Source organism: Solitalea lacus (genome assembly GCF_022014595.1).
Taxonomy (GTDB): Bacteria; Bacteroidota; Bacteroidia; order Sphingobacteriales; family Sphingobacteriaceae; genus Solitalea; species Solitalea lacus.
Genome location: NZ_CP091740.1, coordinates 692,058 through 749,728, shown reverse-complemented (window position 1 = coordinate 749,728; position 57,671 = coordinate 692,058). Strand labels below are relative to the sequence as shown.

At 38.1% G+C, this 57,671-nt stretch carries 49 protein-coding genes (2 of these 49 cut by a window edge); 23 read left to right on the top strand and 26 right to left on the bottom strand.

What is annotated here, in order from left to right; translation table 11 throughout:
- A protein-coding gene (locus L2B55_RS03180) for a helix-turn-helix domain-containing protein (protein WP_237848846.1) crosses the window boundary here: on the top strand, positions 1–346 show its 3' portion. It extends 230 nt beyond the left edge of the window; 346 of the gene's 576 nt are visible here — the last part of the coding sequence; its start codon lies beyond the left edge, outside the window; its stop codon occupies positions 344–346.
- 103 nt (positions 347–449) lie between these two features.
- Here L2B55_RS03180 and polA read toward each other — a convergent pair whose 3' ends face one another.
- Positions 450–3,245 (bottom strand): DNA polymerase I, encoded by a 2,796-nt coding sequence (gene polA, locus L2B55_RS03175; RefSeq protein ID WP_237850320.1) that lies wholly within the window; start codon positions 3,243–3,245, stop codon positions 450–452.
- Between the two features lie 243 nt (positions 3,246–3,488).
- Between polA and L2B55_RS03170 the strand changes: the two genes are divergently transcribed.
- Complete coding sequence (locus L2B55_RS03170) at positions 3,489–6,698, top strand: SusC/RagA family TonB-linked outer membrane protein (RefSeq protein WP_237848845.1); 3,210 nt, start codon at positions 3,489–3,491, stop codon at positions 6,696–6,698.
- A gap of 7 nt (positions 6,699–6,705) precedes the next feature.
- Positions 6,706–8,220, top strand: coding sequence for a SusD/RagB family nutrient-binding outer membrane lipoprotein (locus tag L2B55_RS03165; protein ID WP_237848844.1), 1,515 nt, complete (start codon positions 6,706–6,708; stop codon positions 8,218–8,220).
- Positions 8,221–8,266: 46 nt separating this feature from the next.
- On the opposite strand, the gene L2B55_RS03160 is transcribed toward L2B55_RS03165, so the two are convergent.
- The 3 genes from L2B55_RS03160 to L2B55_RS03150 all read right to left on the bottom strand — a co-directional run bounded on the left by L2B55_RS03160 (position 8,267) and on the right by L2B55_RS03150 (position 11,198).
- Positions 8,267–8,869 carry a DNA-3-methyladenine glycosylase I gene (locus L2B55_RS03160; protein WP_237848843.1) on the bottom strand — a complete coding sequence of 201 codons (603 nt, stop codon included), beginning with the start codon at positions 8,867–8,869 and terminating at the stop codon, positions 8,267–8,269.
- Between the two features lie 106 nt (positions 8,870–8,975).
- Positions 8,976–10,322 carry an IS1380 family transposase gene (locus L2B55_RS03155; protein ID WP_237848842.1) on the bottom strand — a complete coding sequence of 449 codons (1,347 nt, stop codon included), beginning with the start codon at positions 10,320–10,322 and terminating at the stop codon, positions 8,976–8,978.
- Positions 10,323–10,484: 162 nt separating this feature from the next.
- Positions 10,485–11,198 carry an RDD family protein gene (locus tag L2B55_RS03150; protein WP_237848841.1) on the bottom strand — a complete coding sequence of 238 codons (714 nt, stop codon included), beginning with the start codon at positions 11,196–11,198 and terminating at the stop codon, positions 10,485–10,487.
- A gap of 109 nt (positions 11,199–11,307) precedes the next feature.
- On the opposite strand from L2B55_RS03150, the gene L2B55_RS03145 reads away from it, so the two are divergent.
- From L2B55_RS03145 to L2B55_RS03110, 8 genes are all read left to right on the top strand, one after another.
- Positions 11,308–12,273, top strand: a complete 966-nt coding sequence (locus tag L2B55_RS03145; RefSeq protein WP_237848840.1) for a stage II sporulation protein M — start codon at positions 11,308–11,310, stop codon at positions 12,271–12,273.
- Entirely contained in the window at positions 12,257–13,141 is an 885-nt protein-coding gene (locus L2B55_RS03140; protein WP_237848839.1) for a DUF7847 domain-containing protein, read from the top strand. The genes L2B55_RS03145 and L2B55_RS03140 overlap by 17 nt, the downstream gene beginning before the upstream one ends.
- Positions 13,142–13,190: 49 nt before the next feature.
- Complete coding sequence (locus tag L2B55_RS03135; RefSeq protein ID WP_237848838.1) at positions 13,191–13,847, top strand: DUF4129 domain-containing protein; 657 nt, start codon at positions 13,191–13,193, stop codon at positions 13,845–13,847.
- A complete protein-coding gene (locus tag L2B55_RS03130; RefSeq protein ID WP_237848837.1) occupies positions 13,844–15,019 on the top strand; it encodes a DUF4350 domain-containing protein in 1,176 nt (391 codons plus the stop codon). The genes L2B55_RS03135 and L2B55_RS03130 overlap by 4 nt, the downstream gene beginning before the upstream one ends.
- An 18-nt stretch (positions 15,020–15,037) precedes the next feature.
- Positions 15,038–16,012, top strand: a complete 975-nt coding sequence (locus L2B55_RS03125; protein WP_237848836.1) for an AAA family ATPase — start codon at positions 15,038–15,040, stop codon at positions 16,010–16,012.
- Positions 16,012–17,343: a DUF58 domain-containing protein gene (locus L2B55_RS03120; protein WP_237848835.1), complete on the top strand. Its 1,332-nt coding sequence runs from the start codon at positions 16,012–16,014 to the stop codon at positions 17,341–17,343. The genes L2B55_RS03125 and L2B55_RS03120 overlap by 1 nt, the downstream gene beginning before the upstream one ends.
- 275 nt (positions 17,344–17,618) lie before the next feature.
- Positions 17,619–18,773, top strand: coding sequence for a TIGR03364 family FAD-dependent oxidoreductase (locus L2B55_RS03115; protein ID WP_237848834.1), 1,155 nt, complete (start codon positions 17,619–17,621; stop codon positions 18,771–18,773).
- A gap of 2 nt (positions 18,774–18,775) precedes the next feature.
- Positions 18,776–20,083, top strand: coding sequence for an MFS transporter (locus L2B55_RS03110; protein ID WP_237848833.1), 1,308 nt, complete (start codon positions 18,776–18,778; stop codon positions 20,081–20,083).
- Between the two features lie 122 nt (positions 20,084–20,205).
- On the opposite strand, the gene L2B55_RS03105 is transcribed toward L2B55_RS03110, so the two are convergent.
- Positions 20,206–20,892, bottom strand: a complete 687-nt coding sequence (locus tag L2B55_RS03105) for an HAD family hydrolase (protein ID WP_237848832.1) — start codon at positions 20,890–20,892, stop codon at positions 20,206–20,208.
- Positions 20,893–21,016: 124 nt separating this feature from the next.
- Here L2B55_RS03105 and L2B55_RS03100 point away from each other — a divergent pair, with 124 nt between their 5' ends.
- The 3 genes from L2B55_RS03100 (at position 21,017) to L2B55_RS03090 (ending at position 22,530) form a co-directional block, all read left to right on the top strand.
- Entirely contained in the window at positions 21,017–21,349 is a 333-nt protein-coding gene (locus L2B55_RS03100) for an MGMT family protein (RefSeq protein ID WP_237848831.1), read from the top strand.
- Positions 21,350–21,388: 39 nt separating this feature from the next.
- Positions 21,389–21,733 (top strand): carboxymuconolactone decarboxylase family protein, encoded by a 345-nt coding sequence (locus L2B55_RS03095; protein ID WP_237848830.1) that lies wholly within the window; start codon positions 21,389–21,391, stop codon positions 21,731–21,733.
- A gap of 65 nt (positions 21,734–21,798) precedes the next feature.
- Positions 21,799–22,530, top strand: coding sequence for a metal-dependent hydrolase (locus tag L2B55_RS03090; protein ID WP_237848829.1), 732 nt, complete (start codon positions 21,799–21,801; stop codon positions 22,528–22,530).
- A gap of 42 nt (positions 22,531–22,572) precedes the next feature.
- Here the strand turns inward: L2B55_RS03090 and L2B55_RS03085 are convergent, their stop codons facing one another.
- Both L2B55_RS03085 and L2B55_RS03080 read right to left on the bottom strand, forming a co-directional pair.
- Positions 22,573–23,088, bottom strand: a complete 516-nt coding sequence (locus L2B55_RS03085) for a GNAT family N-acetyltransferase (RefSeq protein WP_237848828.1) — start codon at positions 23,086–23,088, stop codon at positions 22,573–22,575.
- Positions 23,078–24,127 carry an aldose epimerase family protein gene (locus L2B55_RS03080; RefSeq protein WP_237848827.1) on the bottom strand — a complete coding sequence of 350 codons (1,050 nt, stop codon included), beginning with the start codon at positions 24,125–24,127 and terminating at the stop codon, positions 23,078–23,080. Before L2B55_RS03080 ends, L2B55_RS03085 begins: the two co-directional genes overlap by 11 nt.
- Before the next feature lie 63 nt (positions 24,128–24,190).
- Here L2B55_RS03080 and L2B55_RS03075 point away from each other — a divergent pair, with 63 nt between their 5' ends.
- On the top strand, positions 24,191–25,339 hold the full coding sequence (locus tag L2B55_RS03075) for a galactokinase (RefSeq protein ID WP_237848826.1): 1,149 nt from the start codon (positions 24,191–24,193) through the stop codon (positions 25,337–25,339).
- Between the two features lie 41 nt (positions 25,340–25,380).
- On the opposite strand, the gene L2B55_RS03070 is transcribed toward L2B55_RS03075, so the two are convergent.
- The 3 genes from L2B55_RS03070 to rsfS form a co-directional block, all read right to left on the bottom strand.
- Positions 25,381–26,655: a nicotinamide mononucleotide adenylyltransferase gene (locus tag L2B55_RS03070; RefSeq protein WP_237848825.1), complete on the bottom strand. Its 1,275-nt coding sequence runs from the start codon at positions 26,653–26,655 to the stop codon at positions 25,381–25,383.
- Between the two features lie 122 nt (positions 26,656–26,777).
- The gene (ftsH, locus tag L2B55_RS03065; RefSeq protein ID WP_237848824.1) at positions 26,778–28,856 is read right to left on the bottom strand and encodes an ATP-dependent zinc metalloprotease FtsH; all 2,079 of its coding nucleotides are present in this window, start codon (positions 28,854–28,856) and stop codon (positions 26,778–26,780) included.
- 51 nt (positions 28,857–28,907) lie between these two features.
- A complete protein-coding gene (rsfS, locus tag L2B55_RS03060; protein ID WP_237848823.1) occupies positions 28,908–29,282 on the bottom strand; it encodes a ribosome silencing factor in 375 nt (124 codons plus the stop codon).
- Between the two features lie 49 nt (positions 29,283–29,331).
- On the opposite strand from rsfS, the gene L2B55_RS03055 reads away from it, so the two are divergent.
- The 5 genes from L2B55_RS03055 (at position 29,332) to lpcA (ending at position 35,407) form a co-directional block, all read left to right on the top strand.
- Positions 29,332–30,093 carry a biotin--[acetyl-CoA-carboxylase] ligase gene (locus L2B55_RS03055; protein WP_237848822.1) on the top strand — a complete coding sequence of 254 codons (762 nt, stop codon included), beginning with the start codon at positions 29,332–29,334 and terminating at the stop codon, positions 30,091–30,093.
- An 89-nt stretch (positions 30,094–30,182) separates the two neighbouring features.
- Positions 30,183–32,297 (top strand): protein-disulfide reductase DsbD family protein, encoded by a 2,115-nt coding sequence (locus L2B55_RS03050; RefSeq protein ID WP_237848821.1) that lies wholly within the window; start codon positions 30,183–30,185, stop codon positions 32,295–32,297.
- Between the two features lie 191 nt (positions 32,298–32,488).
- Entirely contained in the window at positions 32,489–33,457 is a 969-nt protein-coding gene (gene pfkA, locus L2B55_RS03045; RefSeq protein ID WP_237848820.1) for a 6-phosphofructokinase, read from the top strand.
- A gap of 54 nt (positions 33,458–33,511) precedes the next feature.
- Entirely contained in the window at positions 33,512–34,726 is a 1,215-nt protein-coding gene (locus L2B55_RS03040; RefSeq protein WP_237848819.1) for a PQQ-dependent sugar dehydrogenase, read from the top strand.
- Between the two features lie 102 nt (positions 34,727–34,828).
- Positions 34,829–35,407, top strand: coding sequence for a D-sedoheptulose 7-phosphate isomerase (gene lpcA / locus L2B55_RS03035; RefSeq protein WP_237848818.1), 579 nt, complete (start codon positions 34,829–34,831; stop codon positions 35,405–35,407).
- 41 nt (positions 35,408–35,448) lie between these two features.
- On the opposite strand, the gene hutH is transcribed toward lpcA, so the two are convergent.
- From hutH to L2B55_RS02960, 15 genes are all read right to left on the bottom strand, one after another.
- Complete coding sequence (hutH, locus tag L2B55_RS03030; protein ID WP_237848817.1) at positions 35,449–36,939, bottom strand: histidine ammonia-lyase; 1,491 nt, start codon at positions 36,937–36,939, stop codon at positions 35,449–35,451.
- 53 nt (positions 36,940–36,992) lie between these two features.
- Positions 36,993–38,231: an FtsX-like permease family protein gene (locus L2B55_RS03025; protein ID WP_237848816.1), complete on the bottom strand. Its 1,239-nt coding sequence runs from the start codon at positions 38,229–38,231 to the stop codon at positions 36,993–36,995.
- A gap of 16 nt (positions 38,232–38,247) precedes the next feature.
- Positions 38,248–38,883 (bottom strand): MBL fold metallo-hydrolase, encoded by a 636-nt coding sequence (locus tag L2B55_RS03020; protein ID WP_237848815.1) that lies wholly within the window; start codon positions 38,881–38,883, stop codon positions 38,248–38,250.
- A gap of 66 nt (positions 38,884–38,949) precedes the next feature.
- The gene (gldD, locus tag L2B55_RS03015; RefSeq protein ID WP_237848814.1) at positions 38,950–39,573 is read right to left on the bottom strand and encodes a gliding motility lipoprotein GldD; all 624 of its coding nucleotides are present in this window, start codon (positions 39,571–39,573) and stop codon (positions 38,950–38,952) included.
- Between the two features lie 51 nt (positions 39,574–39,624).
- Complete coding sequence (locus L2B55_RS03010; protein ID WP_237848813.1) at positions 39,625–40,371, bottom strand: shikimate dehydrogenase family protein; 747 nt, start codon at positions 40,369–40,371, stop codon at positions 39,625–39,627.
- A gap of 72 nt (positions 40,372–40,443) precedes the next feature.
- Positions 40,444–41,223, bottom strand: a complete 780-nt coding sequence (locus L2B55_RS03005) for a phosphosulfolactate synthase (protein WP_237848812.1) — start codon at positions 41,221–41,223, stop codon at positions 40,444–40,446.
- Between the two features lie 278 nt (positions 41,224–41,501).
- Positions 41,502–42,908, bottom strand: a complete 1,407-nt coding sequence (locus tag L2B55_RS03000) for a tetratricopeptide repeat protein (RefSeq protein WP_237848811.1) — start codon at positions 42,906–42,908, stop codon at positions 41,502–41,504.
- 334 nt (positions 42,909–43,242) lie between these two features.
- Positions 43,243–44,043 carry a S1/P1 nuclease gene (locus tag L2B55_RS02995; RefSeq protein ID WP_237848810.1) on the bottom strand — a complete coding sequence of 267 codons (801 nt, stop codon included), beginning with the start codon at positions 44,041–44,043 and terminating at the stop codon, positions 43,243–43,245.
- A gap of 108 nt (positions 44,044–44,151) precedes the next feature.
- Positions 44,152–45,552 carry a class II fumarate hydratase gene (fumC, locus tag L2B55_RS02990; RefSeq protein ID WP_237848809.1) on the bottom strand — a complete coding sequence of 467 codons (1,401 nt, stop codon included), beginning with the start codon at positions 45,550–45,552 and terminating at the stop codon, positions 44,152–44,154.
- A gap of 163 nt (positions 45,553–45,715) precedes the next feature.
- Positions 45,716–47,110, bottom strand: a complete 1,395-nt coding sequence (locus L2B55_RS02985) for a S41 family peptidase (protein WP_237848808.1) — start codon at positions 47,108–47,110, stop codon at positions 45,716–45,718.
- Between the two features lie 137 nt (positions 47,111–47,247).
- Positions 47,248–48,549, bottom strand: coding sequence for a threonine synthase (thrC, locus tag L2B55_RS02980; protein ID WP_237848807.1), 1,302 nt, complete (start codon positions 48,547–48,549; stop codon positions 47,248–47,250).
- Between the two features lie 80 nt (positions 48,550–48,629).
- Positions 48,630–49,553 (bottom strand): homoserine kinase, encoded by a 924-nt coding sequence (locus tag L2B55_RS02975; RefSeq protein WP_237848806.1) that lies wholly within the window; start codon positions 49,551–49,553, stop codon positions 48,630–48,632.
- A 67-nt stretch (positions 49,554–49,620) separates the two neighbouring features.
- Positions 49,621–52,065 (bottom strand): bifunctional aspartate kinase/homoserine dehydrogenase I, encoded by a 2,445-nt coding sequence (gene thrA / locus L2B55_RS02970; RefSeq protein ID WP_237848805.1) that lies wholly within the window; start codon positions 52,063–52,065, stop codon positions 49,621–49,623.
- 284 nt (positions 52,066–52,349) lie between these two features.
- The gene (locus L2B55_RS02965; protein ID WP_237848804.1) at positions 52,350–53,009 is read right to left on the bottom strand and encodes a VOC family protein; all 660 of its coding nucleotides are present in this window, start codon (positions 53,007–53,009) and stop codon (positions 52,350–52,352) included.
- Complete coding sequence (locus tag L2B55_RS02960; protein WP_237848803.1) at positions 53,006–53,794, bottom strand: PhzF family phenazine biosynthesis protein; 789 nt, start codon at positions 53,792–53,794, stop codon at positions 53,006–53,008. The genes L2B55_RS02965 and L2B55_RS02960 overlap by 4 nt, the downstream gene beginning before the upstream one ends.
- A gap of 132 nt (positions 53,795–53,926) precedes the next feature.
- Between L2B55_RS02960 and L2B55_RS02955 the strand changes: the two genes are divergently transcribed.
- Complete coding sequence (locus L2B55_RS02955) at positions 53,927–54,643, top strand: hypothetical protein (RefSeq protein ID WP_237848802.1); 717 nt, start codon at positions 53,927–53,929, stop codon at positions 54,641–54,643.
- 62 nt (positions 54,644–54,705) lie between these two features.
- Here the strand turns inward: L2B55_RS02955 and L2B55_RS02950 are convergent, their stop codons facing one another.
- Positions 54,706–55,257 (bottom strand): C40 family peptidase, encoded by a 552-nt coding sequence (locus L2B55_RS02950; RefSeq protein WP_237848801.1) that lies wholly within the window; start codon positions 55,255–55,257, stop codon positions 54,706–54,708.
- Between the two features lie 298 nt (positions 55,258–55,555).
- Here L2B55_RS02950 and pdhA point away from each other — a divergent pair, with 298 nt between their 5' ends.
- Together pdhA and L2B55_RS02940 are read left to right on the top strand one after the other, a co-directional pair.
- On the top strand, positions 55,556–56,551 hold the full coding sequence (gene pdhA / locus L2B55_RS02945) for a pyruvate dehydrogenase (acetyl-transferring) E1 component subunit alpha (RefSeq protein ID WP_237848800.1): 996 nt from the start codon (positions 55,556–55,558) through the stop codon (positions 56,549–56,551).
- A gap of 155 nt (positions 56,552–56,706) precedes the next feature.
- Positions 56,707–57,671 carry the 5' portion of a pyruvate dehydrogenase complex dihydrolipoamide acetyltransferase gene (locus L2B55_RS02940; protein WP_237848799.1) on the top strand. It continues 664 nt past the right edge of the window, so 965 of the gene's 1,629 nt are visible here — the first part of the coding sequence; its start codon is at positions 56,707–56,709; its stop codon lies off the right edge, out of view.

Below are 57,671 nucleotides of genomic sequence, written 5' to 3'. Positions count from 1 at the left end.
TTCATTAATTTTAGTTAAACGCAAAAACGAATATGAAGCATTTGAAAAGGAGTTAGCTAAAGGCTTTTTCTATAAACGCATTTTCACCAAGTCTTTAAAGAACACCACTGTTGACATCGTTTTATTAGAATTAAGCAAAGATGCTCAGCGTCAGATGGTTGAAACAGAAGCGTTTGAGTACAAATATATTTTAAAGGGGAAAGTTGAATATGTTTTCCCGGACCAGGTGATTGAACTGAACGAAGGAGATTCAATGCTCTTTAATGGCCGGATCAGCCATAACCCGCGTACTATAAGTGATGAAAGTGCCTTAATGCTAATTGTTTATTTTTTCGAAAACAATTAAAGCATATCAACAAGAATATAAAAATGAGGCTGTCTCCTACATTTGACAAAGCAAACATAGGAGACAGCCTTTTATTACGTATCCAAACTCTGCAACAAATACCTTAGTGTGCTTCAAGCCAGTTTTGACCTATTCCACTTTCAACTAAAATAGGCACCTGCATTTTAATTGCTGATTTCATTAAATCTTCAATTACCGGACGTACTTTTTCAATCTCTGTTTTAGGAACATCAAACACCAACTCGTCATGCACCTGCAGAATCATTCGGGTATCCACTTTCATTGATTTTAGTTCCTTATGAATATTGATCATGGCAACTTTAATCATATCAGCAGCCGAACCTTGAATTGGAGCATTAATAGCATTTCGTTCAGCAAAACCACGGACCATGGCGTTAGCAGAGTTTATATCCCGCAGGTATCGACGTCTTCCTAGAATAGTTTCTACATAGCCGTTTTCACGTGCAAATTGCCCCATATCGCTCATGTACTTTTTAATACCAGGGTATTGATTGAAGTATTGTTCAATGATTTCAGAAGCCTCCTTGCGCGGAATGCCCAAACTTTGTGACAAACCAAAAGCCGATTGTCCGTAGATAATACCAAAGTTAACAGCCTTAGCATTACGACGTTGATCTGAATTAACTTCATCCAGTGTCACGCCATAAACTTTCGCAGCCGTTGCCCGGTGAATATCATAACCTTGAATGAAAGCATCCATCATTCCTTCATCCTTACTGATCTCAGCAATAATACGAAGCTCTATTTGAGAATAATCGGCAGAAAGAAGCACATAATCATCATTTTTGGCAATAAACGCCCTACGAACTTCACGCCCTTTTTCTGTACGAATAGGGATATTCTGCAAATTAGGATTATTGGAACTCAACCTACCTGTGGCAGCAACAGCCTGATTAAATGAAGTATGAACGCGCCCGGTTTTAGGGTTGATCATCAACGGCAATGCATCAACATAGGTTGATTTCAGTTTTTGTAGTTGACGAAAATCCAGGACATCCTGCACCATTTCATGTTTTGAGGCAAGTGCAGTTAACACATCTTCTCCGGTTTGATACTGTCCTGTTTTGGTTTTTTTTGCTTTCGGATCAAGTTGAAGCTTTTCAAACAATACTTCTCCCAACTGTTTAGGCGAAGCAATATTAAATCGCAACCCAGCCTTTTCATAGATTTGTTTTTCGAGGCGAGAGATATCGCTTTCTAATTCTTTGGAGTAGTCTGCCAAGCCTTGCTTATCAAGCCTGATTCCCTCTTTCTCCATATCAGCCAAAACATAGACCAAAGGATTTTCCACCTCAAGTGCCAATTTACCGGCATTAAGCGAAGGCAGTAAAGGCTCAAAAACTTCTTTTAATTGAAAAGTAATATCGGCATCTTCAGCAGCATACTCTCCGGCCTTTTCCACCGAAACATTTCGCATATTATCCTGACCCTTTCCTTTTTTCCCTATCAATTCAGTAATAGAAATAGGAGAATAATTAAGGTATGATTCGGACAGAAAATCCATGTTATGTCTGGTATCGGCATCAATTAGATAATGAGCCAGCATGGTATCAAACAAAGGCCCCTGCACTTCAACACCATACCATTTCATAATGAGGATATCGTATTTAATATTCTGACCAATCTTTTCAATTTCAGGATTTTCCAATACCGGCTTGAATTCATTTACAATAACCTGAGCCTCCTGTTGATTTTCAGGAATAGGGACATAGAATCCTTCTCCTTGTTTCCAGGAAAACGAAAGGCCTACTAATTCAGAGTTATTAGCATCTGTTCCTGTTGTTTCAGTATCAAAAGCAAACGTTTTTTGAACTGAAAGACTAGCTAGAAGAACTCGTCTTTTCTCAGGAGTATCTGCAATTTCATATTTATGAGGAGTATTGGCAATAGTTTTGAAACCTGATAAGGCAGATTCCTTTTGCTCAACTTCAACTTCTTGACGCTGAATAGTTACAGGAGCTGCTCCGACAGGATTTCCAAATAAGTCTGTTTGCAAATTTGGATTTTGAAGCGCCTGGCCACCAGCAACAACAAACTGCTCTCCAAATACTCGACGACCTATTGTGCGGAATTCAAGCTCGGCAAACAATGGCTCAAGCAGTTCTTTGCTCGGCTGTTCCACTCTAAGGACTTCCTCATTAAAGTCAATAGGAACATCCAATAAAATAGTTGCCAATTTCTTCGATAATAAACCTTGTTCTTTAAAGTTTTCGACATTTTCTTTCTGCTTGCCTTTCAGCTCATGTGAATTGGCAAAAATATTTTCCATTGATCCATATTTTTGGATCAATTGCTTAGCTGTTTTTTCACCAATACCAGGAATTCCCGGAATATTGTCAACAGCATCACCCCATAACCCTAAAATATCTATTACCTGATCAACACGCTCTACTTCCCATTTAGCTAAAACCTCTTTTACACCCATCACCTCCATATCATTACCCATACGGGCAGGCTTATAAATGAAGATTTTATCAGAGACCAATTGAGCAAAGTCTTTATCAGGAGTCATCATATAGGTAACGAAACCTTCTTTTTCAGCTTTTTTGGCAAGCGTACCAATGATATCATCAGCCTCATAACCATCAAGCGTTAAAACCGGAATATGAAACCCCTCTATTATTCGCTTTACATAAGGCAGGGCTGCCGACAAATCCTCAGGCATTGCCTCTCGGTGTGCTTTATAATGTTCAAAATCAGTATGACGATCGGTAGGAGCCTCGGTATCGAACACCACCGCAATATGTGTGGGTTGTTCCTTCCGAAGTACTTCTAACAATGTATTAGTGAACCCCATCATTGCTGAAGTATTAAGCCCTGAAGAAGTAAAACGCGGATTTTTACTCAAAGCAAAATGGGCGCGATAAATCAACGCCATACCGTCCAGTAGAAATAATTTTTTTGTCAAAATGATATAAGGTTATGAAGAACAAATGTAAAAGATAAAAAGAATTGTCGAGTGCTTTCCTTTGGTCAATTTAAACGTTAAAACATCAATTTACGTTAGCTTAATCTTTGTATACAACAATTCACTAACGTTTAACATTGCCTTGGTTTAGTATTAATAAACATAATTTACAATTGCATCGCTTAAAAATATTACCTAAAAATCATTAACGCAATGCAAAAACTCTACAAAAGCATGGTCAGTATGTCAATAATAACACTATTGACATTATTGATAAACGTTGCGGCATTTGCCCAACAAAAGGTTACCGGAGTGGTAACAGACAAAAAAGATCAACAACCCTTACCGGGTGTAACAGTTACCGTCTTAGGTACTCCCAGTGGTATCAATACCGATATAGATGGAAAATACTCTTTAACTGTTAAGGAAGGTCAAACGTTGCAGTTCAACTTCGTTGGTTATATGAGTAAAACAATAAAAGTTGGCTTAAATACTGTTATTAATGTGCAGTTAGAAGCTGACTCTAAAATACTGGGCGAAGTAGTTGTAACAGCACTTGGCATTAAGAAAGATAAAGCTAAGCTTGGCTATGCGGTACAAGAGGTAAAAGGGGATGAATTGATTAAAGCTCGCGAACCAAACCCTGTAAATGCTCTAGTGGGGAAAGTTTCAGGATTAACAGTTGGAGCTTCTGCCGAGTTATTGGGATCTCCCAGTATCTTATTACGTGGCAAGCAACCTTTATTTGTGGTTGACGGTGTCCCTATCAGCTCTGATACCTGGAACATCAGTTCTGATGACATAGAAACCTACACGGTATTAAAAGGCCCTGCCGCATCTGCTTTATATGGTTCAAACGGACAATTTGGTGCTGTTCAAATCACTACCAAACGCGGCTCAAAAGATACCCGTGGCTTTTCAATAGATTTTAACTCAAGCACCATGGCTCAAAGTGGCTTCAACGCTATTCCTAAAATACAGGATATGTATGGCCCGGGTGACCATGGAAAATACGAGTTTGTTGATGGAAAAGGCGGAGGTAAAAATGACGCAGACTATGATATTTGGGGACCTGCATTAAACGGACAGTTAATTGCGCAATACGATAGTCCTATTAATCCATCAACAGGAAAGCGCACTCCAACTCCATTTATAGCTCGCGGAAAAGATAACCTTACTCGTTTCTTACAAACAGGACTTATTAACAGCAATAACATTGCTGTTGCCACAAGTGGAGAAAAATATGATTTACGTTTCTCATCAACCTATAGCTACCAACGCGGACTTGTGCCTAATACCCAACTAAACGGACTAAACTTTAACGTTTCTGCAGGTTACAATTTTTCACCAAAGTTGCGTTTTGAATCTGCTGTAAACTATAACCGTCAGTTTACACCTAATTATCCTGATGTAAACTACGGGCCAAACAGCTTAATTTACAATATGGTGTTATGGGGTGGTGCCGACTGGAGCGTAGATGACATGAAAAACTACTGGCAAGAAGGCAAAGAAGGCACTCAACAAATATATGCTGAGTACCAACGCTATAACAACCCTTGGTTTGTAGCTAAAGAATGGTTACGCAGCCACCACAAAACCGATATGTATGGTCACATGAGCTTAAATTACAAATTCACAAATTATTTGAACTTAAGTGCCCGTACTCAAATTACTACTTACGACTTACTTCGTACTGAAAAGCTACCTTACTCTGCAACCACTTACGGCCGCGAGCAAGCCAAAGGAGACTACCGCGAAGATATGCGCAACATGTTCGAAAACAATACTGATGTATTGCTAAACTTTGACAAAGAAGTAGTCCCTTCACTGGATGTCAAAGCTTCATTGGGAGCCAACTTACGTACATTTAATTACCATTCAACTTATTCAACTACTGACTATTTGAATATACCGGGATGGTACAATCTTAACAACTCTTTAAACCCTCGTCAAACATTCAACTACGAGGCTCCAATGCAAGTTTTCAGCTCATATGCTTACTTGGATTTGATGTATAAAAACTTCCTGAGCTTATCGCTTACCGGACGTGTTGATAAGTCATCAACCATGCCTACGCAAAACAACACCTTCTTTTATCCTTCTATAGGAACAGGTGTAGTTTTATCGGAACTAATAAAAATGCCAACTGCAATTTCTTATTTAAAACTGAGAGGCTCTTATGCCAAGGTAGGAAACACTGCTGTTGACCAATACATCAGTTCAGCAGCTGTATTATCAGGTTATAATCTAGCATATGGCATGGACTATACCACACCATACAACGGTCCTTCATACAAAAATAATCCGTCGTATTCTGTAAGCCCTATTTACAACAATCAGCCGGGGTCAAGCTATACCAACATTTTAACCAATCCGGACTTACAGCCAGGCTACAGTTCTGCTTATGAAACCGGAGCCGAAATGAAATTCCTTGGTAATCGTTTAGGAGTAGATGCCTCTTATTTCAGCAGCTTGGATGGGCCTAGAATTTTCGAACTCCCATTATCACAGGCTACAGGCTATTCCAGCTTTTTAACCAATGGCATCAAATCTCGCCGTAGTGGCTGGGAGCTAACTTTAACAGGCTCTCCATTCAGAAAAATCAATGGTTTTAAATGGGATGTGATGGTTAACTGGTCAACGTATAAAGAAGTATTGACCGAAATATATCCGGGTATTGAGAATTTACAACAATTCTTAAAAGTTGGTGACCGTCTAGACAAGCTTTACACATCTGCTTTTGCGCGTACGCAAAACGGACAGATTATAAACGATGACAGTGGTCGCCCTATTCAAAATCCGGTTTCTCGCTTTTTAGGTAATATGAACCCAGATTGGACCTGGAGCTTCAACAACAAATTCAGTTACAAACAATTCACTTTCGGATTTCAATTTGATGGCCGTGTAGGAGGTAAAATGGTGGATTATGTTTTACGTCAAACGATGCGCGGTGGACGTCACATTAAAACCGTTCAAGGTGCCTGGGGTGAAGCCAGAGCCAATGACGTTAAAGGCATTAAATCATTTATTGGTGAAGGCGTTGTGGTTTCAAATGGAGCGAAAATCAACTATGATGTTGATGGTAACATTACCAACTACGATCAGTTAACTTTTGCGACAAACACTACCCCAACTTACCTACAGGATTACATTAGCCGTCATTATAGCATTTCAGAAGGAAACCTGATCGACAAGACCTATGCAAAACTTCGCGAAGTAACTATTGGTTTTAATCTTCCAAAAAGCATCTTAAACCGTATGTCAGTTCAGCGAGCCTCTATCTCATTGGTGGGCCGTAACCTGTTGTATTTTGCCAAGGTAAAGGATGTTGACCTTGATCAGTTCCCTGGTATGACTTCACAATCGAGCTTACAAACGCCAACCAGCAAAAGCTACGGCATCAATTTGAACATTACATTCTAACCATTTAATGCAAAGAAGAATTAAAATGAAACTGAATAAAAAACTAATCATACTCCTTGCCGCAGCAGGATTTAGTGTATCTGCTTGCCAGAATTTCGAGGAGCTGGAGAAAAACCCAAATAAAACTACTAAATCTTCCCCGGCCTTGCTTTTAACAAGCATCGAAAATGATTTCTACAAAGGACCATGGAGCGATGTTCAGCGTTGGAACCAATATTGGTGCAGCAATTATAACTACTATGCCAATCAAGAATATAGCTGGACAGGCGGTTCTACCAATTACCTTACTTTAAATGACATTAAGCAGATGGAATTGGAAGCAGCCAGCAGTGGCAGCGGTCTTCCTACCAAAAATGCATACTCTGCCTTAGCAAAATTCTTTAAAGCGTTTTTCTATATAGATATGACTATGCGTCTTGGAGATATTCCAATGGATGAAGCGTTAAGAACTTCAGAAGGCATCTTCAAACCTAAATACAATACACAAAAAGAAGTGTTTTTACAGTCTCTTACCTGGTTAGAAGAAGCTAATGCTGACTTGGCCGCATTAATTATTGCAAATGATAAAAATCTTGCTGGAGACTTTTTATTAGGAGGAAAGCTTACAGGTTGGCAAAAAGCTGTCAATGCCTTTAAATTGCGATTATTGATTCATTTAAGTAAAAAAGAAGCCGACATCGATTTAAAGGTTAAGCAACGTTTTGCAGAAACTATAGCCAACCCTGCTAAATATCCTTTACCTAACAGTTCAGAGGATAACCTTCAATATGTTTATAACACTACAACGAATAAATATCCTTTAAACCCTGACAATTTTGGCAACACGGCTACACGCAATAACATGTCAGCTACATATTTAAATAAACTTGTTAGTTTAAAGGATCCACGCACATTTATTGTAGCAGAGCCAGCTCCAGCAAAAATTGCAGCAGGTTTAACTCCTGCCGATTTTGCTGCATATGTAGGCGCCAGCTCAGGTGAAAGCTTGGACGATATGTCGTCAAAAGCCAATAAAGGCGAGTATTCATTCATTCGCAAAGACCGTTACTATCAATACCTGGGAGAGCCATGTATTCAAATAGGTTATATTGAATTATGCTTTAACATAGCAGAGGCAATTAACCGTGGTTGGGTAAATGGCAATGCTGCTGATTCTTACAACAAAGGAATCAGAGCATCGATGCAGCTTTATGGAATTTCAACTGATGCTATTAATGCTTACCTGGCACAACCAGAGGTTGCTTATTCATCAGTTGCAGACGTAGCTTTGAATCAAATTCTGATGCAAAAGTATCTTGGATTTTTCCAAAACTCAGGGTGGGAAGCATATTACAATCAACGCAGAACCGGAGTTCCTACTTTCCTGGTAGGACCTGGTACTGCAAACAGCCAGCGTATTCCTAAACGTTTCCTGTATCCTTCAAGTGAACACACTAATAATACAGAAAACCTAACCAAAGCATTGCAAAGTCAGTTTGGTGGCAAAGATGATATCAACGAATTGATGTGGATTTTGAAATAGACAAACCAATAATAAAAAGCGTTCAACCCAAAAGTTGAACGCTTTTTTATTGTCCATTGTGTATCACATGGCAGTCTACCAAATGATCATTTACCATTCCGGTTGCTTGCATGTGGGCATAGCATATAGTGGTGCCAAAAAACTTAAAACCCCGTTTTTTCATATCCTTGCTAATTGCATCGGATATTTCTGTCCTGGGAGGAACTTCACTTAAACTTTTAGGCTGATTAATTATTGGCTTCCCATCTGGTAAAAAACCCCAAATGTAATTATTAAAGCTTCCGAACTCTTTTTGAAGCTCGATAAACAATTTTGCATTTGTTATGGCAGCGGTAATCTTTAACCGGTTACGGATAATCCCTTCGTCTTTCAACAAACGCTCAATGTCCTCCTCAGTAAAAGCAGCTACCTTTTCAACATCAAAATCAGCAAATGCCTTTCGGTAATTCTCTCTCTTACGTAAAATAGTGATCCAACTTAAACCCGCCTGAGCACTCTCTAAGAGTAAAAACTCAAACATGGTTTTATCATCCCGAACTTCCCGACCCCATTCCTCATCATGATACTTTTGATATAATGGATCATTACCACACCACCCACATCTTATAAGTTCTGAGTCAGGAGTTTTGAGCGTTGTCTTATTGGGCATATTTAACTTAATTAATATCAATTTTAAAAAAAGAACAGAATCTACGGCATCTCTTCCTCCATGCCAATTCACTGCCTCCAATAACCCCAAAAAAGTCATTAGGGATTTAAGTTTTTGTCAAGTCAAATGTTTTATTACAATTCCATAGGCCGGTAAACCATTCTCTTCGTTTCATGGCCAGCGACAGTTTTAGGATTTTCTGGCTGCCGTTTTTTACCATATACCCGCCAATGGCAAACACCTTGTAGCGTAATGTTTTCAGGCGTTGTTCTACTTGGGTATTAAGCACGACCTGCCTGAAAAGGCTGATGAAGTTATAGGCCATCATCACCCAGTTCAGGGCCGCTTCGGTGGCATCAAAGTTTTTAAGATTGAAGCTGTCTGCCCCAAAATCGTATTTCAGTTCTTTGATCTGGTTTTCGCAATTGGCCCTTTGCCGGTACAGATTCCACACCTGAAGTGCCGGCAGGGTTAAATCGGTGACAAAACAACTGTAGCGGTAATTTTTATAAATGCCCTCGTCTTCAAATAGTTTCAGCGTTTTGCCCGTTGCACAGGGGCGTTCACTGACTTGCTGGCGGACCATGACCAGCCTTCTGGGTTGATCCCACAGGGGACTTTGATAAGTGCTTTCGGCCACTTCGATACCAGCAGTAACTTTTACCCACAGGTGTTGTGCGGCGAGTTTTTGTTGGATCGGTTTGTACTGCCGGGCGGCAATGATGTAGTTGCCCACTTGTGGACTTTGCTCCAGATACTCAAATACTTCTTTACCGTAAAATCCACTGTCGGCCCTGAATAAGCCTATTTTTTTACCGTTTAGTTTTTCGATCGTATCGGCTAAAAAGCCCTGAAAATTATTGCTCGTATAGCTGTCGCCGCTTCGCAGCCAAAAGTTGGCGACCATTTTTGTTTCCTCTATAAAGGCGATTAAAGGATGATGACTGTTGCGGCCTGGCTTAAGGGGGTTGTATCCTTTTTTACTACCCTGTTGCCCGCCGTATCGGGTAAGGATGGTGGAGTCGACATCCAGCGTGTAATTATCATACTGCAGATTGCCAAAAAACCATTGGTATAAAGGGGTGAAGATCTGCTGGTTGGTGGCCAGGGTATGTTTGTTGAAAAAGCGCTGGATGGCTTTACTGCCTGCCATTTGTTTGAAACCCCAGCATTGTTTCATGACCGCATCATGGCGTGTTACCTCGCAATGTTCAAACTTGTTGGCCCCACACCATATGCTGGTCATAAACTGTTGGATGAGTTGATGCGGGGAATAGCCCCGGTTTGACCCTTGGGCTGGCAATGGCAACCGATCCAAGGCTGCTTCAAACTCCATCCTGTCCAGCATTTTTTTCAGTAAAACAATGCCCGACCAGGGCGTTATTTCTTTGTCTGTAAAGTCAATTTTCAGGTCCAAGTTCAAATAAGGTTTACTTACTGCAATTTCCTCCAATTTACATTGGTATAAAACCAATAGTTATCAACAAGTTAACACTCTTAATTTCTAATGGCGGTCATTAGAAATTGAGGCTAATGACTTTTTTGGGATAACATAATCTGGCATAATTGAAACCGCTTCATTTTGCATTATTGGTAGGGAGTTTAGTTTGATATTTTACATCAAATTAACCAAATGGTTGTAGTCACTGATTACTATTTGCAAGAAAACATAATCAGACAAAGGCGATTGAATACCCGTAATTTCCTTAACCTTTTCTGCTACTGGGGCTAGCATCGCCTCATTGTTAGCCTTTAAACTACGGTTAATAATTTTTTGAATAAGGGCGATATCATGATCACTAAGCAAGGTTACCTCTGGAAAATTAACTTTGTAATTGGCATTAACTGCCGTTAGTGGGATATCTTCAAACTCATCTTTCTCATTTAGTTTAACCACGGTGGTTCCTGCAGCAATATCACCTAAACGTTGTCCTTTACCATTCGCTATTACCGTAATTAAGGCAATTGCCCCCCCCATAAAGTTCAAATCAACCAGTCTGAATAGCCATCGCAGTAAATAATCACTAATTGAAGGAATAGAACCATCTAGTTTAACCACTTGAATACCCATGGAACGTTTCCCAATGGATTGACCATTATAAAAGATCTCCATCAATAAATGATACAACATCAATGGCAGTGCAAGAAGCAGTACGGTTGCTTGACTGGGCTCGGTATTTATTCCAGCAAAAACCACAACCCATAACAATACATAGGCAATCATTACCACCCAATCAATAAGGGTTGCTAAAATTCGGTCCCCAACACTGGCTAATTCGTAGTTTAAATGAACGTTTTGGGCGGTTTGAATGGTGATGTTACTATTCATAAAGATTTTACTTTGTATTCACTTCGATATGAAACGAAATTAAATATATTTGGCTGATACTATAAAAAATATTAGCATTTACTGGTTAAAGCACAATTACTGAGAAAGCATGCGCGAGGTTGTATTTGTTCAAAAGAATGAAGAAAAGTGGAAACGCTTTGAAAGCAGCAAAGAAGGCAGTCCTGATGAAATTGCTGAACACTTTATTGAACTTACTGATGATCTTTCTTATGCCCGTACGTTTTATCCAAACTCTGCAACAACCCGTTATTTAAATTCGCTTACATCTAAGTTTTACTTAAATCTTTATAAAAACAAGAAGGAGAAAAAAAATCGTTTTTTATCTTTTTGGAGATACGAATTGCCCTTAACCATGGCTAATCATCGTAAGCAGTTATTTTATTCATTCCTTGTTTTTATGGTGGGTATAACTATTGGCATTCTCTCAGCAGCTAAAGATGAAACCTTTGTGCGTCTGATTTTGGGAGACAGCTATGTAAACCAAACGATACAAAACATTGAAAAAGGAGATCCGATGGCCATTTATAAGAGCCATGGACAAGCAGACATGTTTTTAATGATTACCATTAATAACATACGGGTTTCTTTCCTGGCTTTTGTTGCCGGAGTGATTTTTTCAGTAGGGACCGCTTGGCTGTTATTTACAAACGGAGTTATGCTAGGAGCGTTTCAGTATTTTTTCTTTGTTAAAGGAGTCTTTATTGAGTCAGTTTTAAGCATCTGGATACACGGCACACTTGAAATATCAGCGATTGTAATTGCAGGATGCGCTGGATTAGTGATGGGCAACAGCATTTTATTTCCACAAACATACTCTCGCCTTGAGTCATTCAAAATAGGATCACGTACCGGATTGAAAATCACTATGGGGCTAGTACCTGTTTTTATAACAGCCGGGTTTTTAGAGAGTTTTGTTACCCGTCATACACAAATGCCGTTAGCTTTAAGTTTATTTATTATACTTGGCTCACTAAGTTTCGTTATCTATTATTTTATCATATACCCTTATCGTTTAACCAAGCAGCAAAACCAATTAAATGCAGCACAAAATTAATTTACGGGAAGAAAGAGATTTCGGGCAGAAGATTAATGCCGTTTTTACCTTTTTGCAACAGAACTTTAAACCTTTGTTTAAAAGCCTCTTGTTTATAGCAGGGCCTGTAGCGTTGTTGGCAGGAATATGCATGGGTATCTATCAGTCAAGAATAATGAATATTGCATCTGATAGTTCTCTAATATCACCAACGTCTCCATTGAGGGAGATATTTTCCCCTGCTTACATTTCGGGCTTAGTTTTAATTCTGCTCTCCTTTGTATTGGTTTATTTGGTAGTGTTCAGTTACCTTAAAGAATATTTAATAGATAAGAATCAAGAAATAACAACTGATTTAATCTGGAAGAATGTAAAAGAAAAGCTTTTTACATCCATCATAACCATGATTGTGGTAGGCATAATCATCGTTATTGGCTGTATAGTCTTGGTGATTCCGGGTATTTATCTTTCTGTTCCACTCCAGCTTGCATTGATAATTATCATGATTGAGAATGCAGGGATAAGTAATTCCATTAATCGTTGTTTTTATTTGACATCAGGTAAGTGGTGGTCAACTTTCGGACTAATTTTTATTATGCTAATCATTCAGTCTGTACTAAGCCTGGTTTTCCAAATCCCAAGCTATGTTGTTATGCTGTCCAAATTGTTTCATTTAGGCGCGTCCAGCACCGATAGCGTTGACATCTTTATGATTTTGGGCACAATTTTCTCTTCAGTAGGTTCTGTATTACTTTATTCATTATCTGCTCTTGCCATTGCTTTTCAATACTTCAATCTGGTAGAGCGTAAGGATGGAGTAGGATTACTGGAAGAAGTTGAGCAGATCGGCAAACCTCATTCAGTTTCAGACAATGAAGGCGACTTTTAAGCTTCTTAGCCTAGTTACTTCATTCACATTGTTTATTACAAGCAATGTTATGGCTTTATCTACCAATTGCATAAATGACTCAACCAAACTTAGGGTTCGTCTGCCATTAAAAGCCGGCATAGAAAAGTTTGTCAATGATCCTGATTTTCAATACACACGAGATATAACACCCCCGACAAATTGGTGGGGCAAGTTTTTGCAATGGCTAAGTAAATGGTTGAGCAAATTGTTCGGAGGCTTAGGCTATGATAATTTCTGGCAATATGTATTCATTGCCATTATAGTGATTGTGGTAGTTTGGGTAATATTGAAGTTGATGGGAGTAAGTATGAACGATTTGTTTTATCGCAAAAATGCAGCAACAGAAGTGCCTTACGAAACAGTAAATGAAGATGTTCGCTTAGTAGACTTTGATCCCTTGATTAACCAGGCACTCGACAACAGAAATTATCGTCTTGCAGTTCGTTTATTCTACCTGAAAACTTTAAAAGAGTTAAATAAGCAAAGACTCATAAACTGGAAACCGGAAAAAACAAACAGCAATTACTTAAATGAACTTTCTGCAATACATTTAAAAGACGACTTTAGACAAATGACCCTCCAATTTGAATATGTGTGGTACGGCGAATTTGAATTAGATGAACAAGCGTTTCTTAAAATCAGACAATCGTTCTTGGCCTTTAACAAACAAGTAAACGGCAAATGAAGGGGAACAGAAAATACATCGCCATTTTAACCATAATATTTCTGGGATTTGGTTTATTCGAATACTATCGACCTAAACCTATCAATTGGTCTATAACCCTTTCTAATAAAGATAAAATTCCGTTTGGCACTTACGCAACTTTCGAGTTGATGAAGGATATTTTCCCTGGCAAGAAAATAATTTCATCAAGATTACCTATCTACAACCAGTTGACGGAAACCAATGATACTTCTGGCAATTATATTCTCATCACTCCCCAATTTAACGTTGACACAAATGATGTGCATCAATTGCTCCGCTTTGCCAACCTTGGGAATAATGTTTTTATAGGTTCTTCAGCTTTTCATGGCTATTTGGCTGACACCTTAAAATTTAACATTGTAAACCCAGTTGAAGAAAAACAGTACAAGACTCGCTTATTATGGAACAAGCGAGAGCCGGTGTATACTTTTATAGCACCTCGAGAAAACGCCTATTTCGATTCAATAAACTGCGCGACTACTGTTGTTTTAGGAAAAAAAGAAAACCAAAAACCCGATTTTATTAAAATCAAACAAGGCAAGGGTGCTATTTATATCAACCTAAATTCAACCGCTTTTTCAAATTATTTTGTCTTGGACAAAGAAACCGGAGAATATGCCTTTAAATGCCTTTCATATTTGCCTAACCAAACAACAATTTGGGATGAATATTTAAAACAAGGCCGTGTTGGAGAGGATGATATTTTTAGAGTAATAATGGAACATGCCTCATTAAAATGGGCATATTATCTATTAATTTTCGGCATGGCTGTGTTCATTATTTTTGAAGGAAAGCGCCGCCAGCGCATCATTCCAGTCATTAAACCCTTAGAGAACAATACCCTCGAATTTACCAAAGTTGTTGGGGCATTGTATTTTAACAATGGCAACCATACCGATGTTGCACAAAAGAAGGTAAATTATTTCCTTGAGTACTTACGATCACATTTTTTTGAACGAACCAACGAGCTTAATGATGAATTCATTCATCATTTTACAATAAAAACAGGTTATGATGCTGAAAAAATGCAGAAGCTTATAGAAGCTGTTAGGTGGATAAAAGTTTTACCCGCTAATTACGAACTGAGTGAAGGCGATCTTATCAGCCTGAATAATCAAATAGAAGAATTTTACCAATTTGTAAAGAAATAACTGAAGCAATATTTAACTATGGAAGAGACCGTATTCCAAACCCGAATTGATTTTGAACAGCTCAACCAAAGCGTTTCACAGATAAAAGACGAACTTGCCAAAGTAATTGTTGGCCAACATGCATTTATTGAACTATTGATTACCGCCATATTCGCCGATGGTCATGTTTTAATTGAAGGTGTGCCTGGTGTGGCAAAAACGTTAACGGCTAAGTTGATAGCCAAAACCATTCAATCAAACTTCAGTCGTATTCAGTTTACCCCTGATTTAATGCCATCGGATGTTTTAGGCACTTCGGTTTTTATACCATCAACTGCCAATTTCGAATTTAAACAAGGACCAATTTTTTCTAACATTATCCTAATTGATGAGATTAACCGATCTCCGGCAAAAACACAAGCGGCATTGTTTGAGGTGATGGAAGAGCGACAGGTGACCAATGATGGCATCACTTACCCAATGGCTTTCCCATTTTTGGTAATGGCAACACAGAACCCAATTGATCAGGAAGGCACCTACCGTTTACCTGAAGCTCAGCTTGATCGTTTTTTATTTAAAATAGACGTTAAATACCCATCCTTAGCCGATGAAATACAAATCCTGAACGGGCACCATATCGGCTTTGCCCATAAGATGAGCCAGATTTCATCTGTCCTAAACGCTTCAACTATTTTAGCTGTACGCGAAAATATACGACGCGTACATGTTGAGCCTAAATTGATTGAATATATTGCTCAAATTGTAAATAATACCCGCGATAATAAATTCCTATACCTTGGTGCATCTCCTCGGGCGTCGGTAGCCTTATTAAATGCTTCAAAAGCACTTGCAGCAATCCGTGGACGCGATTTTGTAACTCCTGAGGATATTCAGGAACTCAGCTATCCGGTATTGCGCCACCGAATTATTTTAACACCAGAGAAAGAAATGGAGGGCGCATCGGCTGATGACATTATCAAATCAATTATTCAAAAATTAGAAGTTCCACGGTAGTGCGTATAATCAGGGATTTATATCTGAGCAATAGCTTCTTTTCTGCATTAGTTATTTGCGGATTACTGTTTGTAATTTCATTTTTTTTGCCTGGAATTTATGGACCAGCCAAGTTGCTATTTCTGACTTTTGCGCTGCTAAGCCTGATTGACTTTCTCTTTCTTTTCAGGCAGCAAACCGGCTTTTTTGCCCGCAGGGAAATGGCCGACAAGCTTTCTAATGGAAGTGATAATGATATTTTTCTTTACTTGGAAAACCATTATCCATTTAGAGTTAGAGTTCGGATAATTGATGAAATACCAAATCAGTTTCAGAAAAGAGACTTACTTTTTAAAGAATCGTTCAAAAGTGGCTCAGCTAAAACCATTCGCTATCAACTTCGGCCTGTTAAACGAGGCGAGTATGAATTCGGGGCTTTAAACGTATTTGTAACAGGCCAATTGGGCCTAATACGCCGACGCTACCGATTTGAACAAGGAAAGATTGTCCCGGTTTATCCTTCGTTTATTCAAATGCGCAAATACGAGTTAATAGCCATATCAAATCGTTTGCCTGAGTTAGGCATTAAGCGTATCCGCCGGATCGGACACAGCTCTGAGTTTGAGCAAATAAAGGCCTATGTTGCGGGCGATGATACTCGTACAATTAACTGGAAAGCCACAGCACGCCGTTCTTCTTTAATGGTTAACAATTATCAGGATGAAAAGTCCCAACAAGTGTATTGCATTATTGACAAAGGCCGTGTGATGCAAATGCCATTTGAGGGGTTAAGCTTGCTTGATCATGCCATTAATGCATCGCTTGTTTTGGCCAATTCAGCAATGATTAAAGGAGACAAGGCCGGCGTCATCACTTTCTCACATAAAATCAGTAATATACTTAAAGCTGATAACAAGCCTGTCCATTTACAACATCTATTAGAATTGTTGTACAATCAACGTACACAGTTTAAAGAATCGGATTACGAAAAGCTGTTTACAACCATACGACTAAATATTTCTCAACGAAGTTTACTGGTGTTGTTTACCAATTTTGAAAGCCTTGCCGCCATGCGCCGTCAATTGCCATATCTGCAGCAATTGTCGAAAAACCATCTGGTACTAACTGTTTTCTTTGAAAACACCGAAATGGATGAACTGCTGAAAAGCACTCCACAAATCACTGAAGATATTTACCTAAAAACTATTGCCGAAAAATTCACTTACGACAAAAAACTGATTGTAAAAGAACTTAATCAACACGGTATTCAAACATTATTAACCCCTCCTTCAAAACTTACTGTAAACACATTAAATCGTTACCTGGAATTTAAAGCGAGGGGAATGATATAAAGTTTATTCCTCTAAAGAATTTACGCTTTCACTTCTTTTCATCCCCTTTAGCTTAAGTTTTCCTCACAAAATATTAACAAAAATTTAACCATTGTTTACAAATACTAAACCTATTTCTTTCCTACTTTTGTTATAACTAAAACCAGGAATAGCTTATTACTTCATTAAAAGCCAATTAGCATCCATTTAGTAGTTTTGAAATTGTTTAGTTTTTCATAAAAGGAGAAGGAATCTTCTAGATTTACTAAACCTAAAGAACCCTTCATTTTACAAACATGAAAAAAGTACAGGATGCAGAAATTGCAGTAATTGGTGCCGGAATTGTTGGTTTAGCAACAGCCTACCACTTAGCAAAAAAAGGGAAGCGGGTAGTTTTATTTGAACGCAATGAAATGGCTGTAAGTGCCAGTTGCCGTAATTTTGGTTTAGTTTGGCCTATAGGACAAAAAGCAGGAATTAATTATGAACGTGCGATGCGCAGCCGGAGTATTTGGCTAGAACTTGCTAAAAAGGCAGATCTACAGGCGCAACCGGTTGGTTCACTCCAATTGGTACATCATGCCGATGAGCTCGCAGTAATTGAGGAGTTTGCTTCAACTGCACAGCAAAACGGATACGATTGCACCTTATTTACCCCCAGTGAAGTGTTGCAAAAAAGTCCTGCAGTTAAGGCCGAAGGTTTAAAAGGTGCACTGTTTAGTCCGGTCGAGGTAATGGTGAATCCACGCCAGGCAATTTGGGAGTTACCAAAGTACTTAGAGCAATTGGGTGTAATCCTGCGTTTTGGTCAGGCGGTAAATCAGATCAACATGCCACAAATTGAAACTAGAGATGAAGTTTGGAATATTGAAAAGGTATTTGTTTGTAGTGGCGCTGACTTTGAAACACTTTACCCGGAGGTCTTTGCAGATAGCAACATCACCAAATGCAAACTTCAGATGCTTAGAACTGTAGGGCAACCTGATAATTGGAAACTTGGCCCTGCTCTTTGTGCAGGATTAACATTGGCTCATTACGCCTCGTTCAGTCATTGTAAAACCCTTGAAGTCCTAAAAAAACGTTTTGAATCTGAAATGGCTGAATACGTTAAATGGGGCATTCATGTTTTGGTTTCCCAGAACGGCGAAGGCGAACTAACCCTCGGCGATTCACATGAGTACGGCCTTTCGTTTGATCCGTTTGACAAAACGTTCATCAATCAGCTAATTCTCGAGTACCTCAATTCGTTTGCACATTTTCCTAAGCTTCAAATTGCTCAATCATGGCATGGTATATATCCAAAGCTAAAAAATGGCAACACCGAACTGATAGTTGAGCCAGAAAAGGATGTTATGATTATTAATGGCATGGGTGGAGCCGGAATGACTCTTTCCTTTGGAATGACGCATGATATCATTGAAAAATTTTACGGTTCTGTCGCGATAGCATAATCATGACTGATCAATCATCAAAGTTTTGGAGCAGAACAACCCTGCTTAGCCTTTTCATTGGGTATTGTGGCTACTACCTATGCCGTTCGAATTTATCAATTGCCGCTCCATTAATAATTCGTGAATACAGTGATGAAGGAATCACTAAAGAGGTAATCGGTCAAATTTCTTCTGTTGGGTTGATTTTTTATGTTATAGGCAAAGTGATCAATGGTTTATTAGGAGATTATCTGGGTGGAAGAAAGATCTTTATATGGGGCATGTTGGGAGCAGTACTTGCAACAGCCTTCTTTAGTTTGGGTAGTGGTATAGCTGTTTTTATTACAGCTTGGTCTTTTAACCGCTTTATCCAGTCGATGGGCTGGGGAGGATTGGTAAAAACCACTTCTAACTGGATTTCCTATAAGTCATATGGCAAGGCGATGGCCTTTTTGAGCTTGAGTTATTTAGTTGGTGATATTGCAGCCAAACTCATTTTGGGAGAATTGGTAAACTATAATCTTTCATGGCAACAACTGTTTTATGTATCGGGAGCAATGTTATTGATTATCGCGATTATCATCAGCCTTACTTTAAAAGACAAACCCGAAGAAATTGGCTTAACTGCTCCCGAGTCAAATCCAGCCAGTTTATTTGCCGAAGCAGATAATTCCGATGAACAACTGACATTCAACCAATTAATACGTTGTTACTTTAAAAGTAAGTCCTTTTGGTTGGTATTAACTATTTCATTCGGACTAACGGGCATACGGGAAGCATTTAATTTTTGGCTGCCAACCTATTTGTTTGAATCTGCAGCTTTGTCTGAAGGACAAGCTTCAAAACTCAGCTCTTTGTATCCTTTGTGTGGAGTTGGGTCAATTCTACTGGCTGGATACTTATCAGACACCGTTTTTAAAGGAAAACGTGGATTAATGATCGTAATTGCTACAGTATCTGTTTCTTTTTTATTGCCTTTGATGGCTCATAAGTTTGAAACAGCCACCTTACCTCTTGTATTAATTTCTGCAATTGGCTTATTGCTACTTGGCCCATATTCACTTTTAGCAGGTGCCATTTCATTGGATTTAGGTGGAAAAAAGGGTGCATCCACTGCTTCAGGAATTATTGATGCCGTGGGATATACCGGTGGAACACTTACTGTTTGGCTAACAGGCGTAACTGCCGAACACCAAGGTTGGTCAGATGCATTTAAGCTATTAGCTGTTTTAGCAATAATCAGTGCGTTGGCAGCTTTAGTATTCTACTGGAGAAAAGAACGCATTCCAAACTCTTTAGTTGATGATATAGCTCCTCCCATATCGGCATAATTTTTTGGACATACCATTTTAAAATCAAAGCCCGACAACATTATTCACTGTCGGGCTTATTTATTAAAACATAACAAGTTAAAGAGATCGAATTTATGTAGGAATTATACTTTTTGAGTAGCTCATTTTAAACTGAAAATGGTTTCTAACTCCTTCAATGACTCTACTAAATGGGTATAAGGCCCTTCCTTTAGTTCATCTGCAGAATAAGCTCCGCTTGTAACTCCAATTACATAACGACAGGCTGCATTAGCACCTTCCTCTAAATCTGAAAGTGTATCTCCAACCTTTGCAACCTCTTGCGTACTTGCAATGCCGGTGGCTTCCATCGCTTTAAAAATCATGTATGGATAAGGCCTTCCATAACGCACTTCATCACTGCACAGGGTAACATCAATTAATGTAGAGCTTTTCCAATTCATTCGTTCCAAAATCACGTCAGTTATCTGTCTGTCAAACCCTGTGTCAAGTGCTACTTTTATTCCATTTTGCCGTAGTAAAGAAAAAATTTCCGTAGCATATGGTTTCTCCTTTATTGCATCATTATACTTATAATGATTTATCATTCGGCTTACAAAATCGGCATGCACTTCATCAATAAAAGTTACGTTAATACAACGTGAATCATTTTTTAGCTTTAATAATTCTGTAATGGCGAATGGCTTGGCATAACCCATAACCACATTTACCTCCTCAATTGATACATTAACCTCGTGAGCAGCCAATGCCTCTTGCAAACAAATGGCTACATTTGATTCATCGTGCAGTGTAGTGCCAGCAATATCAAAAACTACTAATTTTATACCCATTATAATTTGAGCTACTAAATAAAGTTTACTATTTATAAACACCAAAATTAAAAGTTCAATTTATTTGTTCACATAAACAGAGATTAAGTTTATGTGAAATTTACAAATACTAAACAGCAAACTAATGAAAGACCCTAATTTTTTTGAGAAAGTATTTGATGTTGTTCGGCTAATACCTCCCGGAAAAGTTACCTCTTATGGAGCAATAGCAAAATTTTTAGGCATGGCAAATTCATCGAGAATGGTAGGCTGGGCAATGCATGCCGCCTCAAATGCAATCCCCCCGATTCCAGCTCACCGGGTAGTAAATAGTTCCGGTCTTTTAACCGGCAAAATACATTTTGGTACCCCAACATTAATGGAAGAACTCCTAAGTAGTGAAGGAATCATAGTAGTGAATGACAAAATCCAACAGTTTAAAAAACATTTTTGGGACCCTACCATAGAGTTATTGTAAAACAAAAATAAGTTAAGGAGTAAATAGAAAGATTGATACATGGGAAAATTAATTGAAGAATTTAACGACTACCGCACGCGAATGAACGAGCGGGTTATGGAAACCGCAAACACCAATATTAAGCGTTTTTATGCCCTTGATACTTCTTCTTATGCCGAAGGAGCTTTAAATGTTAAAACTAAGGAGTTGCTGGGATTAGTGGCCTCAATGGTATTACGTTGCGACGATTGCATAAAATACCATCTTGGCAAATGTAAAGAAGCAGGTGTTAATCATGAGGAGATGAACGAAACCTTTATGATTGCAATGCTGGTTGGAGGCTCTATAGTTATCCCTCACTACCGTAGAGCTATAGAGTTTTGGGATGAATTGAATGAGCAATAATTATTGAATTATTATCTCTTTTGAATTCAAGTATTTGTAAATTAAACCAATAAACAACACAAACTATGAAGTTCACTTATTTTGGCCATTCTTGCTTTTTAATTGAAACTGAAGGAAAATCACTTTTGTTCGACCCTTTTATAACCGGCAACGAACTTGCAAAAAATATTGATATAAACAGTATAAAGGCAGACTATATCCTTATTTCTCATGCCCATAGTGACCATACAGCTGATGTTGAGTTTATTGCCAGAAACACCGGGGCCAAAATCATCTCTTCGTTTGAAATAGTTAGTCATTACCAAAAACTTGGCTTTGAAGGCCATCCTATGAATTTCGGGGGAAAATGGAATTTTGACTTTGGACAGGTAAAAATGGTTCAAGCAATGCATAGCAGCAGCTTTGCTGATGGTAGTTATGGCGGTGCCGCAGGAGGTTTTATAATAACAATTGAAGGAAAATCAATTTATTATTCGGGTGATACAGCTCTATTCTCTGACATGGAACTTTTTGGCAAAATGCATAATATAAGCTGGGCCATTTTACCTATTGGGGATAATTTCACCATGGACACAGAGCAAGCCCTAATGGCTGCTAACATGCTTAGCTGCGACCAAATAATTGGAGTTCACTATGATACTTTCGGTTATATTGTAATTGACCATGATAAGGCCAAAGAGCTTTTTACTTCTAATGGTAAGGAACTCCATTTATTAAATGTTGGTCAGTGGATAAACCTTAGCACTAACGGAAGTGCTGTCTCAGAGCTCAGCAAAGAAAACTATATGGAACAATAATTAAAAAGGAGGTTTAACACAACCTCCTTTTTTGTTTCATGCCTAATCTTTTAATATGGAGAGCACGTAAGCATCCATAATTTCATCATTTTTGATTATGCTAAACCTTAAAATAGCTTCTTCAATAAATCCCGCCTTTTTTAGCACACTAATTGAAGCTTGGTTGTATTCAAATACTTCCGCATATATTCTCACAATATCGAAATTGTCAAAAACATAATCAATGAATGCCGTAACAGCATCCGTCATAATACTTCTATTCCAATACTTTTCACCAAGCCAGAAACCAATTTCAGCATTTATTCGGGCAACATCTTCTTTTAAACACACCCCAATACTCCCAACAGCTGCACCATTAATAACAATAGCCATATTGGTAGCCGGATTTATTAATTCATTCTTAGCAATCCACTCTTCTGCATCCTTAATAGTATAAGGATAAGGAAAAGAGTCCCGCAAGTTATCCCAAATCGCTTTATTATTGGCATTCTCAGCCAGCGAAACGGCATCGTCTTTTTGCCATGGTCTTAACTCAAATTGCCTAAGCTTAATTAACATGACTTAATTTATACACTGTTTTACTGTATGCCTTTTCCCCCGGTTTTAAAATTGTATTTGGGAACGACGGTACATTGATCGCATTAGGATGCACTTGCGTTTCTAAGCAAAAGGCTGAAAACGGTCCATATTGCACATTATTCTTCCCTTTTAATGGAGCAATATACTTTCCGCAATATAAATGTACCACAGGATCAGTCGTATGGACTTCAAATACAATACCTGTTTTTTCAGACCGAGCCTTTGCAGCTAACTCCAACCCGGCTGTTTCTTTATCAATCACAAATGTTTGATCATAACCCTCGCTTGGATCCCAATCACGATCAATCGTACGTTCCTTTGTAAAATCATGCGTTGTACCCATTACATTAATCAAATTACCTGTAGTCACAAAATTATCATCTTGCTCAAGGTAATTAGATGAATTTAACTTAAGCAAATGCCCGCCAATAGCGCCTTCTCCTCCGTTCAAATTGAAATATCCATGATGGGTAAGGTTTACAGCAGTAGGTTTATCTGTCGTCGATTCAAATTCAATTCCAATCTCATCATCCTCTGTTAAAGTTATGGTAAGATAAACGGTAAGTTCTCCTGGAAAACTTTCCTCTCCATCAGGGCTAATATATTTCATTTTAACCCGCCCAACAGGCACTTCAGCAACCTCAACAATTTCCCATACCTTCTTATCAAATCCCTCAACTCCTCCATGCAAACAATCGCTACCATTGGTTTGTGCTGCCTGATACGTTACCCCATCAATTTGAAAACGTCCATTTTTTATACGATTAGCGTACCGTCCAATAACTGCTCCAAAATATGGGTAATTGCTATGGTACTCTTCCGAGCAATAATCGTTTATATTATCAAAACCTAGTACAATATCAACAGGTTGACCGTTCTTATCGTTAAATAAAATTGAAGTAATAATTCCACCAAGGTTAGTTATTTTAACCGTTGTTTGTTTTTTATTAATTAAACTAAGTAATTCTAAATTATTCTGATCGCTGGTGCTGTTAATTATCTCTCTAATTATTTTCATTTAACAAATTTTTAAAAAATGTCATACTTTAGTTGGGCAAACTAAACTAGTAATAATTATTAAATGGAGAATAAGTTGAACATTGAATTTGAGAAAGTATTTGAAAAAGAAGTTGAACATCATTTTTTCTGCCCAGGAAGGGTAAATTTAATTGGAGAGCATATTGATTACAATGGTGGGAAAGTGCTTCCATGTGCAATTTCCTTGGGATCACATTTGCTTGTAGCACGTAACAACACAGGAACTCTCCGTTTTAGAAGTCTCAATTTTGAAGAAAAAGCTGATATTATTTTAGCAGATTCATACACTAAATCAGGAAAAGACTGGTATAATTATCCACTAGGTGTTATTCACCTGTTAAGCAAAAACCATAAGTTTGAAGGTCTTGATTTATTGTTTTACGGTAACTTACCGACCGGAGCAGGCTTGTCGTCTTCAGCCTCCATTGAAGTACTTACAGCTTATGCTTTCGACCGGATCTTTAAGTTAGGAATTAACAAACTTGACCTAGTTAAAATTGCAAAGCAGGCCGAAAATGAGTTTATAGGTGTAAACTGCGGCATTATGGACCAGTTTGCGGTTGCGTTCGGCGAGAAAGACAAGGCTTTAGAACTTAACTGTGACACAATTGAATATAATGCAGTTCCTTTTAATTTGGGAGAGTATTCTTTAGCCATTATCAACACAAACAAGCCAAGAAAACTTGCAGAATCAAAATATAACGAGCGTTTTACCGAATGCCGTACCGCATTAGCCGACTTGCAAAAACAGCTTGAAATTCAGCATTTATGTGATTTAAATTCTCTTCAACTTGATGCTCATTTAGATTTAATTAAAAGCTTCACTATCGCAAAACGTGCTCAGCACGTTGTAGCCGAAAATGAGCGTGTATATAAATCAATTGAGGCCATGTCAAAAAGCGATTTAGAATCATTCGGAAAGTTGATGTATGCTTCACATGATTCACTCCGTAATTTATATGAAGTAACAGGTCAAGAGTTGGATACTGTTGTTGAATATTGCAAGAAAAACACTGATGTGTTAGGTGCTCGTATGACAGGAGCCGGTTTTGGCGGTTGTGCTATTGCTCTGGTAAAAAGCAATAAGTTCGATAAGTTTACTTCTGAATTAGAAGCGTATTACAATGATAAGATTGGTTATAAACCATCAGTATTTAAAAGCGCAATTGGCGAAGGCGTTAGAGCTTTATAAAACCAAAAGGCCCCTATTTAACCAAATAGGGGCCTTTTAGTTTATACTTTTACATCTACAATATATCGGTTCAATAATAAAAATTCGAACAAGGGCTTAGCCTCTGGTGATGTTGGCATATTCACAGTAGTAAGAAGAGCCTTTTCTTTTTCAGAGTAATGCGGAAATGCATAAACCTGAATATTTTTCCTGAACAGGTTACCAATATAGTTTAGCAGTTTTCCACTATATCCCTCATCATAATTTTCAGAATTAAAAACATTAACCAGATTGGCAATGTTTAGCAAGATGGTAACCTTACGCGCTTTACAACGGGCAATATATTGGGCCAACAAATTATGCCTGCTAAAGTTTGATACTATAACCGTGCGTTTACGGGCCAGAAGTTCTTCAGTCCTTTTTACAAATTCATCCAAAGCGAGCTCACCATCAACATCATGAATAGTATCGTTCAAAGTAATTTCTGTAAGCACAATTAGATCTTCATCAACAATATTTTCATTCTTTTTAATGTATTCAATTGCTTTGCCCAGCTTTTCCTTATCTATAGGAGCCTTTTGCCCATAACGTCTTCTGTAAATTATCACGTCTTTTTTGTACAACAGGTTTTTCGCCTGGTACACCTGACCTTCAGGACCAAAAATTGCGGCAGCAGAGAAACCTTTAACAATTAAATACATATTGAGCAACAGGTTATTAACCTGCTCAAAATCTGGTCCTTTCACACTGATCATATCTATTTCAACTGAATCAGCGAATAGGTTATCTGCCAATGATTCAATCATCAGCTTTGGATCATCATGATGATAAAAAGCCGCATAAACTAGGTTTACTCCTAAAATCCCCAATACATTCTGTTGCAACATCGCTTCATTATCGAGTAAACGCACGTGAAAAAGAATTTCGTTGGGTTCCGATTTAGGCCTTAGCTGAAATCGTAATCCAATCCAACCATGTGCTTCATTAGTTTTTGCGTAGTTAATTGTAGTCACTGTATTAGCAAAAGCAAAGAACGTACGATTCTTATATTTATCAGTTGTTAAACGCTCAGGCAACAGTACGTATTCATGGTCCAGCATTTTCTCCAACCTTGATTGCGAAACATAACGACCGCACTCCTCCACTCCATAAATCGCGTCACTAAAAGCCATGTCATAGGCCGACATACTTTTAGCAACAGTTCCAGAGGCTGCTCCGGCCAAGAAAAAGTTACGGGCTACTTCTTGTCCTGCGCCAATCTCTGCAAAAGTTCCATAAATCTGCTCGTTAAGATTAATTTTCAGTGCTTTACGCTTGGTATCTAAGATTTCTCTCATGGTGATGCAAATTTAAGTATAAGCGACTAATTTTAGCTATGTTGACCAAGGCTATTCCTATAGATTTATTACGAAAAAAGGCTGTCAACATTTGACAGCCTTTTCTATTTACTTAGATCATATTAATTACTAGCCGAATCTTCTGCATTAGCAACTTCAATAGGAAGATTCTGATTTCCTTCTGCTAAAGGATGCTCTGCTCCATTATTTCCGCTGTTTACAAATTCATCGTAAGTGGTGCGTGTATCAAATGGGCGTTTACCCAAGATCTCTTCTAAATCGGATTGAAATAGAATTTCTTTTTCAAGTAATTTTTGAGCCAACGCCTCTAATCCTTTACGCTTTTCTAATAATAAATCCTTCGTACGTGTATAAATGTCATTAATCAATGTTCGTACTTCGTGGTCAATCAACTCCGAAGTTTTTTCTGAATACGGTTTAGTGAACGCACCATATTCACCTTGCTGATCATTGAAGGAAACATTGCCAACTTTATCATTCATGCCATAAATAGTAACCATGGCATAAGAAAGCTTGGTAATACGCTCTAGATCGTTTTGTGCACCTGTTGAAATTTTACCAAAAATAATATCTTCAGCTACTCGTCCGCCCATAGTCATACACATACCGTCAACAAGTTGCTCGGTTGTGTATAAATACTGCTCTTTTGGCAGATATTGAGCATAGCCCAAGGCTGCAACACCACGCGGAACGATAGAAACTTTCACCAATGGGTCGGCATGTTCAAGAAACCAACCAGCGATAGCATGTCCTGCTTCATGGTAAGCAACAATTCTCTTCTCTTCCGGTGAGATGATTTTATTCTTTTTCTCCAAACCACCAATTACACGATCAATTGCATCTTGGAAATCTTTCATATCGATTTCCTTTTTATTCCGACGAGCGGCAATTAAGGCCGCTTCGTTACAAACATTCATAATTTCAGCACCCGCAAAACCTGGAGTTTGAGCCGACAATTTTTTAGGATCAACATCAGGAGCAAGTTTCAATGGTTTAAGGTGTACTTTGAAAATCTCCTCACGACCATTTAGATCAGGTTTGTCAATTGAAATTTGACGATCAAAACGTCCCGGACGTAACAAAGCTGAATCTAATACATCCGGACGGTTAGTTGCCGCCATAATGATAACTCCAGAATCAGTTGCAAAACCATCCATCTCAACCAGTAAGGCATTCAGAGTATTTTCGCGCTCGTCATTCCCGCCCATAATTTGATTTTTTCCACGAGCACGACCGATCGCATCAATCTCATCAATAAAGATAATACAAGGAGCCTTGTCGCGAGCTTGACGGAATAAGTCGCGAACACGCGAAGCACCCACTCCAACAAACATTTCCACGAAATCAGAACCAGAAAGGGAGAAGAACGGAACTTGGGCTTCACCGGCAACTGCTTTGGCTAACAATGTCTTACCTGTTCCAGGAGGACCAACCAATAGCACGCCCTTAGGAATTTTACCACCCAGGCTTGTATATTTTTTAGGATATTTCAGGAAGTCAACAACTTCCATTACTTCTAATTTGGCTTCTTCTAACCCGGCAACATCGTTAAAGGTGATATTAACCTGTGATTCTTTATCAAATAATGTAGCCTTAGATTTACCAATATTAAAGATCTGTCCACCTGGACCACCTCCACCTCCAGTCATACGACGCATAATGAAAATCCAGAAGATTGCTACTAAAGCAATTGGTAAAATCCATTGTACAAGAAAAGTAAGAAAATAGTTCTCCTGCTTTTGCTTATCTTCAATTTTTACTTGATCGCTGGCTGGCCACCCTTTCTCAACCAAGGTAATCTTATCTCTGATTGCTTTATAATCAAAGCTGGTGAACACATAATGAGGCCCAGTATTTGAACCGAATGTACCTTTACCACTAACTTCTTTATATTTCTCAGATTTTAAACGATCTTCTTTGATATAAACATAAAAATCATAAGCCTCTCCGTTTTTGTAAACGGCGACATTTTGAACATCATGAGCTTTAAGCATTTTGGTTTCAAAATCCTCATAGGTAATTTTTACAGGCGATGAACCTGAATAAAATAAATTAAACCCTATGATTAAAGCCAATATAGTTCCGTAAATCCAAAGTCCGCTAAATTTAGGAGGCTTTGGAAGTATCTTCTTAGGCATTTTATCCCTTGAGTTTTTAGGTTCGGAATTGTTATCTCTCATTAAAAAGTAATTATTAGAATTTATAACCCTGAGGTTGATATTTTGTTTTAACTAAGCGCTTTGATAATTTTTAATTTCAGCGTCCCCCCATAATTCTTCAACACCATAAAATAAACGCTTATCTTTCTTAAAAATGTGTACTACTACATTAACATAATCTAATAATACCCATTCACAATGATCTAAGCCTTCTTTTCTCCAGGGTTCTTCTTTAAGGGCCTTATACACCTCATCTTCCACAGAGTTAGCGATTGCACGTACCTGAGTGGTAGATTCTGCATCGCAAATGATGAAATAATCGGTAACTGAGCTGTATATATTACGAAGGTCTAGCCTCACAATCTCGTTTCCTTTTTTTTCTTGAATACCATGAATGATAATATCTGAAATCAATTGGGATTCGTCAGTTCTTCTGTTTTTTACCATTCAAAAACCTAACTTTGAAAATTTACAAACTTCGTTTAACACTCAATCAATGCAATTTACTACTAATTCTGCATTATTTATAGGTCAAAATCTTGTTTCACTAAGTGAAATAGACTCGACCAATAACTATTTGAAAGAATTACTCACAAATTCTACGCCATTGCCTGAGGGCACTGTTATTATGGCAGACCGTCAATATAGCGGCCGTGGCCAAGTAAATAATCAATGGATCACAGAACCAGGAAAAAACCTTACAGTAAGTTTCCTGCTTTGCCCCTCTTTTTTGTCGGCTACTCAGCAATTCGAACTTAATAAAGTTATCAGTTTAGGCGTAGCAGACTGTGTGAACCATTTTATTGGCAACAAAGTTAGCATAAAATGGCCTAATGACATTTATTGGGAAGATAATAAACTAGGCGGTATTTTAATTGAAAACTTTTTATCAGGAGCTAGTTTAAAACAATCTGTAATCGGAGTTGGTTTAAATGTAAACCAGTCAATATTTCCTGAAAACATAAAAGCTACCTCTTTCAACATGATCAGTAATAAGGAATTTGATCTTAAAATCTGTTTAAATGCACTTTCCGTATTTATTGAAGCAAGGTATTTACAATTGAAGAATGGGAACGTTGATAAAATTAATAATGACTACATAAATCAATTATATCGAATGGGCACGATAGATTTATATAGGGCAAATGGCGAAGTTTTTTATGGCGAAATCATTGGGGTTAGCGAGGTCGGAAAGCTTATTATTCAGGCAAATAATGAAGCTAAAGAGTTCTCTTTTAAGGAAGTAGAGTTTATATAGTAATGAAAAACTTACACAAACTGAAAATTTTATTTCTATTTTTGGGGCAAATCAATTTTGATTTAACCTGAACTTATTAGATAAATTAGATGAAGAGATTATTCTTTTTGTTGGCAATGCTACTGGGAAGCATGACAACATTTGCACAAATTGAGAACCCGGTATCTTGGACGTTCTCAAGCAAAAACACTAAGGGGGATGAAGCAGTTTTAACTTTAACTGCTAAAATTGAGGGGAATTGGCATATGTACTCCCAGTTTATTGAAGGAGGAGGCCCTGTTCCAACCTCGTTTAAATTCAAGCCTTCAAAAGATTATGAATTGATTGGTAAAGTAGAAGAGAAAACAAAACCCCACAAAGGTTTCGACCCTACTTTCAGCATGAATATTGCTTACTTTGAAGGTAAAGCAGTATTTGAACAAAAAATTAAACTAAAAGTTCCTTCGACTAAAATTTCCGGAACGTTAGAGTATATGGTTTGTAATGATAGCCAGTGCTTACCTCCAGAAGAAGTCGAATTTAATATTACTGCTACGGGAACTCCTGCAGCACCCCCAGCAGCAACTCCGGCTGCTGCCCCGGTTGAAAAAACTAAAAATCAACCACAAACTGCTGTAGATACTGCTGTTGCTCCTTCAGTGGAGAAATCACCAGCTATAACAGTTTCAGCTGATACAACCAAAGCAGATTCTACAACTGCATCAGTTGTTCCTGTTAGTAACAATGACGGTAATCAAGCTGTAATAAAATCACCTTCAACTATGGGTATTTTCATTGAAGGATTTTTATTCGGTTTTGTAGCATTATTAATGCCTTGTATCTTCCCAATGATTCCGTTAACGGTAAGTTTCTTTACCAAACGCAGCCCTTCACGTGCTGCAGGAATTAGAAAAGCTATAACTTTTGGATTGGCCATCATTGCTATTTATGTTGTTTTCGGCTTGGGTATTACCATTACCTTAGGTGAAGATGCACTAAATCAGCTAGCAAGTAATGCTATTGCAAACTTAATTTTCTTTGTGGTATTGGTAGTATTTGCAGCCTCTTTCTTTGGTGCATTCGAAATTACTTTACCAAGCTCATGGGCAACTAAAGCCGATGAAAAAGCTGACAAAGGAGGTTTAATAGGTATTTTCTTTATGGCTTTGGCCTTAGCATTAGCTTCTTTCTCTTGTACCGGACCACTTATTGGTAACTTATTAGTTGAAGCAGCAAGAAAAGGTCAGTATTTAGGCCCTGCAATGGGAATGCTTGGTTTCTCAACAGCTTTGGCAATTCCGTTTACACTTTTTGCAATATTCCCAAGCTGGTTGCAAAACCTTCCTAAATCAGGTGGTTGGTTAAATTCAGTAAAAGTAGTTCTAGGTTTTATCGAGCTTGCTTTTGCTTTGAAATTCTTATCAAACGTAGATTTGGCGTACCATTGGGGTGTTCTTGACCGCGAAGTATTTCTAGTATTATGGATCGTAATCTTTGTGATGTTAGGCTTCTATTTGTTAGGCAAACTGAAATTCTCTCACGATAGTGACCTACAATATGTCTCTGTTCCTCGTTTATTCCTTTCATTGTTTTCTTTTGCCTTTGCGATCTATATGATCCCTGGCTTATGGGGAGCCCCTCTTAAATCAATCAGCGCATTTGCTCCACCAATGGGAACTCAGGATTTTGATCTATCAATAGTTGCCACTGGAGGAAACAACAATATTCCGGCTGACCATACGGCTAAAAAATATGCAGGTATTTTCCATGCTCCACATGGCATCGACGCATTCTTTGATTATGAAGAAGGTTTGGAACATGCTAAAAAGACAGGAAAACCAGTATTTATTGACTTCACTGGCCACAGCTGTGTAAACTGCCGTAAAATGGAAGCTAATGTTTGGTCTAACCCAGAAGTATTGAAACGCTTAAAAGGCGATTACGTATTAATTTCTCTTTACGTTGATGACAGAACTGAATTGCCAGAAGGTGAACAATACGTTTCAAAAACCACAGGTAAAAAGATTACTACTGTAGGTAAAAAATGGAGTGATTTACAAGCTTCAAGCTATAACACTAATTCACAACCTTATTATGTGTTAATTGACCATAATGGTAAACCATTGGTTGAGCCACAAGCTTACAATCCTGACATTCAAAACTACATCCGCTTCCTAGACAGCGGAAAACAGGCTTTTGAAAATCAAAAACTTACAATGAAGTAATTTTTAGACCATATTAAAGAACGGCCTTCTGGATAAAACCAGAAGGCCGTTTTAATTTATGCAAATCCCAATGCAAGTATTAAATACTATGGATGTTCATAGATTATAAATTTTACATAAATTTACACGTCTAATTAAAAAGGGTTCATTATTTTGATCTATTATTTAGAAAGAACTATAATTTTCACGGGATGATTAAAAGAATAGGTGTTTTTACTTCGGGAGGAGATGCCCCGGGCATGAATGCATGTGTAAGAGCGGTAGTACGTACTGCTATCTATCATAATATTGAAGTTGTGGGTATTATGCGAGGTTATGAAGGCATGATAAATGGAGAGTTCATGCCTCTTGAAGCCCAGTCAGTAGCCAATATCATTCAACGGGGTGGCACTATTTTAAAAACCGCCCGTAGTCAAGAGTTTATGACTCCTGAAGGGCGCAGGAAAGCTTATGAAAACTTGAAAGCCCAAGGCATAGATGCATTGGTAGCCATTGGAGGAAATGGAACATTTACAGGTGCTACCATTTTTGAAAAAGAATATGGAATTCCGTCAGTAGGTACTCCAGGAACAATTGACAATGATTTATTAGGCACCGATTATACACTTGGTTATGATACTGCAATCAATACTGTTATTAAAGCCGTTGATGCTATTCGTGACACAGCAGAATCTCATGACCGTTTATTCTTTGTAGAGGTAATGGGGAGGGACTCAGGACAAATTGCCTTAGCAACTGGAATTGGGGCAGGAGCAGAGGCTATATTACTTCCTGAAGTAAAATTCGACCTGGAACGATTATATGAACGTTTGGAAAAAGGTCGTCGTAAATCAGCTAAAATTATTATTGTAGCAGAAGGAGATGAAGCAGGAGGGGCTTTTGCCGTTGCTGAAAAAGTAAAAGAAAGACTTCCTCAATTTGACACCAAAGTTTCCGTTTTGGGCCATATTCAACGCGGAGGCTCTCCTTCATGCTTTGATCGTATGTTAGCAAGTGAACTCGGCTTTCATGCTGTAGAGGCTTTATTGAAAGGTAAAAAAGGTGTAATGGTGGGTAAAATCGATAAGAAGATTGTTTTTACACCATTTGCTGAAGCTATCAAAGATACATCAAAAATGGACCCTGAAATGCTCCGCATGGTGGGAATTTTAGCATCATAATATTTATCAAAACAACTAACTGGCTCATTACCAAATTAAAACGTAAATTCAGGCATGAAACAACATCCTGAATTCCTGGTTTTAATTTGCTTAATGAGCTTTTTTAGTTTAGTTAACTGCTCATCAAAAAGCAATGACAATAAGTCCGATACAGAACCATTAGGTCCCAACGTTGCACTCCAATTAGTTACAAAAGGACTGGAGTCTCCTGTAGAAATGGCTATACCGGATGATGGCACCAACAGAATATTCATAGTTGAACAAAAAGGCCGCATAATGGTCTTAGACAATGGGACTCTACTTTCTGAGCCATTCCTGGATGTAAGTGCTAAAATGGTTGAAATGAACGCCCAATACACTGAACGAGGACTTCTGGGCATGGCCTTTCATCCTCAATATAAAACCAACGGCAGGTTTTTCATTTATTATTCTGCGCCCTCTTCACAATCCGGAAGTGACCATAAAAGTATTCTTGGCGAATACAAAGTATCAACCAACCCCAATAAAGCAGAAACCGTGGAAAAGGTTATTATGGAAATTGAACAACCACAAGCCAATCATAACGGTGGCCATCTAGAGTTTGGCCCAGGTGGTTATTTATATATAGGATTAGGAGATGGTGGCGGAGCCGGAGATCAGCATGGCCCTATTGGAAATGCGCAGAGTCTGGCAAACCTGCTAGGCAAAATCATTCGAATCAATGTAAATAGTGGGAATCCTTACAGTATACCTGCTGACAATCCCTTTGTTGGTCAGAATAATGTACGCACTGAAATCTGGGCATATGGCTTGCGTAATCCATGGAAATTTACTTTTGACAAAAATGGCAGGATTTTTTGTGCCGATGTAGGTCAAAATGCATATGAAGAAGTAAACATTATAGAAAAGGGGAAAAACTACGGTTGGCGGATCATGGAAGGCTCCCACTGCTATAATCCTGCTTTAAACTGCAACACTGCAGGGCTAACAATGCCTATTTATGAATACGACCACAATACTGGAGTAAGTATTACCGGAGGGTATTTTTATGACGGCACTAAAGTACCTGCCTTTAAGAACAAATATGTCTTTGCGGACTGGACCGGCGTTTTCTTTGCAATAACAACTAACGGATCAGGAGGAAAGATAACAGTAAAAAACGCTCCTAGTAATCTAAGAGTTTTAAGCTTTGGAAAAGACAAAGCGAACGAACTATATGTTCTTACCAGTTTAGACACGCAACCGTTAAGCCCGACAGGAGCTATTTACAAACTGATTGCCAGCCAATAAACTACCGTTTCATCCACTTAAAAAAGAGTGCTCAAGTATTAATTTTAAACCCTATTTTTGATTACTGATGCATTGAACATACTAAAAACATCAACTTAAGACTTGGAATCGATTAAGCAACATTTTATAGAGGCACAAAGTGCATTAAACACCTTTTTGAACGACGAGAAGAATTTTTTGGCACTTGATGCTGCCGGACAAATGATGGTAAAAGCATTAAGAAACGGAAAAAAAATCATTTCTTGTGGCAATGGCGGTTCTATGTGTGACGCCATGCACTTTGCTGAAGAGCTTTCGGGTCGTTACCGCAATGACCGCAAAGCACTTGCAGCAATATCCATTTCGGACCCCTCACACATGAGTTGTGTGGGCAATGATTATGGCTATGCATTTGTTTTTTCACGTTATGTTGACGCAATTGGCCAAGAGGGAGATGTTTTGTTAGGGATAAGCACAAGCGGAAACTCTGAAAACGTTATAAATGCAATAACTGCAGCCAAAGAAAAAGGAATGACCATAATTGGCCTAACTGGAAAAGATGGGGGGAGAATGGCTAAAATTTGTGATGTCGAAATTCGGGCTCCGCACTCACAATACGCCGACCGTGCTCAGGAGATCCATATCAAATGTATCCATTCGCTGATTGATTATATTGAGCAACATATCGGCAGATCGCTTTAAAACAAAAAACGGGAAGACTCTTCCCGTTTTTTGTTTACTTATTATCGAACAATCATTTCAAGCACAAACTGTTTCGACTTTTCTATATCAATTGACAATTGTCGGTCTTCAGTAATAAAGGCCACTTCTTTCCGAAATTCCGTCAATAATTTTTCAATAAAAGGTGAGGATTTTACAGGTTTACGCAACTCAAGAGCTTGTGTCGCGTTAAGCCACTCAATACCTAATATTGATACCAAATTTTGAACCACCTTACCTGCTTTTACTGCAGCATTGGCACCCATACTTACATGATCCTCCTGCCCGTTTGAAGAGACTATAGAATCCACAGATGCAGGTGTACACAACTGCTTATTTTGGCTGGCTATTGACGCTGCGGTGTATTGCGGAATCATTAGCCCTGAATTTAACCCTGGCTTGGCAACTAAGAATGCGGGAAGATTTCTTAAACCTGAAATAAGCTGATACGTTCTTCGCTCGGAGATACTTCCCAACTCAGATAAAGCCAGGCACAAGAAATCAAGAGCCAAGGCCAATGGCTGTCCATGGAAATTGCCTCCTGAAAGAATCAGATCTTCATTAGGAAAAACATTCGGATTATCTGTTACAGCATTTATTTCGGTTAAAAACACCCATTCCACATAGTTTATTGCATCTTTAGAAGCTCCGTGCACTTGTGGAACACAACGAAATGAATATGGATCCTGAGTTTGTTTTCCTGGTTGATTAATAAGCTCGCTTCCCTCAAGTACTTCAGATACAAACTTGGCAGTATTAAGTTGTCCTCTATGTGGGCGAATTTGATGAATCAGCTCATTAAATGGATCAATACGACAATCAAAAGCATCAATTGAGGTTGCCGCAACTACATCAGCCACTTGTGATAATTTTTTAGCTAACAACAAGCAATGAACACCATAAGCGCTCATAAATTGAGTCCCGTTAATTAGGGCCAATCCTTCTTTCGCCTTCATGTGTAAAGGTTCCCAGCCAAACTGTTGAAGCATTGCTGAGGCCGCCTTACGCTTTCCTTCAACATAAACCTCTCCCAAACCCAATAATGGAAGCGATAAATGAGCCAAAGGAGCTAAATCTCCCGATGCTCCTAATGAGCCCTGAGTATAAACAACAGGCAGTACATCATTGTTGTAAAAATCAATTAAGCGCTGTACAGTTGAAAGCTGAACCCCTGAATGACCATAACTCAATGATTGAATTTTGAGCAACACCATCAGCTTCACAATCTCATGTGGCACTTCATCCCCGGTTCCGCATGCATGTGATTTAAGTAAATTGCTTTGCAGTATTTCTAAATCATCATTTTCAACAGAAACATTTTGCAATGAACCAAAACCTGTATTAATACCGTAAACAGGAGCATTGCTTTCTTTGATTTTCTTATGAAGGTAATTGAAGCAATCGTTAATTTTCTGTGTCGCTTCTTCCGATAAAGCCAATTGATACCCTTGGGTAATAACAGTGTCGATCAATTCAAGCGTGATTGGCGCTGAACCGATATAATGTAACTTCATGTACTTTGTTTAAAGATTGATGATAACAAAAATAAGGATTGTTGCTTAATTACCTATTGCTCGGTAAGTTCCTCTCGCACATTTGTGAAATTACGCACACTTAAACGCGATGCAATAGCTGAAGCAATGAACGAAATAACAAAAACAGTCAGAAAAACCAGCAGAAAATCTTTGCCATACATTTCAACGGGATAATCTTCCATCATAAACGTGCCAGACTCTCCTAATTTTATCAGACCGTACTTTTTCTGAAGAAGACAAAACAGTCCGCCAAGGGTTAAGCCTGCAATTGTTCCTAGCATAGAAATCAGTAAGCCTTCGAGTAAAAAGATAAAACGAACAGTACGACTGTTGGCTCCCATACTAAACAAAATGGCAATATCTTTTTTCTTATCAATTACCAGCATGGTTAATGAACCAATAATATTACAAATGGCTATAATAAGCACAAAGGTGAGAATGAGATATACTGCCCATTTCTCGGTATTTAATATTTTATACAACAACTCGTTTTGCTCCGCGCGATTTCTTACAAGATAATCTGGCCCTAATAATTGCTGTACACTACTTTTATACTTGTCAATATTGACGTCTTTCTTCAGATATAGTTCAACTGATGAAACTTTGACAGGTTCATCTAATTGGTTCCGAGCAAATGCAAGTGGAACCAATACATATTTCAGATCAAAATCCTGTTGAATTTGAAACACCCCTGATACATAGATATCGTTACGGCTTAAATCATTGGTAGGATCAATGGATGAGCCCATATTTTTCCGCGGAGAATAAATCGTCATTGGCTCATCGGAACTAATATTCATTGCCAAATAATATTCAACCCCACTACCAATAATAGCCCTCGGTTCCTCATCAGTACCTAACTCCGCCCTACCTCGAATAATCATTGAATCAAGTGCGTGAGTTTTAAGAAAATCATCACTAACCCCTTTAATTGTAGCTATGTACTGATTTTTACCAAAGCGTAACAAGGCCTTTTCCTCCAAGCCTTCGACATAAAACAACAATTCCTTGCTACTTTGCAATTCCTTGAATGCAGACGATTTAGGATTGAAGGTTTTCCCTTTTACAGTCTCAATTTTTAAATCTGGCGAAAAGCGATTGTATAACGATAAAACTAATGTTTCAAAGCCATTGAAAACCGACAAGATAATAATTAAGGCCGCCGAACCAATTAAAACGCCAAGCATGGATATGCCAGAAATAATATTGATGGCATTGGTCGATTTTTTAGAAAACAGGTATCGCTTAGCAAAAAATAACGCCAGTTTCATTTAAGTTCTATCGATATTATAAAAACGGATTGTGCAAACGTTCAAAACCGACACTTGTAGCAGGGCCATGGCCCGGATATACTTTCACCTCATCTCCTAACGGAAATAAGCGATCTTCAATACTTCTCTTTAATACCTGAAAATTGCCTCCCGGTAAGTCCGTACGACCCACACTTTGGTGAAATAACACATCGCCTCCAATTACAAAGCCATCGGCTTTACTATAAAAAGAAAGACTACCAGGAGAATGCCCTGGAGTAAAAATGCATTCAACTGATGAATTACCAAAAGAAATTACCTCTCCATCCTCAAGATAGCACTCTACAGCTGGAGAAAGTTCATAATGCATTCCCATTGATGGTGCATAACCAGGTATTGCATCTAAAATAAACTGCTCGTCTTTATGAAAATTTGGTTTCAACCCGAAATTATCAAACACGAATTTATTGCCCAAAACATGGTCAATATGACAATGCGTATTAATCAATTTTACTGGTTTTAATCCATTACTTTTGATAAAGCCAACCAATTCGTTTTGCTCACCGGCATTATAACATCCTGGGTCAATGATTAGGCATTCCTTTGTTTCGTCAAAAAGTATATATGTATTCTCCTGATAAGGATTGAATGTTAAATAATGTACTTGTATCATAAAGTTTGAAACGAATTACTTTAAGTTTTTTGTCGCTTATTTATACAAAATCGAACTTATTAAGCCTTAATTTTTCCACTTAAAAGTCTTAAGCATAACATCTATATCTTTCTTTATAAAATCTAAAACCGGCTGAATAGAATCAAGCTTAGGTTCCGATCTGAAGTATAATGCTGCACGCAAAAAATGTTTTGTACTGTCGGTCAAATAAAGCTGAAGGGAAGAAGCCGTATTACCACCAATTGTGTAATAAGTACCATAAACCCTGCGTTTATTATCTTTAATTATGCTTTCGTCAATAGAAGTAGCCTTGATGGTATGTTTAAAAACCAATTCACGGCTATATTCAGTTAATTGGTTAAATCTCTTCTGATCATTATCAAAATCATGATAAGTAATGTGTAGTTTACCGTTAAACTGGGGATAGTTAATATTTATCCAGCAAGGCCTTGCTTCAGCTGATACATCAGGTGTTACATTAGCATATACAGGAATATCAAAACTGTATGAACAACCTCCGTCGTAGTGTACATATGCTTTCTTAGGAAAATCAATACGATGATAGCCGCGGGGTTTGGGGGTGGACGCAGATTGCTGACAGGCATTCAGAAATAAAAAAATTCCAAGTATACCCAAAACAGTCAACCGGCTTGCTAGTTTTAAAAGGTTTGATTTATTAAGCACAATCATAAAATAAATAGCGCAAGGTACAATTTAGATGATGAAGTAAGAAGTTCGACTCTATCCATTCCAAATAGCCCAAGCCCGTTCGGCTTGCAAGTGTAACATTTCCAGCCCGTTTTTTACTGCAGCTCCGTGTTCTTTACCTTTTTTCATGAATAAAGTCTCTTCCGGATTATAAACCAAGTCGAATAATAAGTGGTTTGATGTCAGAAATTCATAAGGGATAGCTGGACAACTTTCCACATTAGGGTATGTACCTAGCGGGGAGCAATTTACAATAACTGTATATTCATTTAAAGTTGCCTCATCAAGCTCACTATAAATTAATTTATTGATATCTCCTTCCCGTGATACAAATCTATATTCAATATTCAATTCCTTTAAGGCATATTCTACAGCCTTAGACGCTCCTCCCGTTCCCAGAATGAGTGCTTTCTTATGATGCGGTTTCAGCAATGGTTTCAATGATTCCCTAAAACCATACACATCAGAATTGTAACCAATAAGTATCGGCATACCATTAGAATCGCGTTCAACCTTTATCACATTTACAGCACCAACTCCCTTGGCAGAATCATCAACCCTACTTAATAATGGAATAACTGCTATTTTATGAGGAATGGTAACATTAATGCCTCTTATCTCCGGATTATTATCAAGAATTTCCTGCAACATTTCAGCTTGCTCAATGGGGTATAAGTCATACTGGTGATCTGACAACCCCATTTTTAAAAACTTCTCAGTGAAATATTTCTTTGAAAATGAATGAGAAAGAGGATAACCTATGAGCCCGAATTTTTTCATGAATTTATGGTAAAAAAAAGGCGGAAAACAACGATAATAGTTTCCGCCCCTACAATGTTTTAAGAGTTTATTCTATAAAACAGGAATATCAAAGTCTTTCAGGAAATGATTAAAGGTATCCCCTCTTAATCCAAGACGAACTGTTTCCAAAGGTATAACCTCTGCTGGAGCGATATTTCCTAAATTCACATTAGCTCCCAATAATTTCACAAACCATACCTGTTGTGATTTTTGAGGCGCTTCCCAAATAATTGTTTCTTGAGGAATTTTAGTCAAGATCTCCTCTACTAAACCTGAGCGCACCTCACCATTTCCACGGAACAAACCAACATTTCCACTTTCACGTGCTTCCGCAATTACTTTCCATGAACCGGCATCGATCTCAGCTTGCATCAGCTGAATCCATTTATATGGAGGAATAATTACAGTGTCATCTTTAGATCCCACTTCTGAAATAACGGTTACTTTTTCTTTCAGCTTACGGATATACTCACACTTAACATCATGCGGAATAATAATTGAACCGTCTGAAACTTCAGCATATTCCATATTATAACGTTCGAGTATGCGAAGATAATCGTCAAACTGACCACGTATAATAAATGCTTCGAATAAGGTTCCGCCAAAATATACCGGGATACCGGCCTGACGGTAAACGTTTAATTTATCTTGCAGATTTGGGGTTACAAATGAGGTGGCCCAACCAAGTTTTACAAGGTCGGTGTGATTACCTGAAACTGAAAGGAAATTCTCAATCTCATTCACACTCAAACCTTTGTCCATAACCATGGTTATACCCTTCTCACGAGGTTTTGCTTCTCTGTCCGGAACGTACTTCAAGGTATAATTCATTTCAAATTAACTAAATCTTTCGGGGGAGTCCCCCCCTTTTTTAGGCTCCACAAAATAAAGCCTAAGTGTTTAAAATACCAAATGTTTTAGCGATACAAACTCGCATAATTTTGCCAACGAATAAATACCCATTTAATTATGCCATCCAACCTGAATTCCTATAAGCAATTAAATCACAGAAAGAAACATTTCTTTTACTAAAACAAATCCCCGGATAGGAATGCTTCCTCCAGGGATTTTGCATTGTAAAGTAATTTTATTGGCATGCAAAAGTATTATTACGATATATATCGATTGATGATATCAATGATCACTTTATTATTCTGCAATTGTGGCAAATAGTCAAATAACAACTCGCATTTTTCAGGATCGGCTACCAAAGCCTGCTCTAAATAGCTTACGGCTTCATTGTATTGACCATTTGCAAACAAGTAAGCGACCATACGGTAATAAAGTTCCGCCGACTGTGTGTTTACTTTAATACCTTCAGAAATAATGGCAATAGCTTCATCAAACTTTCCCTCTTCAAACATTAATGAAGAATAATCGAGCCAGATCTCAACATCATCAGGAGCTAATTCCATAACCTTTTCGTAAGCATGTTCAGCTTCTTCAACGTTGCCAAGTTTTGAATATGAATCACCCAAAGCAAACCAATATTCTGGATTATTAGCATCTAACTCCAATGCTTTCTTATAAAAATGCAATGACTCGAACCAGCGCTCCTCAAAATCAAGCGTTACCCCAATACCAAACCAGGCTTCTGCTAAACGAGCATCGAGCTTCACTGCTTTTTTATAGAAGGAACGGGCCTCATCCATCATCTCCAGTTTTTCATAACACTCACCCATGCAACAATAGGTTTCAGCATCAGGTTGCTCATACTCAAACGTTTGACGGTAAACACTAATAGCCTCCATATAACGTTCAAGCCCAACTAAAGCATTGCCTTTGTTAAAATATGCTGCCGCAAAGTTTTCCTTAATCAGTATTGCATAATCATAAGCATCAATAGCTTTTTCATACATTTCGAGCTTGATGTAAGCATTCCCTAAATTATACCAAGCGGCATAAGAATAAGGTTCTTCATCAATATACTGTTCATAAAACCGTATACTTTCTTCCTGCCTGTCTAACACATCATAGCAGAAAGCAAGTTCATAAAGTGCATCCTGGTTTTCCATATTGGTTTCCAGGCATCGCTTTAAGAAGACAATAGCATCTTCATAGTTTCCAAGATTTTGATAAACGTATGCAATCTGCAGACAAATCTCATCTGTGTCTTCAGCATACAATAACGCTTGCTGATAGTTTTCCAGTGCTTCCTGGTGGCGATCCTGATTTTCGAGAAGGGTACCCCTTAAAATGTAAATATCAGGATTGGAGGTTTCCAAACTTTCAGCCTTTTCCAGCATTTTAAATGCTTTGGCCGTTTGATTGGTCATTATAAACAATTGAGCCTGCTTTACAAAAAAGCTAGAAGCGTACGGATGCTGGTTAAGTGCATATTCTACAACTTGTAAGGCTTTTACTGGATCATTCTTTTCGATATAGTAATCAATAATCTTTTCAAATGCATCGGCATCAAAGAAATACTGGTCCTTATTTCGAATCATCTCCTCATACCGTTCAACCGAAGAGCGTGCTTCTTCCGGATTGTCAAATTCAAAATCGTCGTCAAACATTGATTAGTCCACAAAAGGTTAAAAAGAACGAAACGTATTGAAATTCAGCACCCTGTATGGTATTAAACGAAAAGTTTAACAGGCTGGTTTTAACTATTGAAAAGATAGAATTAATCTTCCAACCACAGCGGTCCTTTTTTTCCACATATCAACCAAAAGCACTTTAAAACATTGAGTTCAAAAGCACTAATAATAACAAAGATAACATTTTTTGGTTTGCAGCTATTTTGCACCACCCTATATTTATTTGTTATGCTTTATTTACAGCAAGATTGAGGCCAATAAAATGCCTTTAAAACAAATAAAGAACGGTTTTCCTTGTCTTCTTAGAACTTTATCTATAAATCTCATTTAAAACATTGGCCAAACGCAATCCGCTTTTAAGCAGTTGCTCATTTAAAGCCGAAAGGAACACATAATTATACTTGTAACCAATATCAGTTTCTTTCTCAGCATTTTGATAAAGTTTTCTACTCAATCCATAGGTTTCACAAAACCAATCAGAAGGATCAATAGACTGGCAAGCCTCTATTTGAGCTTGTGTAGGATGATTTAGAGCAGTTGCATATTCAGTATAGCTCAAGTCCTGAAACTCAATAAGATCATCATCCCAAATACGATGCAAGTTGGTTGTTTTTTTAAACCAAGTCATTTTAATATCGTTTCCGCCCTTATCAGTTGGGCGACCAATGTGCATAGGTTGATTAGCATCTCCCACTAAATGAATTAAAAATCGCAATGCATCTTTCTTTAATTCACTTGAACTTTGCTGATCCTTTAAAATTGAAGTCATCTTTCGAATAGCAAAAGCAAGATTTACTGAATCATTTGCACACTTTTCCTTTATCTGTTCACAGGTAAGTCCATCTTCTAAATTTATGTAATGCCAAACCTGTGTACTGTCATATTTACGATCCGACTTAATAAAATCGGACCAATCACTCACCATGGCAACTGATTCTGTACCTAAGATTTTGTTAATGGCTCTTTTTGTCTTTTTAGTTAAATGACGATCGGCAATTTCACCTATTAAGCGGTGACCTGTTTTACCCCAAGCCTGGGAAGTTTGTGGAGCAAGAATAGTTAATAAGAATAATACGATTAATCCTAAGGAAGTAAGTTTTATTGACTTCATGAACCTATTTTTCAACTAGTCAAAAGTAATCTAAAAAGCCTTCATCTGCTTGGATGAAGGCTTTAAGTAATTATTAAATTTCCTAATAATTGCAATTCAATATCTCAACTACTTGAGCTCTCCAACCATATCAATTGGATTAACCCACTCATCAAATTGTTCTGCGGTAACATAACCTAACTCAACGGCAGTTTCTTTAAGGGTTTTCCCTTGCTTATGAGCCGTTTGAGCAATTTCTGCTGCTTTGTAATAGCCAATTTTGGTATTTAATGATGTCACCAGCATTAAGGAATTATTCAGGTGGTTTTGAATATTTTTTTCAATAGGCTCAATACCTAGAGCACATTTATCATTGAATGACACACACACGTCACCAATCAAACGTGCTGAGTGCAAGAAGTTGTAAATCATCATCGGCTTGAAAACATTCAACTCAAAATGACCATTTGAACCACCCACATTAATTGCTACATCATTCCCCAACACCTGAGCAGCAACCATTGTCATTGCTTCGCATTGCGTAGGGTTAACTTTTCCTGGCATAATTGAAGAACCTGGTTCGTTATCAGGAATATGAATTTCACCGATACCTGAACGAGGACCAGATGAAAGCATACGAATATCGTTACCGATCTTCATCAAACTAACAGCAACGGTTTTTAAAGCACCATGAGCCTCAACAATTGCGTCGTGTGCAGCAAGGGCTTCAAATTTATTTTCCGCAGTAATGAATGGAAGTCCTGTTAATTGGGCAATATGTTTAGATACGTTTTCAGAATATCCTTTTGGAGTATTGATACCTGTTCCTACCGCTGTTCCGCCTAACGCTAACTCTGAAAGGTGAGCCAAAGTATTATTGATCGCCTTTAAACCATGACTCAATTGAGAAACGTACCCAGAGAACTCCTGACCTAAAGTTAAAGGAGTGGCGTCCATGAAGTGCGTACGACCAATCTTTACAACATGCTTAAATGCTTCTGCTTTAGCAGCCAATGTATCACGCAGTTTAACAATCCCCGGAATAGTGGTCTCCATCAACATTTTATACGCCGCAATGTGCATAGCTGTAGGGAATGTATCATTTGACGACTGCGACTTGTTCACATCATCATTAGGATTTAAAACCTTTTCCTTATCAGCTAAACTACCCCCGTTTAAAACATGTGCACGGTAAGCAATTACCTCATTTACATTCATGTTCGACTGGGTTCCTGATCCAGTTTGCCAAACAACTAACGGAAATTGATCATCAAGTTTACCCGTTAAAATTTCTTCGCAAACCTTTCCAATTAAATCAGCTTTTTCTTTTGGTAAAACACCAGCATCAAGATTGGTTAAGGCTGCTGCATGTTTTAAGTATGCAAATGCTTTAACAACCTCTTTAGGCATTTTATTAATATCCTGAGCAATTTTAAAGTTCTCAATTGAGCGTTGGGTTTGAGCACCCCAGAATTTATCGGCAGGAACCTGCACTTCGCCCATAGTGTCTTTTTCTATGCGGTATTCCATGTTACTATTTTGACTAAAAAAATTATTAATTATAGACGGGCAAATTTAGACTTTTTCCAAGCCTTTGATATGACTTTTGTCAATTTATCTACATAAATACTTAATAAATAAGGGTAAGCCCAAAATTTGACTTACCCTCAAAATATACACTATCTCGTCGCCACTATTTTTCTTTGAAAATCGATCCTTTAAACGCATGATCGAGTTTAGAGTTAGCCGCATCCACAATTGGGCTTAAGCGCAGGAGCGATTGCGTTGCAACAGTTGCAGTAGTAATAGTCCCCGTTTGAATCCAGTTGAGCGCAGCCTTCAATGAAGCTTCTTCTGGATCACCAAAATCCCTAGTTACATCATCAACCGCTAGCGCATCAGGAGCAAAACCTTGATAGTAATCACTGCCCCCCTGAGAATTTATTGATTTTACGGCAACAATTAATGTTGTATAAGCATCAGGTAGTTTTCTATTTATTGTAATAGGATAAAAGCCAACAGGCTTACCATAAGTAGTAGATCCAAAAAGTTTCTGACTCTCGCCTAAGTAAGGCTTAAGTACATTGATCATCAGCTCGCTTGCCGATGCAGTTCCTGAAGTCCCAATAAATGCAACTTTTTGCAACAAAGGCAATTTCCTTGCAGAATTATCGTAATTAATAGTTTCATTCCAACCTTCGGTAGTTAACAATGCATTGTGCTGTTCGGTATACATTACCTTCCCTTTAGCGCTTTCAGGAGCAAGAAGATTAGCAAAGTGCTGGGCTATATCAACCCTGCCTCCGCCATTATAACGAAGATCCACTACAACATCGGTCACTCCTTTTGCCACAAAATCATTAAATGCAGCTTCAATTTCCTGTATAGCAGTCCCAAAGAAAGTATTGAACATAATGTAGCCCACTTTTTTTGTCCCCAAATCAATTACAGAACTTTTTATTACAGTATTAGCCGTATAAGTTGCTGCCATAAGATTTAGATTCTTCGTTTCATTTGCAGGTGTCCTCATTTGAAACGAAACTGAACCGGTGCTATTTAAAGCATTATTAAGGGCACTTATGTTATTAGTATTTGCTGCTATACCATTAATTGACAATACACGCCAGCTCCTCTGCACCCCCTGACTCCCTGCTGGGGAATTCTTATAAACATATGTAATCCGCAAATCATCAGAATAATCATTGGCTGAGGGCCGGACAAACTTAAATCCACAACCATAGTCAGACTCATTGGCATTAGCTAAGTTTTCGTATTCAGCCTCCGGCAACCCAAAACTATACCGATCAATATTCTTTCCATTTAATAATGGACTATAAGTTTTAATTTTTTCAATAACTTCATCGGGTCCTGGGTAGGAAGTTGGCTTAAATGATTCTGCATTAGGCAGATTATCTACCCATAAATAAAAAGTTTCTGCAACCATGTAAACACTGTCTCGCACATCACCATGCTTTGGCTCAACGGTTTCGGAAGAAGTACTTTTTTTACATGAAGTGGTTACTAAGACTGGAGCTGCCCAACATAAAGCAATGAGTAGCCAAAACGAGAGAGTGCGTTTTTGATTCATAAGAGAACGGATTATAGATTGCTTTTAAAAATGTAAAAACTAATGTAAGTTTTAGTTAAAAAGATAAACAAATTATATCAATTAACGTAATAAAACTCACATTAGTTTTCTAAAAAAAAAGCTATACCAATTGATGATCAACCCTTTTTCAAAAGGTACTCTTTCAATTGCTGATAATCATTTTTGATCAAAATTGACACTTTCTCCTTAAGCAACAAACTTTCCAATTTGGCAGGTATAATTACCTTTTCTTTCAAAGTACGTTCAACCACATCGATAAACTTACAAGGATGTGCTGTTTCTAGAAAAACTCCCTGCATCTCAGGGGCCTCTCTAAGAGCAGCTTTCAAACCTAGGTAGCCTACGGCTCCATGCGGCTCTAGCGTATAACCAGTATCTTTATGAACTAAACGTATCGCTTCACGAGTTTCATCGTCAGTATAGCTAAAGCTTAATAAAGAAGATTTAAGCAAATCAAAATCCTTATTATGTAGCTGTTCTATACGTACAAAATTGCTTGGGTCACCCACATCCATAGCATTTGAAATAGTTTGAACCGAAGCTTTAGGAGAATAATTACCAGTTTGCAAATACTCGGTCACTACTTTATTGGCATTTGTTGAAGCTACAAACAAATCTATTGGCAACCCCAACTTTTTAGCAACCATTCCAGCACAAATGTTTCCAAAGTTACCGCTAGGAACTGAAACCACTAATTTCTTTGACTTATCCCTAAGTTGACGATAGGCAAAAAAGTAATAGAACATTTGTGGCAGCCAACGAGCAACATTAATTGAGTTTGCTGAAGTTAAATTAAGTACACTAGTCAGCTCTTCATCAAGAAAAGCTGTTTTTACCATTCGTTGGCAATCATCAAAAGTACCTTCAACTTCCAATGCACTAATATTCTGACCGAGGGTTGTCAGTTGTTTTTCCTGAATATCACTAACCTTCTTACTCGGGTAAAGAATTACCACATCCACACCTGGAACACCTAAAAAGCCATCTGCAACGGCGCCTCCGGTATCTCCTGATGTTGCAACCAAAACTGTGACCTTTTTCTCATCAAACTTTGAAAAAGCACCCAGACAGCGCGCCATAAAGCGAGCTCCTACATCTTTAAAAGCCAATGTTGGCCCATGAAAAAGCTCAAGCGAATACACATTAGGTTCGACTTGCACTAAAGGAAAGTCAAAACTGACAGTTTCAGCCACAATTCGCTTTAATTCTGCTTCACTTAACTCATCTCCTGCAAATTGCCTAACCGCTTCAAAAGCTATCTCTTCATGGCTATAACTCTCAATATTCTCAATAAAATCTTTGGACAAGGGAGTTATTGCCTCAGGAAAATATAAGCCTTTATCAGGAGCCAATCCACGTATTACCGCTTCACTGAATTTTACATTCGGAGCATTATGATTTAAACTATAGTAGTTCATGTTTTTCCTAATTTAAACTGATTAGTTCAATAGATCTTAGATCGTAGAAGAACTTGTTTTTGATCAGAATCTATGAAAGATTAACTAATAATTTTCACGCCCTCTTTATTCACTTTTGAGAGATGGATATCATATTCAATCCCTACCTTATCGTAAATTTCAGCCATCACCATTTTTACCCTTTCTCCGGTCTCTTGTCCGCGGCTAAGCATAAAAACAGAAGGACCTGAACCTGAAATCCCTCCTCCTAAAGCACCTGCTTCTTTTGATTTGAGCTTTACCTCTTGAAAAGCAGGAATCAAAATCGATCGAATCGGCTCAACAATTGCGTCTTCAAGAGATCGACTGATTAAATCATAGTCAGATTTCATTAAGCCGGCTACAAGTCCTCCCACATTACCCCACTGGCGAATAGCATCTTTCAGTAATACATTTCGCTTTAATATTTCACGTGCGTCAGAAGTTTTCACCTCAATTTGAGGGTGAATAACCGTAGCAAAAAGCTCATCAGGTGTATCAATACTAATAATATCCAGTGGTTGATAACTACGCACCAATGTGAAACCTCCGAAAATAGCAGGGGCAACATTATCAGCGTGAGCCGTACCTGAAGCCAACCGTTCGCCTTCCATGGCAAATCGAGCTAAATCTGTTTTTGAAAACGGGTCACCCAATAGTTTATTTGCCGCGACAACAGCTCCCGCTGAACTGGCAGCGCTGGAGCCAATACCGCTTCCTGGCTTTATCTTTTTGAAGATCTCTATTTCAAACCCCACTTCATCTTTTACCTCGTTTAACATTGAAAGCAAGGCCACTCCGGCCACATTTTTATTGGCATCAAGCGGAAGATTAAATCCTTCTGCTTTAACAATTTTAATTACTCTTTCATTGATACGACGCACAATCATTTCATCTCCCGGGCTATCCAAAGCAAAACCCATAACATCAAAACCACAGGCCACATTGGCAACAGTACCGGGAGAAAATATCTTTATTTCGTTCATTCGAATTATTTTTTGAGAAACAAACAGGTAGTAAACACACCTAACAACATGGTAGTTCGCCGTCTATCTATAAAACCGTTTTGATTATATCAGCAAAGATGCCTGACGCAGTAACATCGGCTCCCGCGCCTGCTCCTTTTACAATTAATGGTTGATCATGATAGCGATCGGTGGTAAACAAAACGATATTGTCTTTTCCGTCCAGCTTGTACAAAGGATGATCTGGAGCAACTGATCTTAAACCAACAGAAGCCTTTCCATTATCGTAAGAAGCCACAAACTTCAATTTTTCACCTTTTGTTTCTGCAACCTTGTATAAGTCATCGAAAACCTGTTTATGCTCTTTCAATTTCTCAAAAAAATCATCAACGGTTCCTTCAAGGCAATCTGCCGGCATAAATGGAACGGTTTCAATATCATCCATTTCCATTGCGACACCACTTTCTCTTATCAAGATCAATATTTTTCGTTTAACATCGGTACCAGTTAAGTCAATCCGCGGATCAGGCTCAGTGTAACCTTCGGCCTGTGCTTGGCGAACTATCTCATCAAAAGACACCTCTGCTTTAAAATTATTAAAGATGAAATTTAGACTCCCAGAAAGAACGGCTTCAATTTTACGGACACGGTCACCACTACGAACCATGTCATTTAATGTTCCGATAATTGGCAAACCGGCACCAACATTTGTTTCAAATAAGAACGAAACGTTATGATCCATTGCGGCTAGCTTTAGACTTCGATAATTCTGATATTCAGATGCGGCGGCAATTTTGTTACAGGTAACAACAGAAATACTGTTCTTTAAATAGTCTTTATACACACCTGCCACTTCTTCACTTGCCGAATTATCAACAAACACACTATTACGCATATTCTTTGCCTTGACATGCTTGGCAAATTCACTTAATGACATATTTTGCCCATTGGCCAACTGTTCTTTCCAGCTTTCAAGACAAATTCCCTCATCATCAAAAACCATCCTTTTCGAATTGGCTAATCCAACCACACGTACATTCAAACGCAGCTCTTCATTTAGAAATTTCACCTGCTTCCCAAGCTGATCGAGCAGTTTGCCACCAACATTACCAACACCTGCAATAAACAAATTCAATTGTTTAGTTGGAGTTTCGAAAAAGGCCTCGTGAATCACGTTAAGCGCTTTTTTCACATCCTTTTGATTAATTACAGTGGATATATTTTTCTCAGAAGATCCTTGCGCTATTGCCCTGATATTTACACCATTTCGACCTAAGGCACTAAACATTTTACCACTAACCCCGGCATGATTCTTCATCTTATCACCAATAAGGGCCACGATTGAGAGATCACGCTCAATCATTACCGGATCAACTTTTTTCACGCTGATTTCATAGGCAAACTCGCTATCTATAGCTGTCTTTGCTTTAATAACGTCGGCATCATTAATTGCCACACAAATTGAGTGCTCAGATGAACTTTGAGTAATTAAAATAACATTGACATTTTGATGAGCCAATGATTCAAAGAGTCTCTTCGAAAATCCGGGAACTCCAACCATACCACTTCCTTCCAAACTCAGCAAAGCAATTTTATCAATACTTGATATACCTTTTACCATAGTATCTTTACCATTGCTTTGTCCATTTTCATGAATCAAGGTACCTGAGTCATCAGGAGCAAAGGTGTTTTTTACCCAAACTGGAATTTTCTTTTCTAAAACAGGTTGAATAGTTGGCGGATAAATTACTTTGGCGCCAAAATGCGACAACTCAAACGCCTCGCCATAAGAAATTTGCTCAATGGGGTAAGCCTGAATAACCAGTCGTGGATCAGCAGTCATCATACCGCTAACATCTGTCCATATTTCCAACTCATCAGCATTTAAAGCTCCGGCAATAATCGCAGCAGTATAATCGGAACCTCCTCGGCCCAAAGTAGTGGTTTCACCACTTTCTGAGGAACCAACAAACCCAGGCAATACAGTTATATCGCTTGCTTGATTAAAATATTGCCATGCACGCAAATTGGTAGTTTCAAAATCAACCGATGCTTTTCCAAAACGAGCGTCAGTCTTTATCAGATCCCTTGAATCTTTCAAAGAAGCATTCAATCCATCTGACTTCATTTTCTCTGAAATGATGTATGAGGATAATAATTCTCCTTTTGACATTATCTTATCCAGAGTTTTAGCCGAAAGTTCACCAATCAGAAATACACCCTCGCAGGTATTTTCCAAATCATTCAATATCTTTTTCACTTGGCTTAAAACTGAACTCTGTCCTGCTATTGGAATGAGTTTTCGAACCTCTGCCAAATGACGGTTTTCTATCTCACTCAAAAGCTCTTTATAACTTTCTTCAGATTTTGAAGCGGCTGTTCCTGCCGCTATTAGCATATCAGTCACCCCTCTCAACGCTGAAACGACTACTGCAAGCTTATCTTCTTTTGATTTTTTCTTAACTATGGATACAACTTTTTCTATGTTTTCTGCCGATTCAACAGATGAGCCACCAAATTTTAAAACTCTCATAATTGTATAAAATAGACTTAGACCAAAACTTAAACTTCTGGCTTCTAAAAGGTAATGGATTGATTAACTTAATACAATGCCCTAAGGCGCGGAATTATATACTTATACCCCCAAAGGGGTAATAATTGTGGTGGTAATAATAGAAATAGCGCAAACAATCACCAGGGCGGTGATGGTTAAAGTATCAATATTTAATTGCGCGACTTTCACTATTATTAATTATCTAACGCAAACTTAAAACTTTTATTAACAATTCAAAATAAAACATTAATAATATGCAAATTTTAAAACATTATTTCGTAAACCATGCCCTTTTCATTCTCAAATCTAACCTCCGTTGGATAAGATACGGCCGGAATTTTAGTAGGAAACCAATGCCGGTTTAAAGTGGAAAGAATAAACAGCCCCCTATCATTACCCATTGCCACAAAATGATCAGATGCAGTAGAGGGAACGAAAACCTTAAGTTCATAGCGTTCTTTAAAATCCGCAATTGCAACATTAATATCACTAACAATAATTCCAATCTCACTTAAACTCAATAATGAATTTGCTGAAAATACTTCGGACACTTCGTTTTTAAGATTAAACCGCACTATAAACTCAACAATATTACCCACAGGATCAAAAAAGTAAATGGAACGAGCATTCCAATTAGTGAAATTTGCAATTTGATTCCCCACATTATCAACAGGCAATAAATTAACATAGTTGCCAATCCATTCTATTGCATTTTCAAGTTGGTTACAAGGAATATTAAAAGCAAAATGATAACAATAATTTAGCATGCTGTCTGCTTGTTCAAAAATCAGCATAGAATCTCCAATCTTAAACTGAATAACAGAATCATTGCTTTTTGAATAAAGCAGCCCCAGCTGTTTGCCGTAAAAAAGCTCAATGGCACTCAGGTTTCTTGTTTTCAGTTTAAGACTGTGTATTTTCATTCTATAAAGATTTGACCTTTCAAATACAATTTGGCAGTTCCTGCAACTTCAACCCTATCATCGAGCAATCTGCATTTTAAGTTGCCACCCCTTTTTGATAATTGTCGGGCATAAAAGGTGGTTTTATTTAATTTATTTGCCCAATAAGGCGTAAGCAAAGCGTGTGCAGAACCCGTTACCTGATCTTCATTAATTCCAGACTGTGGAGCAAAAAAACGAGAAACAAAATCAACTTCATCACCAATGGAAGTAACTATTACACCTCTTGCTTCTATCGTACTGATTACTTGCAGATCGAGCTTGAGTTGTTCAATTTCACTTTGAGTTTGTATTACCACCATGTAGTCAGTATTACCTTTCCACACTTCAACAATCGAACAATTTAATCCTTCAATTAGTTGCCACGGCACTTCTTCAACCCAAACCGGCTCATCTTTCGGAAAGTTTAGCACAAACATTTTATTTTCCTTCCTAACACTTATTCTTCCACTTTTTGTTTCAAATAAAATTTCATTTTTTGTATAGCCTAATTCATCGTACAGCACCAAGGCACAGGCAATCGTAGCATGTCCACATAACATCACCTCCACCTCTGGGGTAAACCACCGTAGTTCAAAATACTCTTCCTTGTTAACAAGAAAAGCGGTTGCAGAAAGATTATTTTCAGCCGCAATACAACCCAACTGTTTATCAGTTAGCCATTCATTCAAAATACATACTGCAGCAGGATTCCCCTTAAACAATTGAGAACTAAAGGCATCAACCTGATACATATCGATTGTCATAATTACATTCTTAAATTAAACAAAGCAAAAAGTAATCACGTAAAAGCATCGAAACGTTTTTTTTCGTAAATTATCAAAAAGCTTAAACATTTCCTGTATTGTTGAGTTACTTGAGTTATAGGAGGACTGATTATGTCTTTGTTTTCTACCTTGTTACAGCTACTTCCTGATGGCGGACCTGTTTACACCGAAACTAATTTAGATTACTTTATTGTTGAGCCATTTAATGCATTATCATGCCTTTTATTCGTAGTTATGACCATTTACTGGGCAATTAAGCTAAAGGGGCATTATAAAGATTTTTTGTTCCTTACCACATGTGTTACATTTTTAGGAATAGGAGCAATTGGAGGATTGTTCTACCATGCTTTCCGTAGGTCCCATGTATTTCTGCTAATGGATTGGATACCAATTTTGATTTTGTGCTTTATGGCTGGTGTATATCTGCTTTATAAAGTAACACGAAAGAGGTATTACACAGCTTCCATCATGTTAGCCGCGCTCATAATTATGAGTGTCATCTGGAAATTCAGCACAGTAGAAAATAACCATTCAGCAATCAACATAAATTATGGATTTATGGCGGCAATAGTTGTGGGACCAACTTTTTCACACCTTATCATAAACAATTTCTATAAATGGATATACCCGGCATTAGCACTGGTTTCTTTTGGCCTGGGGCTTTTTTTTCGCATTGCTGATAACTGGGTAATTCTGCCCATGGGCACCCATTTCTTATGGCATACCTTCGGAGCAATAGCTGCCAATTTCATGTTCATATATCTTTATAAAATTGATGGTGGAGATGGACGATCGGATGATCTTGAAAGCAGAATGATGGGACTTTAATTCAAAGAAAAAGGGCCCGCATTACACAGACCCTTTATATTTGATTTTTAGTTTTGATGGTTCTATTCTTGCATTCTTCCACCTTTGAAGAAATAACGTTTAAAGTAAGGGTCATTCAAGTCGGAGATACTTACTCCCTTTGACGAGGATGAATGAGCAAACTTACCATTGCCTAAATAAACGCCTATATGCGAAATATACTTTTTACCCATTTTAAAGAAAACGAAATCTCCTTCTTTTAAATCTTCTTTATCTACAGGCCTTACATTTTTGTAAATATCTCTAGATGAGGCACCTCCCAAAAACGTATTGTATACAGCATCGTACACTTTGTTCACAAAACGAGAACAATCAATCCCATTTCTCGTGTTTCCTCCAAAACGATAAGGGGTACCCAACCAGTCGTAAATAAAGTCGAATAACTTTGTATTTGCTTTTGAAGCTAAACTAAATCCGAACAGTTGTGAATAGTACAGATATCCTAACGAATCAGGGTCTGAAACTTCTTTTTGTTGTTCAGGTTTTGATGAAAACAAATCCTTTATTGCTTTCGACTGCGCACTCACTGCATTGGCCGAAATAACGAAAACTAATAAGAGTAGTATTTTTTTCATGCCATCCAGATTAATCGTTTCAAAACTAAAATTTATTACTCGTTACTTCAAGTTATAAGTTAAAACCGTGCCGAAACAGGCGGTAACTTACCGTAGCACTTTTTACGATGCTCAACCATAAAAGTTACATATTTATTACATTTTCAACAGCTTGGTTTCGCTTTACAACTTTGCTATAAACGAGCCCTTATTTTAAAATATTATCTAAGTAATGCAGATAAAGGTATTCACATTTACATTTTACTTTTTTATTGATACATTTGCAATCGCAAAAATTAAAAGCTGATAAACTTTAAGAATGAGTTCTATAGCAATCACTAAAGAAACTTATCTGCAATGGTACGAGCAAATGTACCTGATGAGAAAGTTTGAAGAACGTTCTGGTCAACTATACGGCCAGCAAAAAATCAGAGGATTTTGTCACTTATACATAGGTCAGGAAGCCGTAGCCGCAGGGGCTTTGTCAGCTACTTTACCGAAGGATGGGTTTATTACCGCCTACCGTGACCATGCTTTAGCTTTAGGCAAGGGGGTTTCAGCACGCGAGTGTATGGCTGAATTGTATGGTAAAGAAACCGGTTGTTCAAAAGGGAAAGGTGGATCAATGCACTTTTTCTCTAAAGAGCATAATTTTTACGGAGGACATGGGATTGTTGGAGGACAGATTCCTTTAGGAGCGGGGATTGCCTTTGCTTCTCAATATAAAGGAGATGATGCGGTTTGTTTATGTTTTATGGGAGACGGAGCGGTTCGTCAGGGAGCGCTTAACGAGACCTTTAACATGGCTATGATTTGGAATATTCCGGTAATCTTTATCTGCGAAAACAACGGTTATGCTATGGGAACTTCAGTGCAACGCACTACCAACATGCCTGATATTTACAAAATAGGCTTAGGTTTTGACATGCCTTCTGAACCAGTTGACGGCATGAGCTGTGAAGCAGTTCACGAAGCTATTGATCGTGCTGTTCAACGTGCACGCGCAGGAGAAGGACCTTCATTCCTTGAAATCCGCACTTATCGTTACAAAGGCCATTCAATGTCAGATCCGGCTAAGTACCGTACTAAAGAAGAGGTAGAAGAATACAAAGCAAAAGATCCGGTTGAGCAGGTAAAAAATACTATTCTTACCAACAAATATGCTGATGAAGCATGGTTTGAAGAAATTGAAGCTAAAGTGAAAGAGATTGTTGAAGATTCGGTAAAATTTGCAGAAGAATCAAACTATCCTGACCCATCTGAGCTTTACAAAGATGTTTACGTTCAGGAAGACTACCCATACGTTATGGACTAATTAATTACAAGTTAAGGGTTATGAAGAAATCATAACCCTTAACTTGTAACTCGCAATAAGAAATTTTGAGTTATGGGTGCTGAGCGAAGGGGGCTTACCATTCGTAACTCTTACTTTATAAGCACAACACAACAACTATTCTAATTAAAAGAAATATGGCTGAAGTAGTACGCATGCCAAAAATGAGCGATACCATGACCGAAGGGGTTTTGGCAAAATGGCATAAAAAAGTTGGTGACAAGGTGAAAGCTGGCGATGTAGTTGCCGAAGTAGAAACTGACAAAGCTACCATGGATTTTGAATCGTTTCAAGAAGGCACCTTATTATACATTGGTGTAGAAGAAGGCCAAGCAGTCCCGGTTGATGCTGTTATTGCCGTTTTGGGTGCAGAAGGTGAAGATTATAAATCAGCTTTAGAAGCTGGAGGTGGAAATGGTTCAGCAAACGCAACCGCCTCTGTTACCCCAGCTGCAACAACTCCTGCACCAGCCGCAGTTCAAAGCAGTACCCCAACTGTAACGCCAGAATCTTTAGGAGCTACTGTAATTCGAATGCCTTTATTGAGTGACACTATGACGGAGGGTGTTATCAATAAATGGTATAAGCAAGTGGGAGATACGATTAAATCTGATGATACCATTGCAGACGTAGAAACCGACAAAGCCACAATGGAAGTAACTGCGTATGCAGAAGGAACATTATTATATGTTGGCGTAAAAGAGGGTGAAGCTGCTAAGGTTAACGATATTATCGCAATTGTTGGCAAGCCAGGAACTGATGTTGCACCGTTATTGCAAGCAGCTCCTGCCGGAACAGCCTCAAAAACTGAGACAACACAGACTATCACTACACAAACATCTGCGCCAAAAGAAACAGCAACTTCTGCATCAACAGATGGAAGGGTAAAAGCTTCTCCTTTAGCTCGTAAAATTGCCCAGGACAAAGGAATTGATCTTTCTCAAGTTAAAGGAAGTGCAGAAGGCGGCCGTATTGTTAAAAAAGATATTGAAAGCTTCTCTCCAACTGCAGCACCTGCTCAAGCTAAGGTTGCCGCTACTACCGGCACACCAGCTTCAGTTTCTGCTCCAGCAGTATACGGACAAGAAAGCTTTACAGAGGT

What these genes read in the sequence shown, in the direction of transcription:
- thrC (WP_237848807.1), bottom strand. Translation starts at nt 48,549, where the DNA reads ATGAACTACTATAGTTTAAATCATAATGCTCCGAATGTAAAATTCAGT.
- thrA (WP_237848805.1), bottom strand. Translation starts at nt 52,065, where the DNA reads ATGAGAGTTTTAAAATTTGGTGGCTCATCTGTTGAATCGGCAGAAAAC.
- L2B55_RS03110 (WP_237848833.1), top strand. Translation starts at nt 18,776, where the DNA reads ATGACTGATCAATCATCAAAGTTTTGGAGCAGAACAACCCTGCTTAGC.
- L2B55_RS03130 (WP_237848837.1), top strand. Translation starts at nt 13,844, where the DNA reads ATGAAGGGGAACAGAAAATACATCGCCATTTTAACCATAATATTTCTG.
- L2B55_RS03070 (WP_237848825.1), bottom strand. Translation starts at nt 26,655, where the DNA reads ATGAGAGAAATCTTAGATACCAAGCGTAAAGCACTGAAAATTAATCTT.
- fumC (WP_237848809.1), bottom strand. Translation starts at nt 45,552, where the DNA reads ATGGAATACCGCATAGAAAAAGACACTATGGGCGAAGTGCAGGTTCCT.
- L2B55_RS02955 (WP_237848802.1), top strand. Translation starts at nt 53,927, where the DNA reads ATGTCTTTGTTTTCTACCTTGTTACAGCTACTTCCTGATGGCGGACCT.
- L2B55_RS03095 (WP_237848830.1), top strand. Translation starts at nt 21,389, where the DNA reads ATGGGAAAATTAATTGAAGAATTTAACGACTACCGCACGCGAATGAAC.
- polA (WP_237850320.1), bottom strand. Translation starts at nt 3,245, where the DNA reads ATGGCGTTGATTTATCGCGCCCATTTTGCTTTGAGTAAAAATCCGCGT.
- hutH (WP_237848817.1), bottom strand. Translation starts at nt 36,939, where the DNA reads ATGAAGTTACATTATATCGGTTCAGCGCCAATCACGCTTGAATTGATC.
- L2B55_RS03115 (WP_237848834.1), top strand. Translation starts at nt 17,619, where the DNA reads ATGAAAAAAGTACAGGATGCAGAAATTGCAGTAATTGGTGCCGGAATT.
- L2B55_RS03135 (WP_237848838.1), top strand. Translation starts at nt 13,191, where the DNA reads ATGGCTTTATCTACCAATTGCATAAATGACTCAACCAAACTTAGGGTT.
- L2B55_RS03150 (WP_237848841.1), bottom strand. Translation starts at nt 11,198, where the DNA reads ATGAATAGTAACATCACCATTCAAACCGCCCAAAACGTTCATTTAAAC.
- ftsH (WP_237848824.1), bottom strand. Translation starts at nt 28,856, where the DNA reads ATGAGAGATAACAATTCCGAACCTAAAAACTCAAGGGATAAAATGCCT.
- pdhA (WP_237848800.1), top strand. Translation starts at nt 55,556, where the DNA reads ATGAGTTCTATAGCAATCACTAAAGAAACTTATCTGCAATGGTACGAG.
- L2B55_RS03000 (WP_237848811.1), bottom strand. Translation starts at nt 42,908, where the DNA reads ATGTTTGACGACGATTTTGAATTTGACAATCCGGAAGAAGCACGCTCT.
- L2B55_RS03085 (WP_237848828.1), bottom strand. Translation starts at nt 23,088, where the DNA reads ATGTTAATTAAGCTTAGGCAATTTGAGTTAAGACCATGGCAAAAAGAC.
- L2B55_RS02965 (WP_237848804.1), bottom strand. Translation starts at nt 53,009, where the DNA reads ATGAAAATACACAGTCTTAAACTGAAAACAAGAAACCTGAGTGCCATT.
- L2B55_RS02960 (WP_237848803.1), bottom strand. Translation starts at nt 53,794, where the DNA reads ATGACAATCGATATGTATCAGGTTGATGCCTTTAGTTCTCAATTGTTT.
- L2B55_RS03125 (WP_237848836.1), top strand. Translation starts at nt 15,038, where the DNA reads ATGGAAGAGACCGTATTCCAAACCCGAATTGATTTTGAACAGCTCAAC.
- L2B55_RS03040 (WP_237848819.1), top strand. Translation starts at nt 33,512, where the DNA reads ATGAAACAACATCCTGAATTCCTGGTTTTAATTTGCTTAATGAGCTTT.
- L2B55_RS03140 (WP_237848839.1), top strand. Translation starts at nt 12,257, where the DNA reads ATGCAGCACAAAATTAATTTACGGGAAGAAAGAGATTTCGGGCAGAAG.
- L2B55_RS03145 (WP_237848840.1), top strand. Translation starts at nt 11,308, where the DNA reads ATGCGCGAGGTTGTATTTGTTCAAAAGAATGAAGAAAAGTGGAAACGC.
- L2B55_RS03170 (WP_237848845.1), top strand. Translation starts at nt 3,489, where the DNA reads ATGCAAAAACTCTACAAAAGCATGGTCAGTATGTCAATAATAACACTA.
- L2B55_RS03100 (WP_237848831.1), top strand. Translation starts at nt 21,017, where the DNA reads ATGAAAGACCCTAATTTTTTTGAGAAAGTATTTGATGTTGTTCGGCTA.
- L2B55_RS03090 (WP_237848829.1), top strand. Translation starts at nt 21,799, where the DNA reads ATGAAGTTCACTTATTTTGGCCATTCTTGCTTTTTAATTGAAACTGAA.
- L2B55_RS03005 (WP_237848812.1), bottom strand. Translation starts at nt 41,223, where the DNA reads ATGAATTATACCTTGAAGTACGTTCCGGACAGAGAAGCAAAACCTCGT.
- gldD (WP_237848814.1), bottom strand. Translation starts at nt 39,573, where the DNA reads ATGATTGTGCTTAATAAATCAAACCTTTTAAAACTAGCAAGCCGGTTG.
- L2B55_RS03160 (WP_237848843.1), bottom strand. Translation starts at nt 8,869, where the DNA reads ATGCCCAATAAGACAACGCTCAAAACTCCTGACTCAGAACTTATAAGA.
- L2B55_RS03105 (WP_237848832.1), bottom strand. Translation starts at nt 20,892, where the DNA reads ATGGGTATAAAATTAGTAGTTTTTGATATTGCTGGCACTACACTGCAC.
- L2B55_RS03020 (WP_237848815.1), bottom strand. Translation starts at nt 38,883, where the DNA reads ATGATACAAGTACATTATTTAACATTCAATCCTTATCAGGAGAATACA.
- L2B55_RS02985 (WP_237848808.1), bottom strand. Translation starts at nt 47,110, where the DNA reads ATGAATCAAAAACGCACTCTCTCGTTTTGGCTACTCATTGCTTTATGT.
- L2B55_RS03080 (WP_237848827.1), bottom strand. Translation starts at nt 24,127, where the DNA reads ATGAAAATAATTAGAGAGATAATTAACAGCACCAGCGATCAGAATAAT.
- L2B55_RS02950 (WP_237848801.1), bottom strand. Translation starts at nt 55,257, where the DNA reads ATGAAAAAAATACTACTCTTATTAGTTTTCGTTATTTCGGCCAATGCA.
- rsfS (WP_237848823.1), bottom strand. Translation starts at nt 29,282, where the DNA reads ATGGTAAAAAACAGAAGAACTGACGAATCCCAATTGATTTCAGATATT.
- L2B55_RS02995 (WP_237848810.1), bottom strand. Translation starts at nt 44,043, where the DNA reads ATGAAGTCAATAAAACTTACTTCCTTAGGATTAATCGTATTATTCTTA.
- L2B55_RS03025 (WP_237848816.1), bottom strand. Translation starts at nt 38,231, where the DNA reads ATGAAACTGGCGTTATTTTTTGCTAAGCGATACCTGTTTTCTAAAAAA.
- L2B55_RS03055 (WP_237848822.1), top strand. Translation starts at nt 29,332, where the DNA reads ATGCAATTTACTACTAATTCTGCATTATTTATAGGTCAAAATCTTGTT.
- pfkA (WP_237848820.1), top strand. Translation starts at nt 32,489, where the DNA reads ATGATTAAAAGAATAGGTGTTTTTACTTCGGGAGGAGATGCCCCGGGC.
- L2B55_RS02975 (WP_237848806.1), bottom strand. Translation starts at nt 49,553, where the DNA reads ATGAACGAAATAAAGATATTTTCTCCCGGTACTGTTGCCAATGTGGCC.
- L2B55_RS03010 (WP_237848813.1), bottom strand. Translation starts at nt 40,371, where the DNA reads ATGAAAAAATTCGGGCTCATAGGTTATCCTCTTTCTCATTCATTTTCA.
- L2B55_RS03075 (WP_237848826.1), top strand. Translation starts at nt 24,191, where the DNA reads ATGGAGAATAAGTTGAACATTGAATTTGAGAAAGTATTTGAAAAAGAA.
- L2B55_RS03165 (WP_237848844.1), top strand. Translation starts at nt 6,706, where the DNA reads ATGCAAAGAAGAATTAAAATGAAACTGAATAAAAAACTAATCATACTC.
- L2B55_RS03050 (WP_237848821.1), top strand. Translation starts at nt 30,183, where the DNA reads ATGAAGAGATTATTCTTTTTGTTGGCAATGCTACTGGGAAGCATGACA.